This window comes from Micromonospora sp. HNM0581, from assembly GCF_012726175.1.
GTDB lineage: Bacteria > Actinomycetota > Actinomycetes > Mycobacteriales > Micromonosporaceae > Micromonospora.
Genome location: NZ_JAASAD010000002.1, coordinates 230,686 through 288,356 on the forward strand (window position 1 = coordinate 230,686; position 57,671 = coordinate 288,356).

At 69.6% G+C, this 57,671-nt stretch carries 46 protein-coding genes, 1 tRNA gene and 2 pseudogenes; 33 read left to right on the plus strand and 16 right to left on the minus strand.

Going from position 1 to position 57,671, the window contains the following annotated elements; genetic code table 11:
- Nucleotides 1-327 precede the first annotated feature (327 nt).
- Nucleotides 328-1,332: an LLM class flavin-dependent oxidoreductase gene (locus HCA58_RS03960; protein WP_346775860.1), complete on the minus strand. Its 1,005-nt coding sequence runs from the start codon at nucleotides 1,330-1,332 to the stop codon at nucleotides 328-330.
- Between the two features lie 56 nt (nucleotides 1,333-1,388).
- Nucleotides 1,389-1,868 (minus strand): Lrp/AsnC family transcriptional regulator, encoded by a 480-nt coding sequence (locus HCA58_RS03965; RefSeq protein WP_169596368.1) that lies wholly within the window; start codon nucleotides 1,866-1,868, stop codon nucleotides 1,389-1,391.
- 83 nt (nucleotides 1,869-1,951) lie between these two features.
- On the opposite strand from HCA58_RS03965, the gene HCA58_RS03970 reads away from it, so the two are divergent.
- A complete protein-coding gene (locus HCA58_RS03970; RefSeq protein WP_169596369.1) occupies nucleotides 1,952-3,127 on the plus strand; it encodes a PLP-dependent aspartate aminotransferase family protein in 1,176 nt (391 codons plus the stop codon).
- Between the two features lie 70 nt (nucleotides 3,128-3,197).
- Here HCA58_RS03970 and HCA58_RS03975 read toward each other — a convergent pair.
- A tRNA-Leu gene (locus HCA58_RS03975) sits at nucleotides 3,198-3,280 on the minus strand.
- An 81-nt stretch (nucleotides 3,281-3,361) separates the two neighbouring features.
- Here HCA58_RS03975 and HCA58_RS03980 point away from each other — a divergent pair.
- The 8 genes from HCA58_RS03980 (at nucleotide 3,362) to polA (ending at nucleotide 13,385) form a co-directional block, all read left to right on the plus strand.
- Nucleotides 3,362-3,982 (plus strand): response regulator, encoded by a 621-nt coding sequence (locus tag HCA58_RS03980; protein WP_169596370.1) that lies wholly within the window; start codon nucleotides 3,362-3,364, stop codon nucleotides 3,980-3,982.
- A gap of 62 nt (nucleotides 3,983-4,044) precedes the next feature.
- The gene (locus tag HCA58_RS03985; RefSeq protein ID WP_169596371.1) at nucleotides 4,045-5,268 is read left to right on the plus strand and encodes a hypothetical protein; all 1,224 of its coding nucleotides are present in this window, start codon (nucleotides 4,045-4,047) and stop codon (nucleotides 5,266-5,268) included.
- 228 nt (nucleotides 5,269-5,496) lie between these two features.
- Nucleotides 5,497-6,651 carry a branched-chain amino acid ABC transporter substrate-binding protein gene (locus HCA58_RS03990; RefSeq protein WP_169596372.1) on the plus strand — a complete coding sequence of 385 codons (1,155 nt, stop codon included), beginning with the start codon at nucleotides 5,497-5,499 and terminating at the stop codon, nucleotides 6,649-6,651.
- Nucleotides 6,652-6,718: 67 nt separating this feature from the next.
- Nucleotides 6,719-7,693: a branched-chain amino acid ABC transporter permease gene (locus tag HCA58_RS03995; protein ID WP_169596373.1), complete on the plus strand. Its 975-nt coding sequence runs from the start codon at nucleotides 6,719-6,721 to the stop codon at nucleotides 7,691-7,693.
- The gene (locus HCA58_RS04000) at nucleotides 7,690-8,862 is read left to right on the plus strand and encodes a branched-chain amino acid ABC transporter permease (protein ID WP_169596374.1); all 1,173 of its coding nucleotides are present in this window, start codon (nucleotides 7,690-7,692) and stop codon (nucleotides 8,860-8,862) included. The genes HCA58_RS03995 and HCA58_RS04000 overlap by 4 nt, the downstream gene beginning before the upstream one ends.
- Entirely contained in the window at nucleotides 8,852-9,775 is a 924-nt protein-coding gene (locus HCA58_RS04005) for an ABC transporter ATP-binding protein (protein WP_205807505.1), read from the plus strand. Before HCA58_RS04000 ends, HCA58_RS04005 begins: the two co-directional genes overlap by 11 nt.
- Entirely contained in the window at nucleotides 9,765-10,475 is a 711-nt protein-coding gene (locus HCA58_RS04010) for an ABC transporter ATP-binding protein (RefSeq protein ID WP_169596376.1), read from the plus strand. Before HCA58_RS04005 ends, HCA58_RS04010 begins: the two co-directional genes overlap by 11 nt.
- A 210-nt stretch (nucleotides 10,476-10,685) precedes the next feature.
- Nucleotides 10,686-13,385 carry a DNA polymerase I gene (polA, locus tag HCA58_RS04015; protein WP_169596377.1) on the plus strand — a complete coding sequence of 900 codons (2,700 nt, stop codon included), beginning with the start codon at nucleotides 10,686-10,688 and terminating at the stop codon, nucleotides 13,383-13,385.
- 14 nt (nucleotides 13,386-13,399) lie between these two features.
- Here the strand turns inward: polA and HCA58_RS04020 are convergent, their stop codons facing one another.
- The gene (locus HCA58_RS04020) at nucleotides 13,400-13,747 is read right to left on the minus strand and encodes a DUF3140 domain-containing protein (protein WP_169596378.1); all 348 of its coding nucleotides are present in this window, start codon (nucleotides 13,745-13,747) and stop codon (nucleotides 13,400-13,402) included.
- A gap of 170 nt (nucleotides 13,748-13,917) precedes the next feature.
- Between HCA58_RS04020 and HCA58_RS04025 the strand changes: the two genes are divergently transcribed.
- The 3 genes from HCA58_RS04025 to coaE all read left to right on the plus strand — a co-directional run bounded on the left by HCA58_RS04025 (nucleotide 13,918) and on the right by coaE (nucleotide 18,143).
- Entirely contained in the window at nucleotides 13,918-14,739 is an 822-nt protein-coding gene (locus HCA58_RS04025; RefSeq protein WP_169596379.1) for a class I SAM-dependent methyltransferase, read from the plus strand.
- Between the two features lie 509 nt (nucleotides 14,740-15,248).
- Nucleotides 15,249-16,742 carry a 30S ribosomal protein S1 gene (gene rpsA / locus HCA58_RS04030; protein ID WP_169596380.1) on the plus strand — a complete coding sequence of 498 codons (1,494 nt, stop codon included), beginning with the start codon at nucleotides 15,249-15,251 and terminating at the stop codon, nucleotides 16,740-16,742.
- A gap of 219 nt (nucleotides 16,743-16,961) precedes the next feature.
- A complete protein-coding gene (gene coaE / locus HCA58_RS04035; RefSeq protein ID WP_169596381.1) occupies nucleotides 16,962-18,143 on the plus strand; it encodes a dephospho-CoA kinase in 1,182 nt (393 codons plus the stop codon).
- A gap of 35 nt (nucleotides 18,144-18,178) precedes the next feature.
- Here the strand turns inward: coaE and HCA58_RS04040 are convergent, their stop codons facing one another.
- Nucleotides 18,179-19,627 carry a hypothetical protein gene (locus tag HCA58_RS04040; RefSeq protein ID WP_169596382.1) on the minus strand — a complete coding sequence of 483 codons (1,449 nt, stop codon included), beginning with the start codon at nucleotides 19,625-19,627 and terminating at the stop codon, nucleotides 18,179-18,181.
- Between the two features lie 578 nt (nucleotides 19,628-20,205).
- Between HCA58_RS04040 and uvrB the strand changes: the two genes are divergently transcribed.
- The 4 genes and pseudogenes from uvrB to HCA58_RS04060 all read left to right on the plus strand — a co-directional run.
- Nucleotides 20,206-22,314, plus strand: a complete 2,109-nt coding sequence (uvrB, locus tag HCA58_RS04045; RefSeq protein WP_169596383.1) for an excinuclease ABC subunit UvrB — start codon at nucleotides 20,206-20,208, stop codon at nucleotides 22,312-22,314.
- 108 nt (nucleotides 22,315-22,422) lie between these two features.
- Nucleotides 22,423-23,277, plus strand: a complete 855-nt coding sequence (locus HCA58_RS04050) for a helix-turn-helix transcriptional regulator (protein WP_169596384.1) — start codon at nucleotides 22,423-22,425, stop codon at nucleotides 23,275-23,277.
- 454 nt (nucleotides 23,278-23,731) lie between these two features.
- Entirely contained in the window at nucleotides 23,732-24,730 is a 999-nt protein-coding gene (locus HCA58_RS04055; protein ID WP_169596385.1) for a TerC family protein, read from the plus strand.
- 76 nt (nucleotides 24,731-24,806) lie between these two features.
- Nucleotides 24,807-25,110: pseudogene (locus tag HCA58_RS04060) on the plus strand (tyrosine-protein phosphatase); the annotation flags it as partial.
- Here HCA58_RS04060 and HCA58_RS04065 read toward each other — a convergent pair.
- Together HCA58_RS04065 and typA are read right to left on the minus strand one after the other, a co-directional pair.
- The gene (locus HCA58_RS04065) at nucleotides 25,095-25,961 is read right to left on the minus strand and encodes a serine hydrolase (protein WP_169596386.1); all 867 of its coding nucleotides are present in this window, start codon (nucleotides 25,959-25,961) and stop codon (nucleotides 25,095-25,097) included. The pseudogene HCA58_RS04060 and the gene HCA58_RS04065 overlap by 16 nt on opposite strands.
- An 8-nt stretch (nucleotides 25,962-25,969) precedes the next feature.
- A complete protein-coding gene (gene typA / locus HCA58_RS04070) occupies nucleotides 25,970-27,838 on the minus strand; it encodes a translational GTPase TypA (RefSeq protein ID WP_169596387.1) in 1,869 nt (622 codons plus the stop codon).
- Nucleotides 27,839-27,962: 124 nt separating this feature from the next.
- Between typA and HCA58_RS04075 the strand changes: the two genes are divergently transcribed.
- Nucleotides 27,963-29,315 carry a DedA family protein gene (locus HCA58_RS04075; RefSeq protein WP_169596388.1) on the plus strand — a complete coding sequence of 451 codons (1,353 nt, stop codon included), beginning with the start codon at nucleotides 27,963-27,965 and terminating at the stop codon, nucleotides 29,313-29,315.
- A 29-nt stretch (nucleotides 29,316-29,344) separates the two neighbouring features.
- Here the strand turns inward: HCA58_RS04075 and HCA58_RS04080 are convergent, their stop codons facing one another.
- Nucleotides 29,345-31,465, minus strand: a complete 2,121-nt coding sequence (locus HCA58_RS04080) for an MMPL family transporter (RefSeq protein ID WP_169596389.1) — start codon at nucleotides 31,463-31,465, stop codon at nucleotides 29,345-29,347.
- A gap of 171 nt (nucleotides 31,466-31,636) precedes the next feature.
- Here HCA58_RS04080 and HCA58_RS04085 point away from each other — a divergent pair, with 171 nt between their 5' ends.
- The 3 genes from HCA58_RS04085 to HCA58_RS04095 all read left to right on the plus strand — a co-directional run bounded on the left by HCA58_RS04085 (nucleotide 31,637) and on the right by HCA58_RS04095 (nucleotide 34,894).
- Nucleotides 31,637-32,152: a MarR family transcriptional regulator gene (locus tag HCA58_RS04085; RefSeq protein ID WP_169596626.1), complete on the plus strand. Its 516-nt coding sequence runs from the start codon at nucleotides 31,637-31,639 to the stop codon at nucleotides 32,150-32,152.
- Nucleotides 32,153-32,155: 3 nt separating this feature from the next.
- Nucleotides 32,156-33,835, plus strand: coding sequence for a CocE/NonD family hydrolase (locus tag HCA58_RS04090; RefSeq protein WP_169596390.1), 1,680 nt, complete (start codon nucleotides 32,156-32,158; stop codon nucleotides 33,833-33,835).
- Nucleotides 33,836-33,997: 162 nt separating this feature from the next.
- Nucleotides 33,998-34,894, plus strand: coding sequence for a hypothetical protein (locus HCA58_RS04095; protein WP_169596391.1), 897 nt, complete (start codon nucleotides 33,998-34,000; stop codon nucleotides 34,892-34,894).
- A gap of 78 nt (nucleotides 34,895-34,972) precedes the next feature.
- On the opposite strand, the gene HCA58_RS04100 is transcribed toward HCA58_RS04095, so the two are convergent.
- On the minus strand, nucleotides 34,973-35,176 hold the full coding sequence (locus HCA58_RS04100; RefSeq protein ID WP_169596392.1) for a cold-shock protein: 204 nt from the start codon (nucleotides 35,174-35,176) through the stop codon (nucleotides 34,973-34,975).
- 232 nt (nucleotides 35,177-35,408) lie between these two features.
- Here HCA58_RS04100 and HCA58_RS04105 point away from each other — a divergent pair, with 232 nt between their 5' ends.
- A complete protein-coding gene (locus HCA58_RS04105; protein WP_169596393.1) occupies nucleotides 35,409-36,020 on the plus strand; it encodes a VTT domain-containing protein in 612 nt (203 codons plus the stop codon).
- A 42-nt stretch (nucleotides 36,021-36,062) separates the two neighbouring features.
- Here the strand turns inward: HCA58_RS04105 and HCA58_RS04110 are convergent, their stop codons facing one another.
- A complete protein-coding gene (locus tag HCA58_RS04110) occupies nucleotides 36,063-36,716 on the minus strand; it encodes an MBL fold metallo-hydrolase (RefSeq protein ID WP_169596394.1) in 654 nt (217 codons plus the stop codon).
- 415 nt (nucleotides 36,717-37,131) lie between these two features.
- Between HCA58_RS04110 and uvrA the strand changes: the two genes are divergently transcribed.
- The 3 genes and pseudogenes from uvrA to uvrC form a co-directional block, all read left to right on the plus strand.
- Entirely contained in the window at nucleotides 37,132-40,074 is a 2,943-nt protein-coding gene (uvrA, locus tag HCA58_RS04115) for an excinuclease ABC subunit UvrA (RefSeq protein ID WP_169596395.1), read from the plus strand.
- 116 nt (nucleotides 40,075-40,190) lie between these two features.
- A complete protein-coding gene (locus HCA58_RS04120; protein ID WP_169596396.1) occupies nucleotides 40,191-40,694 on the plus strand; it encodes a Rieske (2Fe-2S) protein in 504 nt (167 codons plus the stop codon).
- A gap of 303 nt (nucleotides 40,695-40,997) precedes the next feature.
- Nucleotides 40,998-43,082, plus strand: a pseudogene (uvrC, locus tag HCA58_RS04125) (excinuclease ABC subunit UvrC); the annotation flags it as partial.
- 155 nt (nucleotides 43,083-43,237) lie between these two features.
- On the opposite strand, the gene recQ reads toward uvrC, so the two are convergent.
- Entirely contained in the window at nucleotides 43,238-45,115 is a 1,878-nt protein-coding gene (gene recQ / locus HCA58_RS04130) for a DNA helicase RecQ (RefSeq protein WP_169596398.1), read from the minus strand.
- 119 nt (nucleotides 45,116-45,234) lie between these two features.
- Nucleotides 45,235-45,657, minus strand: a complete 423-nt coding sequence (locus tag HCA58_RS04135; RefSeq protein ID WP_169596399.1) for a RidA family protein — start codon at nucleotides 45,655-45,657, stop codon at nucleotides 45,235-45,237.
- Between the two features lie 78 nt (nucleotides 45,658-45,735).
- Here HCA58_RS04135 and HCA58_RS04140 point away from each other — a divergent pair, with 78 nt between their 5' ends.
- Entirely contained in the window at nucleotides 45,736-46,116 is a 381-nt protein-coding gene (locus HCA58_RS04140) for a helix-turn-helix domain-containing protein (protein ID WP_169596400.1), read from the plus strand.
- A gap of 54 nt (nucleotides 46,117-46,170) precedes the next feature.
- On the opposite strand, the gene HCA58_RS04145 is transcribed toward HCA58_RS04140, so the two are convergent.
- Nucleotides 46,171-46,824 (minus strand): hypothetical protein, encoded by a 654-nt coding sequence (locus HCA58_RS04145; protein WP_169596401.1) that lies wholly within the window; start codon nucleotides 46,822-46,824, stop codon nucleotides 46,171-46,173.
- Between the two features lie 285 nt (nucleotides 46,825-47,109).
- On the opposite strand from HCA58_RS04145, the gene rapZ reads away from it, so the two are divergent.
- The 8 genes from rapZ to HCA58_RS04185 all read left to right on the plus strand — a co-directional run bounded on the left by rapZ (nucleotide 47,110) and on the right by HCA58_RS04185 (nucleotide 54,099).
- Nucleotides 47,110-47,958, plus strand: a complete 849-nt coding sequence (gene rapZ, locus HCA58_RS04150; RefSeq protein WP_169596627.1) for an RNase adapter RapZ — start codon at nucleotides 47,110-47,112, stop codon at nucleotides 47,956-47,958.
- Entirely contained in the window at nucleotides 47,955-48,926 is a 972-nt protein-coding gene (gene yvcK, locus HCA58_RS04155; protein ID WP_169596402.1) for a uridine diphosphate-N-acetylglucosamine-binding protein YvcK, read from the plus strand. The genes rapZ and yvcK overlap by 4 nt, the downstream gene beginning before the upstream one ends.
- A gap of 54 nt (nucleotides 48,927-48,980) precedes the next feature.
- Nucleotides 48,981-49,961 (plus strand): DNA-binding protein WhiA, encoded by a 981-nt coding sequence (whiA, locus tag HCA58_RS04160; RefSeq protein ID WP_169596403.1) that lies wholly within the window; start codon nucleotides 48,981-48,983, stop codon nucleotides 49,959-49,961.
- 247 nt (nucleotides 49,962-50,208) lie between these two features.
- Nucleotides 50,209-51,213, plus strand: coding sequence for a type I glyceraldehyde-3-phosphate dehydrogenase (gene gap, locus HCA58_RS04165; protein WP_169596404.1), 1,005 nt, complete (start codon nucleotides 50,209-50,211; stop codon nucleotides 51,211-51,213).
- 52 nt (nucleotides 51,214-51,265) lie between these two features.
- Entirely contained in the window at nucleotides 51,266-52,465 is a 1,200-nt protein-coding gene (locus tag HCA58_RS04170; RefSeq protein WP_169596405.1) for a phosphoglycerate kinase, read from the plus strand.
- Entirely contained in the window at nucleotides 52,465-53,256 is a 792-nt protein-coding gene (gene tpiA, locus HCA58_RS04175; RefSeq protein ID WP_169596406.1) for a triose-phosphate isomerase, read from the plus strand. The genes HCA58_RS04170 and tpiA overlap by 1 nt, the downstream gene beginning before the upstream one ends.
- Nucleotides 53,257-53,351: 95 nt before the next feature.
- On the plus strand, nucleotides 53,352-53,612 hold the full coding sequence (secG, locus tag HCA58_RS04180; RefSeq protein WP_169596407.1) for a preprotein translocase subunit SecG: 261 nt from the start codon (nucleotides 53,352-53,354) through the stop codon (nucleotides 53,610-53,612).
- Nucleotides 53,613-53,748: 136 nt separating this feature from the next.
- A complete protein-coding gene (locus tag HCA58_RS04185; RefSeq protein WP_169596408.1) occupies nucleotides 53,749-54,099 on the plus strand; it encodes an RNA polymerase-binding protein RbpA in 351 nt (116 codons plus the stop codon).
- Nucleotides 54,100-54,112: 13 nt separating this feature from the next.
- Here HCA58_RS04185 and pgl read toward each other — a convergent pair whose 3' ends face one another.
- From pgl to zwf, 3 genes are read right to left on the minus strand one after another with little or no spacing between them, the layout of a single operon-like run.
- Entirely contained in the window at nucleotides 54,113-54,877 is a 765-nt protein-coding gene (gene pgl / locus HCA58_RS04190) for a 6-phosphogluconolactonase (protein WP_169596409.1), read from the minus strand.
- Nucleotides 54,878-54,933: 56 nt separating this feature from the next.
- Nucleotides 54,934-55,950, minus strand: a complete 1,017-nt coding sequence (locus tag HCA58_RS04195; RefSeq protein WP_169596410.1) for a glucose-6-phosphate dehydrogenase assembly protein OpcA — start codon at nucleotides 55,948-55,950, stop codon at nucleotides 54,934-54,936.
- A gap of 49 nt (nucleotides 55,951-55,999) precedes the next feature.
- The gene (zwf, locus tag HCA58_RS04200) at nucleotides 56,000-57,514 is read right to left on the minus strand and encodes a glucose-6-phosphate dehydrogenase (RefSeq protein ID WP_169596411.1); all 1,515 of its coding nucleotides are present in this window, start codon (nucleotides 57,512-57,514) and stop codon (nucleotides 56,000-56,002) included.
- Between the last annotated feature and the right edge of the window lie 157 nt (nucleotides 57,515-57,671).

Below are 57,671 nucleotides of genomic sequence, written 5' to 3' on the forward strand. Positions count from 1 at the left end.
ATGACCACGCCACCCACTCCCGGTATCCACCTACGTTGATCGGCGGACCGACCAAGCGGTAGACAGTTGACCGGCGCACCGACCAAGCGGTAGACAGAGGAAAAGGCACCGGGCCGCAATCGCGGAATCCGCACAACTGCGGCCCGGTGCCCCACACCGCGGCACCCCCGACCCGTCCCGACCGAGGAGTGCCGTACCACCACCGGATACCAAGCTAGGCGGGCTCCGCGTCGCGAGGGTGACGCTGCCGTGAAGATCGTGTTTCGCGATGCCCGGAGGTGCTGTGACCTGGGCCACCGTGCTCCCGGTCCGTCGCGGTCCACCGCGTCAGCGCCGTAGGCCGCCGGCCACCTCGGTCGCGATCAACTCGAACGAACGCATCCGGTCGGCGACGTCGTACACGAACGAGGTCAACATCAGCTCGTCCGCGCCGGTGCTGGCCAGCAGCTCGTCCAACTGCCGGCGTACCGTCTGCGGTGAACCGCTCGCCTGACCCTGCCGACGTTGTGCCAGGAACTCCCGCTCGAGATCGGTGTACGGGTACGCCGCCGCCTCTTCTGGTGTCGCGAGGGGCTCCGGCCGCCCCGACCGCAACCGCAGGAACGACAACCCGGCCGGCCCGGCCAGCCACTCGGCATGCTCGTCGGACTCCGCACACACCGCGTTCACCGCAACCATCGCGTACGGCCGCTCCAGCCAGCGCGACGGGCGGAAACTCTGCCGGTACAGCGCCAGCGCCGGCAACGTGCTCCGTGCGCTGAAGTGATGCGCGAAGGAGAACGGCAGGCCGAGCGCGCCAGCCAACTGGGCACTGAACCCGCTCGAACCCAACAACCACACCGCCGGGCGCTGCCCACGCCCCGGGTTCGCGGTGATCCGACCCGTCGCCGTCTCGTCGAAGTACCCCATCAGATCCTTCAGTTCCTGGGGGAAACCCTCGGCCGACAGGCCCTCCATCGTCCGGCGCAGCGCCAACGCGGTCACCTGATCGGTGCCCGGAGCACGGCCGATGCCCAGGTCGATGCGCCCCGGATGCAGCGCTTCCAGGGTGCCGAACTGCTCGGCTACCACCAGCGGCGCGTGGTTGGGCAGCATCACCCCACCCGAACCGAGCCGGATGTCGGTGGTGTGTGCGGCCAGGTGCGCGATGAGCACCGCCGGCGCCGAGGACGCGATAGCCGGCATGTTGTGGTGCTCGGCCACCCAGAACCGGTGGTAGCCCAGCTCGTCGGTGCGCCGCGCCAGCTCGGTGGTGTGCCGCAACGCCTCACCGGCGCAGGCACCGGCGGCAACGGGGGCGAGGTCGAGGACAGACAACGGAACGTCGATCACACGGCTTCCCAACCCGGTGTACGCCGGTTCTGTTCCCGCACCGGCCGGCGACGTGATCAACCCGACCCGCGAGCCTGCTCGAAGATCAGGCTGGTCTGGGTGTGCTGCACCGCCGGATCCACCGCCAGATGATCCAGCACGAAATCGCGCAACGCCTCTGCCGAGGCCGCCCGCACGTGCAGCACGTAATCCTCCGCGCCGGCCACGTGGAACACCGACACCACCCCCGGCAGACGTACCGAACGGGCCCGGAACGCGTCCACCGCCGCCCGCGCGTGCTCGGTCAGCCGTACCGACACCAGCGCCTGCAACGGCAACCCCAACGCCGCCGGATGCACCTCGGCGTGGAAGCCCCGGATCGCCCCGGACTCCCGCAACGCGCGGGTGCGCGCCAGGCAGGTCGACGGTGCCACCCCCACCCGTTCGGCCAGGGCATTGTTCGGTAGCCGACCGTCACCGGCCAGCTCGGTCAGGATGGCCCGGTCGGTGTCGTCGAGGGCCTTGAAGGGCCGAACATCGTTCGATGCGAGGGGCATGCCGGCATTCTCCGCCGAACACCTCCGGCAGCGAAAGCGATTATTGCGAACAATATTCTGAAGTATTGCCTCAGCGGGGTGAGATGTTCGATTCTTTCGCCATGACGACGGTGGACACCCGAGCCGTACACGCCGGCCGCGACGACCTCGCCGCCCTCGGCGTACACGTGCCGCCGATCGACCTGTCCACCACGAACCCACTGCCCTCGGTCGACGCCGGCGGCGACGCCTACGAAACCCTCGCCACCGGCGGCACGCTCCCGACCGGCGGCAGCGCCGTCTACCAACGGCTGTGGAACCCGACCGTGGCCCGCTTCGAAACCGCCCTCGCCGAACTGGAGGGCACCGAGGAAGCCGTCGCCTACGCCAGCGGCATGGCCGCCCTCACCGCAGCTGTCCTCGCCGCCACCCACGACGGCCGTCGGCACCTGGTCGGGGTCCGACCCCTCTACGGCGGCACCGACCACGTGCTCGCCACCGGACTGCTCGGCACCGAGGTCACCTGGGCCCACCCCCACACCGTCGCTGCCGCCGTCCGCCCCGACACCGCCCTGGTGATCGCCGAGACGCCCGCCAACCCGACCCTCGACCTGATCGACATCACCGCCCTCGCCGACGCCGCCGGCGAGGTTCCCCTGCTGATCGACAACACCGTCGCCACCCCGGTACTGCAGCAGCCCACCCGCCACGGTGCCCGGCTGGTGCTGCACAGCGCCACCAAGAGCATCGGTGGTCACGGCGACGTCCTCGCCGGCGTGATCGCGTGTGACACGGAGTGGGCCGGTCGGTTGCGCCAGATCCGGGCGCTCACCGGCGCGATCCTGCACCCTCTCGGGGCGTACCTGCTGCACCGCGGCCTCCAGACACTGCCGCTGCGGGTGCGCGCCCAGCAGGCCGGCGCGGAGAAACTCGCCCGCTGGCTCGCCGGTCACCCGGCCGTGCTGCGGGTCCACCACCCCACCGTGAACGACCCCGCCGGGCTCGTCGGCCGGCAGATGTCCGGGCCCGGCAGCCTCCTCGCCTTCGAGGTACGCGGCGGCGCACCCGCCGCCGCAGCGGTCGCCGACGCCTGCCGGCTGATCACCCATGCCGTCTCACTCGGTGGCGTCGACACGCTCATTCAGCACCCGGCGTCGCTGACCCACCGCCCCGTCGAGACGGAGGCCAAACCCGACGGTGGACTGTTGCGCCTCTCCGTCGGCCTGGAGGACCCGGAGGATCTACGCGCCGACCTGGCGAACGCACTCGCCGCGAACTGATCCCGCGAGTTGTCCTGCCGAATTGCGGGAGGACTCACACCGCCGTCATCGGACCCATGTAGGGCGGAAGTGCCGGGAGCGGGATTCGAACCCGCAAGCCCTTTCGGGCAGAAGTGTTTGAGACTTCCGTGTATGCCGTTCCACCATCCCGGCGGGTGGGGCTTACTGTACCCGACTACGCTCGTGCGGGAGCATGGGTGGTAGCCGTGCCGGAAACGATGGTGGGAGTGGCTCGTGGCCGAGACGCAGACGGATGCCGCGCGCAGGCGGGTACTGATCGCCGAGGACGAAGCGCTGATCCGGCTGGACCTGGCTGAGATGCTTGTCGAAGAGGGCTACGAGGTGGTCGGCGAGGCCGGTGACGGCGAGGCCGCGATCCGACTGGCCGAGGAACTCAAGCCCGATCTGGTGATCCTCGACATCAAGATGCCGATCATGGATGGGTTGGCGGCCGCCGAACGGATCGCCGGAGCCCGGATCGCCCCGGTGATCATTCTGACCGCGTTCAGCCAGCGGGACCTGGTGGAGCGGGCCCGCGCGGCCGGCGCGATGGCGTACCTGGTCAAGCCCTTCCAGAAAAGCGACCTGGTGCCGGCGGTGGAGATCGCCCTGTCCCGCTACTCGGAGATCGCCGTGCTGGAGGCCGAGGTCGCGGGGCTGACCGACCGGCTGGAGGTCCGCAAGACCGTCGAGCGCGCCAAGGGTGCGCTGATGACCACGTACAACATGAGTGAGCCGCAGGCGTTCAAGTGGATCCAGCGCACTGCGATGGACCACCGGATGACCATGAAGGAGGTCGCCGAGCGGATCCTCGCCGAGACCACCGGCGGTGAGGTCGCCGAGCCGGCCCAGTAGCTCCGCCCGGGACCGCACGACGGCGGGGCCTCCGTCCGGCGGTGACGTCGATACCATCAGGCATGCGCCGAGGAGGAGTCGACGCCGTAACCCGCCCACGCGGTGCCGTCGCTCCCGCTCTGGCGCGTACCGCCGCACTGGTCGTGATCTCGCTGCTGCTGGTGCCGGGCTGTCGGCTCGGCGCGCCGGGACCGGACGAGCGGGCGTCGCAGCCGGTACACCCGGACTGGCAGGAGCTGGCTCTGCCCGCTCCATCAGGCGCACCGGGCCGGTTGATGCTCCGGGACGTCACCGCGTGCGATGGACGTTGGTTCGTCGTCGGTGCGATCGGCGGGCCCGACGATGCGACCCGGCCGGCGGCCTGGACGAGTGCCGACGGGGTGTCCTGGGAGCCGGTACGGATCGTGGCGGACTCCTACTACGGACGACAGCACGTCCTGTACTCGGGGGCCTGCCGGGACGGCCGGTTCGCGGCACTGGGTGCGAAGAGTGGCGGTGCCCACGCGAATCCACGGGTGAGTAGCTGGGTACGGCGGGCGGACGGTGCGCTCGTCGAGGTCCTGGCCGGGTTCGAGCTCTACGGCGGTCCTCAGGCGGTCAACGTGGCGCGGATGGTGGCTGGCGGAACCGGTTTCATGATCGTGGGGAACCGGGTCAGCGGTGCGGCGGTCTGGCTCTCCGTGACAGCGGGCAGCTTCGAGATCATCGAGGGCGTGCCCGATCTGGCGACCGACGAGCGAGGGGCCACCTGGTTGTTCGACGCGACGGCGGTGCCCGGCGGCTGGGTGGCGGTGGGCGGGGTTATCGCTCCCGGTCGCATCGATCGGGACCCGCTGGCCTGGCGCTCCACGGACGGACGGCGTTGGCAGCGGGTGCCCGTGCCGGGCACCGACGAGTACGACGAGATGCAGCGGGTGGTCCGGGTCGACGGCGTACCCCTGGCGGTCGGCCTGCGCGGTCGCGCTTTCGGCGGTTGGCGGGCCGGGGCGGGTGGCTGGGAGCCGGTGGCGGGGTTCGGTACGGCCGCGTCGTCCGGGGTGCCCGCCGTACGCGGGCTGACGGTTCTCGACGGCCAGCTGGTGGCGGTGGTGAACGACGGTGCCCGGCATGCGGTGTGGAGTTCGGCGGACCGCGGTGACTCGTGGCGTCCGGTGGCGTTGCCGAAGGCGGTACCGGCGGGGCCGGTCAGCTCGGTGGCGGTGTTCGGAGCGCCGGGACGGCTGCTGGTGGTGCTGGACGACGGGGCAGGCGGTGCGGTCTTCGGGCTCTCTGAGTTGGTCGGCTGAGCACGGGGCGGTGCTGTGACGGGAGTGGTCGCATCGGCGCTTGTGTTCGTAACGGTTTGGCAAGCGTGGCTCACGGGTCTTCCGAGACTGTTTACGGACGCAGTACGCTCCGCCATCACGAGCCGTAACGCAGGTGAGCGGATTCACGCCTGGGTGGTGGCCGCCGAGCTGGCCGGCGACGCTGCCCCGGGTGCGCCCGATGCCTGTATCTGGAGGAGGTCAATAGCCGTGAGGCGAAAGTACGTACGGGCGCTGGGCGCCGTCGGGCTGGCGGCAGCCCTGTTTGCCGCGGCGGGCTGCCAGGCGTCGGAGGGCGACAGCGAAGCTGGCGGCGACGGTACCTGTGGTGGCAAGCTGGCCATCTTCGGTGCCTTCAGCGGCCCGAACTCCGGGCTGGTGATCCCGTCGCTCAACGGTGCCAAGCTCGCTGTGAAGCAGCACAACGAGGCGAACGCGGACTGCCAGGTCACCCTGCAGGAATTCGACACCCAGGGTGACCCGACGCAGGCCACGCCGGTCGCCAACCAGGTCGTCGGTGACGAGTCCTTCCTGGGCGTCATCGGTGGCGCGTTCTCGGGTGAGACCAAGGCGACGATGGACGTCTACGAGGCCGCCGGAATGGTGATGGTGAGCCCGTCGGCGACGGCGATCGAGCTGACCGCCGGCGACAACAAGGCGTTCCACCGGGTGGTCGGTAACGACGCCACCCAGGGTGCCGCCGCTGCCGTCTACTTCCGGGACGTGGCGCAGGCCAAGAAGGTTTTCGTGATCAACGACGGCACCACCTACGGTGCCGGTATCGCCAACGAGCTGACCAAGGCTCTCGGTGACCTGGCCGCTGGCACCGACCAGGTCCAGGAGAAGCAGGTCAACTTCGCCGCCACCATTTCGAAGATCAAGGCTGCGGCGCCGGACGCGGTCGCCTACGGCGGCTACACCAACGAGGCGGCCCCGCTGCTGAAGCAGATGCGGGAGGCCGGTATCACGGCGACCTTCCTCGGCTTCGACGGTCTGTACGACCCGGCTTTCCCGTCCGGTGCCGGCACCGGTGCCGAGGGTGCGGTCGTGACCTGCCCGTGCCTGCCGCCGGACAAGGCCGGTGGCACCTTCTCGGCGGACTACGAGAAGGAGTACGGCTCGGCTCCGGGTTCCTACGGTGCTGAGGGCTTCGACGCCGCGCAGGTGCTGATCGAGGGTCTGGCCGAGGGCAAGACCACGCGGAAGGACCTGATGGAGTGGGTGGACGCCTACGACAAGGAGGGCGTCTCGAAGTACCTCAAGTTCGACCCGACCGGTGACGTGGACAAGTCCCGGGTGGTGATCTGGGCCTACGAGATCGAGGGTGGCACGATCACGGCCCAGCAGGAGATCAAGCTCAGCTGAGCCAGGATGACCGTAGCGCGGCCGGGGGCTTTTCCCCGGCCGCGTCACGGTGCCAAGGGAGAAACCCGTGAATTTCGATGCCTTGTTCGGCAACCTGGCCCAGCACACAGTGGACGGGTTGTCCAAAGGGGCCATCTACGCCCTCGTCGCACTGGGGTACACCCTCGTCTACGGTGTGCTTCGTCTGATCAACTTCGCGCACTCCGAGATCTTCATGGTCGGCACGTTCGCGATTCTCGGTACCTGGTCGCTGCTCGGGGTCACCGACACACCCTCGATCGGTATGGCGATCGTCTATCTGCTCATCGGTCTGCTTGTCGGCGCGGCGGCGTCCGGTGCCACCGCGTTGACGGTCGAGCGGATCGCCTACCGGCGGCTCCGTCGGATGAACGCGCCACCGTTGATCTTCCTGATCACTGCCATCGGTGTCTCGCTGGTCCTGGTGGAGATCTACGCGCTGTGGATGGCGGGGTTCTTCTCGGGGCGCGGTTTCAGCGAGAACCGGCTCGTGATCGGGATCCCGGCGATGCTGAAGCAGGAGACGGTGCTTTCGGTGGCCGGCGCCAACATCACCAATGTGCAGATCATCATGGTGGTGTCGGCCCTGGTGATGCTCTACGGGCTGGACCAGTTCATCAACCGGACCCGGTACGGCCGAGGGGTACGCGCCGTGGCGCAGAACCCGGACACCGCGGCGCTGATGGGGGTGCACCAGGACCGGGTGATCATGCTCGTCTTCGTCCTGGGTGGACTGATGGCTGGTGCGGCCGCCCTGCTGTGGAACATGCGGTACGGGATCACCAAGTTCGACATCGGTTTCGTGATCGGGCTCAAGGCGTTCACCGCCGCGGTGCTCGGTGGCATCGGAAACCTGCGCGGCGCGCTGCTCGGTGGCCTGCTGCTCGGTGTCATCGAGGTATACGCCGCGACGCTGACTCGGTCGACCTGGGAGGACGTGGCCGCCTTCGTGGTGCTCGTGGTGGTGCTGATCTTCCGCCCGACCGGTCTGCTCGGTGAGTCTCTCGGGAAGGCGAGGGCATGACACAGGCACTGCGACAGTTCAACGAGCGGCGCCGACACGCCATGGGTGGCATGGCCGACCGCTGGCGTGCGCTGCCCCGCTGGCAGCGTGTGCTGACGTTTCTCGCGGGGATCGCGTTCCTCTACTACCTGCCGTTCCTGGGTGACATCCCCGGGACGAACCTGATCATCCCCGGCCTCGACTGGTTCCGGACCGACTCCATCGCCGGCGGCTCGAACTGGGCCGGGGTGCTCTTCGTGTGCGCCCTGTACGTGCTTGTCGCGATCGGGCTCAACGTGGTGATCGGCCTGGCCGGTCTGCTCGACCTCGGCTATGTCGGCTTCTACGCGGTGGGCGCCTACAGCGTCGCGCTGTTCGGGTCGACCCAGTCGCCGGTCGTGCAGTCGCTGCAGCGGCAGTTCGGTTTGTCCGAGGAGTGGGCGGTCGCCTGGGCGGTCTGCATCCCGATCGCGCTGGCCTTCTCCCTGGTCGCCGGTGTCCTGCTCGGCTGGCCGACGTTGCGGCTGCGGGGCGACTACCTGGCAATCGTGACGCTGGGCTTCGGTGAGATCATCCGGATCGTGGCCAAGAACTCGGGGTGGGCCGGTCAGGCGCAGGGCGTCGCGGGTATTCCGGGTCCGGAGGGGCCACCGTCGGCCGACAACAACGTGTTCGGGCTACTCAAGATCGAGCCCTGGTACTGGTTGGCGCTCACCGTGGTGTTGCTGATGGTTCTGCTGGTGCGCCGGCTGGAGCACAGCCGGGTCGGGCGGTCGTGGCTGGCCATCCGGGAGGACGAGGACGCCGCCGCGGTGATGGGCGTGTACCCGTTCAAGTTCAAGCTGTGGGCGTTCGCCATCGGCGCCGCCCTGGGCGGGTTGTCCGGACTGCTCTTCGCCAGCCGGTCGGCTTTCATCCAGCCGGAGACGTTCAACGTCCAGCTTTCCATCCTGTTCGTCGCGATGGTGGTGGTCGGCGGATCCGGCAACATGGCGGGTGTGGCGCTCGGTGCGTTCCTGCTCGCCTACCTGCCGGAGCGGTTCCGGGACTTCTCGGAGTACCGGGTCCTCGCCTTCGGGCTGGCGCTGGTGCTCATCATGCTGCTGCGCCCGCAGGGTCTCCTGCCGAGCCGGCGACGAACGCGGGAGTTGCAGGACCGGGCGAAGGAGGCTGCCGTCAATGTTGCCTAAGCAGATGACGTCGCCCGAGGATGCCACTGCACGTGAGGTGTTGCTCGAGGTGGATAAGGTCACGCTCCGTTTCGGCGGTGTGGTGGCGCTCGACGACCTGAGTTTCCAGATCTACAAGGGCGAGATCATCGGGCTGATCGGCCCGAACGGGGCCGGCAAGACCACCTGCTTCAACGCGATGACGGGTGTCTACCGGCCGACCTCGGGTCAGGTCCGGTTCGACGGGCAGCAGGTGAGCGGCCGGAAGCCGCACCGGATCAACCGGATGGGCATCGCCCGGACGTTCCAGAACATTCGGCTCTTCCCAGAGATGACCGCCTTGGAGAACGTGCTGGTGGGTGCTGATTCTCGGCACCGCACGAGCGTGATCGGGGCACTGTTCCGGCTCTACCGCGTCAAGCCCGCGCCGGAGGAGTTGCCCGTGGTCGACTCGACGAACGGGCTGGTGCGGTTCTGGCAGCAGGTTCGCCGGTCGTCGGCGCAGGTGTTCGGCATCTCCCGGCACACGCTCGAGGAGCGTGCCGGCGAGCGGAAGGCGCTGGAGCTGCTGCGGTTCGTGGGTATCGTCGACCGGGCCAACGACCTGGCACGTAACCTCCCGTACGGCTACCAGCGGCGGCTGGAGATCGCCCGTGCCCTGGCGACGGAGCCGAAGCTGCTCTGCCTGGACGAGCCGGCCGCCGGGTTCAACCCGGCGGAGAAGGAGGAGCTGCTCGACCTGATCCGCAAGATCCGGGAGCGGGGGTTCACGGTCCTGCTCATCGAGCACGACATGCGGCTCGTCATGGGGGTCACCGACCGGATCGTGGTCCTGGAGTTCGGCAAGAAAATCGCTGAGGGTTCCCCCGCCGAGGTGCGGGACGACCCGAAGGTGATCGCGGCCTACCTGGGGGAGCCCGCAGATGCTGCTTGAGATCAACGACCTGACGCTGCGCTACGGCCGGATCGAGGCGCTGCACGGCATCAGCCTGCACGTCGAGGAAGGCGAGGTGGTGGCGCTCATCGGCGCCAACGGTGCCGGGAAGTCGAGCACGATGCGGGCCATCTCCGGGCTCCGGCCGGTGGCTCTGGGGTCGATCCGGTTCAACGGTGAAGACATCACCAGCCTCCGGGCCGACCTGCGGGTTCGGCGGGGTATCTGCCAGGCACCCGAGGGACGCGGCATCTTCCCGGGTATGACGGTGCTGGACAATCTGGACATGGGGGCGTACACCCGGCGGGACCACGCCGGGATCGCCGCCGACCTCGAACGGGTGTTCGCGCTGTTCCCCCGGCTGGCCGAGCGGCGTCGCCAGCATGGCGGCACGCTCTCCGGCGGTGAGCAGCAGATGCTCGCGGTGGGCCGGGCGCTGATGAGTCGGCCCAAGCTGCTGCTGCTGGACGAGCCGTCGATGGGTCTCGCTCCGATGATCATCCAGCAGATCTTCGACATCATCACGGAGATCAACCAGCAGGGCACCACGATCCTGTTGGTGGAGCAGAACGCGCAGCAGGCGCTCTCCCGTGCCCACCGCGGGTACGTGCTGGAGACCGGCCGGATCGTCAAGGAGGGCACCGGGCAGGATCTGCTGCACGACCCGTCGGTCAAGGAGGCGTACCTGGGCGTGGCCTGAGTGGCGTCGCGGACCGGCCGGTGGCGATCACCGGCCGGTCTGTGCTGTTGCGGCCCGGCCTCGACGTGCCTGCCGGGTCGGTGTCCGGTCCGGTGGCCCCGCACGAAGCCTCCGCTCGGCCATGAGCTGCGGTTCGGTCGGATCGTCACCTGCTGCGGGCCGGCCATGTCGGGGCGATCGCTGTCGGCGGTACGGACTAGAGTCGCAGCCGTGACAGCTACGACCCCGCGCCTGCTTCTCGTCGACGGACACTCCCTGGCATACCGGGCGTTCTTCGCTCTGCCGGTGGAGAACTTCTCCACCACGACCGGGCAGCCGACGAACGCGGTCTACGGCTTCACCTCGATGTTGATCAACGTGCTGCGCGACGAGCAGCCCACCCATATCGTCGTCGCCTTCGACGTGTCCCGTCGCTCTTTCCGCACCGAGCGGTACGCCGAGTACAAGGCGGGTCGCAGTGAGACTCCTGCTGACTTCAAAGGCCAGGTCAGCCTGGTGAAGGAGGTCCTGGCGGCGCTTCGGGTGCCGGTGGTGGAGAAGGAGGGCTTCGAGGCCGACGACGTCATCGCCACGCTGGCCTGCCGGGCCCGCGACCAGGGCATGCCCGTGCTCGTCTGCACCGGTGACCGGGACGCCTTCCAACTCGTCGACGAGCAGATCACCGTCCTCTACCCGCGCAAGGGTGTCTCCGACCTGGCGCGGATGGACCCGGCGGCGATCGAGGCCAAGTACGGTGTTCCGCCCGGCCGCTACCGCGACCTGGCCGCCCTGGTCGGTGAGACCAGTGACAACCTCCCCGGTATCCCCGGCGTCGGCCCGAAGACCGCAGCGAAGTGGATCAACACTTACGGTGGGGTGGAGGGCGTCATCGCCCGCGCTGACGAGATCAAGGGCAAGGCGGGCGACAGCCTGCGCGAACGGCTCGCCGACGTGATCCGCAACTACGAGATCAACCGTCTGGTCGCGGATCTTGAGCTGCCGTTGCGCCCCGAGGAAACCCGCTGGCAGGGTTGGGACCGGGAGGCCGTGCACCAGGTCTTCGACACCCTCCAGTTCCGCATCCTGCGGGACCGCCTCTACCAGTACCTCGAAGCGGTCGAACCGGAGGCGGAGTCGGGTTTCGACCTGGCCGGCGAGGTGCTGACCGCTCCCGGTGCGCTCGCGGGCTGGCTGGAGACGCAGGCGCCGGCCGGGACCAGTGTCGGCGTCGCGGTCAAGCTCGACACCGGCCCGAACCGCCGGCACACCGCGACCGTCACCGGGATGGCGCTCGCCACCGGCGACGGCACGGCGGCCTGGTTCGACCCGGGGCAGTTGGACGCCAGCGACGACGCGGCGCTTGCGGCGTGGCTGGGTGACGACACCCGGCGGAAGGTGCTGCACGACAGCAAACCCGCCGTGCTCGCCTTCGCCGCGCACGGCTGGGCGCTCGCCGGTATCTCGCGCGACACCCAGATCGCCGCCTACCTGGCCCGCCCCGACCAGCGCTCCTACGACCTGACCGACCTGGCGCTGCGCTACCTGCACCGGGAGCTTCGGGTCGACGCCCCGGAGACCGGCCAGTTGACCCTGGACGGGCTCGGCGGCGACGGTGCGGCCGAGCAGAACCTCATGCTCCATGCCCGTGCCACCCTTGACCTGGCCGACGCCATCGACGCGGAGCTGTCCCGCGACGGGGAGCAGTCCGCCCGGTTGATGGCCGGTGTGGAGTTGCCGCTGATGCGGGTGCTCGCCCAGTTGGAGCGCACCGGCATCGCCGCGGACACCGACTACCTGACGGAACTGGAGGCGCACTTCGCCGCTGAGGTCAAGGCCGCGGCGCAGGGTGCGTACGAGGCGGTGGGGCGGGAGTTCAACCTCGGCTCACCCAAGCAGTTGCAGGAAATCCTCTTCGGTGAGCTGAACCTGCCCAAGACCAAGCGGATCAAGACGGGTTACACCACCGACGCCGACGCGCTGCAGTGGCTCTACGCTCAACACCCGCACCCGGTGCTGGCTCACCTGCTGCGGCACCGAGACGTGGCCAAGCTCAAGTCGACGGTGGACGGGCTGCTCAAGTCGGTTTCCGACGACGGGCGCATCCACACCACTTTCAACCAGACGGTGGCTGCCACCGGTCGGCTCTCCTCCACCGAGCCCAACCTGCAGAACATCCCCATCCGCACCGAGGAGGGACGGCGGATCCGTCGCGCCTTCGTGGTGGGGGAGGGCTACGATTGCCTGCTCACCGCCGACTACAGCCAGATCGAGATGCGGATCATGGCGCACCTCTCGGCCGACGAGGCGTTGATCCAGGCGTTCAACTCCGGTGCCGACTTCCACGCCGCGACGGCCTCGTCGGTCTTCACCGTGCCGCTCGCCGAGGTCACCCCGGACCAGCGGCGCAAGATCAAGGCGATGAACTACGGCCTGGCGTACGGGCTGAGCGCCTTCGGTCTGTCCCAGCAGCTCGGCATCAGCGCCGAGGAGGCACGCGGGTTGATGGAGAACTACTTCGCCGGGTTCGGCGGTGTCCGGGACTACCTCCAAGAGATCGTTGCCCGAGCCCGCCAGGACGGCTACACCTCCACCATCCTCGGCCGGCGGCGCTACCTGCCCGACCTGGTCAGCGACAACCGGCAACGGCGCGAGATGGCCGAGCGAATGGCGCTCAACGCCCCGATCCAGGGTTCCGCGGCGGACATCATCAAGGTGGCCATGCTGCACGTCGACACCGCGCTGCGCGACGCCGGACTGCGCTCCCGGATGCTGCTCCAGGTGCACGACGAGCTGGTCTTCGAGGTCGCGCCTGGCGAGCGGACGGTGCTCGAGGAACTGGTCCGGCGGGAGATGGGTGGTGCGTACCCGCTGTCGGTGCCGCTGGAGGTGTCGGTGGGTGACGGCCGCGACTGGAACAGCGCCGACCACTGACCCGGGCCGACGGGTCACGACCGCTCGATCAGCGGGTCGTGGCCCCAGTTCATCAGAGACCAGCGCCACTTCGTGTCCCGCACGTCGCCGGAGGGACGCTGTGCCATGTGGCGGTGTACGTAGCCGGTCACCTTGCGCATGTGCTGGTAGTCGGCGGCGTTGAGCTGGTCGCGCTTGCGGCGTAGCAGGTCGACGATCCGCCGGCCCGACTCGTGCCCGACCGATTCGCCGCCGCCGGACTGGCCGCCCTTGTGCCAGCCGACCCGCTTGGACTCCTCGCTCTCCAGCCAGGCGGCCAGCTCAGCGGGCTTCATGTTCACCGCTTCGGTGAACTCCCGGTAGGTCTGCTCGTCGTCGGCCATGGAGCCCGCGTACCCGGGGCCCGCCGGTGGAAACGCCGACGCCGCGTACCGCCCGCCGGGGGGACGCTGCCGCCGGGAGGGCGACACCGTACTGCCGGTCACCTGGCCGCCGCTGATCCTCCTCGACACCAGCTGTCGTGCCGATCGCCGCGATCCGTACCGTTACCAGGATGAACGACCAGCCGCCCCACGCCGAGCCCGCCGTGACCCGCCGCACGGTGTCGGGTGATGAGGGTAGAGCTGCGAGTCGCCGTTGGTGGGACCGCGATGCGGACAACTACCAGGAGGAACACGGCGCGTTCCTCGGAGACGTCGACCTTGTCTGGTGCCCCGAGGGTCTACGCGAAGCGGACGTGCGACTGCTCGGTGACGTCGAAGGTGCTCGGCTACTGGAATTGGGCTGTGGCGCGGCTGCGGGCTCCCGATGGCTGGTCGGTCAAGGGGCAGACGTGACGGCGCTGGATCTGTCTGCCGGCATGCTGAGACACGCCAGGCTGGCCGCCGACCGCTCAGGCGTACATGTACCGCTCGTGCAAGCTGACGCACTGGCGCTCCCGTTCAGGGCGGGCACGTTCGACATGGTGCACACCGCGTTCGGGGCCGTTCCGTTCGTCGCAGACTCCGAAGCCCTGATGCGCGAGGTCTTCCGGGTGCTCCGCCCCGGCGGGTCGTGGATCTTTGCCGTCACTCACCCGATGCGCTGGATTTTTCTGGACGACCCCGGCGAGGGTGGTCTGTTGGCAGTCCACTCCTACTTTGACCGCCGCCCCTACGTCGAAGAGGACTCGGCGGGTGTACCGACCTACATCGAGGCACACCGCACCTTCGGTGATCGCGTCCGAGAGCTGACAGCCGCCGGCTTCATCCTCCGTGATGTGGTTGAACCGGAGTGGCCACCGGGACACGAAGAGATCTGGGGCCAATGGAGTCCTCTGCGCGGCCGGTTGTTCCCGGGCACGGCCATCTTCGTGGCTCGGCGTCCCACCACCTGATGACCCAGTCTGCGACCCAGGGCGGCACGTCATGCGGCCGTGGCATCGGGCGTGAACAGGAATCTTTGAAGTAGTGGGATCATACCCACTTGGTCGGATCGGTGGCCGAGAAGACCCACCGGCCGCCCGGCCGCAGCAGGTCCACCACGACCGGCCGGGCGCCCTGGGGGCCGGCCAACGTGAGCAGGACGCCGCGCCGCAGCCGACCTCCAACATTCGGAGGCGCGTCACCCGGTCGGGCCGCGTCTGGTCGAAATCTCCGCTTTGGCGGCTGGTGCGCCGACGAGTAGACGGGAGGCCTTGCACGCTGTGGTAATGCAGCAGGTAGGGTAGACGATGCGCTCGCGGATCGTGTGCCTCGGCAGGGAGCAGGTGCGCGGTCGGCGGAGTCACATCAAGATCTCGTTCAGCGATTTCCAGGTGGGCCCGCCGACGGATCCGTTGGCGCGCACAGGTCACCGCGACACCAGCCTGCTGTGACACACCATCCGACCGGAGCAACCGCCCACATGACGAGCAGCATCGAGGCCCCCTCGAGCGCCACCAAGGTCACCGTCGACGATCTCGGCTCCGAGGAGGCTTTCCTCGCCGCGATCGACGAGACCATCAAGTACTTCAACGACGGCGACATTGTCGAAGGCACCGTCGTCAAGGTCGATCGGGACGAGGTCCTGCTCGACATCGGCTACAAGACCGAGGGTGTCATTCCCTCTCGGGAGTTGTCGATCAAGCACGACGTTGACCCGGCAGAGGTCGTCTCGGTAGGCGACCACATCGAGGCCCTTGTCCTCCAGAAGGAGGACAAGGAGGGTCGGCTGATCCTCTCCAAGAAGCGGGCACAGTACGAGCGGGCCTGGGGCACGATCGAGAAGATCAAGGACGAGGACGGCGTCGTTCGTGGTTCGGTCATCGAGGTGGTCAAGGGTGGCCTCATCCTCGACATCGGGCTGCGCGGCTTCCTGCCGGCCTCCCTGGTCGAGATGCGGCGGGTGCGTGACCTGCAGCCGTACGTCGGCCGCGAGCTCGAAGCCAAGATCATCGAGCTGGACAAGAACCGCAACAACGTGGTGCTGTCCCGCCGGGCCTGGCTGGAGCAGACGCAGTCCGAGGTGCGCACCGAGTTCCTCAACAAGCTCCAGAAGGGGCAGGTCCGCAAGGGCGTCGTCTCGTCGATCGTCAACTTCGGCGCGTTCGTCGACCTGGGTGGCGTGGACGGCCTGGTGCACGTCTCCGAGCTGTCCTGGAAGCACATCGACCACCCTTCCGAGGTCGTCGAGGTCGGCCAGGAGGTCGAGGTCGAGGTCCTCGACGTCGACCTGGACCGCGAGCGGGTGTCGCTGTCGCTGAAGGCGACCCAGGAAGACCCGTGGCGTCAGTTCGCCCGCACCCACGCCATCCAGCAGATCGTGCCGGGCAAGGTCACCAAGCTGGTGCCGTTCGGTGCTTTCGTCCGGGTGGACGACGGCATCGAGGGTCTGGTCCACATCTCCGAGTTGGCCGAGCGTCACGTGGAGATCCCCGAGCAGGTCGTTCAGGTCGGCTCCGAGGTCATGGTCAAGGTCATCGACATCGACCTGGAGCGCCGCCGGATCTCGTTGTCGCTCAAGCAGGCCAACGAGGGCTTCGTCGAGGGCGAGGAGCACTTCGACCCGACCCTCTACGGCATGGCCGCGACCTACGACACCGAGGGTAACTACATCTACCCCGAGGGCTTCGACCCGGAGACGGGCGAGTGGCTCGAGGGGTACGACAAGCAGCGCGAGACCTGGGAGAACCAGTACGCCGAGGCACGGCAGCGCTGGGAGGCGCACCAGAAGCAGGTGCAGACCTCCCGGGCCGCCGAGGCCGAGGCCGCTGCCAACCCGCAGCCGGCTCCCGCCAGCAGCGGGACCACCACCTCGACCAGCGCGGCGCCGAGCCGGCAGGCCGAGGAGCCGGCAGGCACGCTGGCCACCGACGAGGCGCTCGCCGCACTGCGGGAGAAGCTCGCCGGCGGTAAGTGAACCTGCGACACCTCCAGCGGCGGCGTGTCAATCATCGCGCCGCGAGCTGGATCTGTCGGCTGACGTAACGGGCCCCGCCCCGACCCGGATCCCCGGGTCGGGGCGGGGCCCGCGCCGTCGGCGGGCCCCGCCAACTACCGGCCACGGGTGAACCTTCGCCGTCGCGCCGTCCCGGGCGTCCGGTTGGCACGTTGCCGATGATCGGGTTGACTGGGTGCCGTGCTGAAAGTGGGGTTGACCGGCGGAATCGGTTCAGGCAAAAGCGCGGTGGCGGCGCGGCTGGTCGAGCGGGGCGCGGTGCTCATCGATGCCGATCAGCTGGCCCGGGAGGTCGTCGCGCCCGGCACCGACGGTCTCGCCGAGATCGTGGCGGTCTTCTCCGACCGGGTGTTGGATGCCGGGGGGGCGCTGGACCGGGCAGCCATGGGTGAGTTGGTGTTCGCCGACGAGTCGGCCCGGCGCCGGCTGGAGGCGATCATCCACGGTCGGGTCCGGGCTCGAACGGTGGAACTGACCGCTGCTGCCCCGCCGGACGCCGTGGTCCTCAACGATGTCCCGTTGCTGGTCGAGGTGGGACTGGCGCCGGCCTACCACCTGGTGGTCGTGGTGCGGACGGAGGTGCAGACGCGGTTGGCGCGGCTGGCCCGGGACCGGGGGATGAGCCGGGTCGAGGCGCAGCGCCGGATCGCCGCTCAGGCCGACGACGCCCGCCGGGCAGCGGCGGCGGACGTGCTGTTGACCAACGAAGGCACCTTGACCGACCTGCACAGGGAGGTTGACGCGCTCTGGCGCGACCGACTGGTGCCCTTCGAGGAGAATGTGCGTCACAACCGGGCGGCGCCGGACGGCCGGGTGGCGCTCGTCGATCCGAATCCGGCCTGGCCGCAGCAGTACGGCCGGTTGGCGGACCGGATCCGGCACGCGGTTGCCCCCGCCGACCTGCGGATCGACCACATCGGTTCGACCGCGGTGACCGGACTGGCCGCCAAGGACGTCCTCGACATCCAGCTCAGTGTGCCGTCCCTGACCGACGCCGACGGTGTGTTGGCCGAGCGACTGGCGCAGGCCGGTTTCCCCCGGCTGCCCGGTGACTGGTGGGACACCCCACGACCAGCCGGCAGCGGTCGATGGGAGAAACGGTTGCACGGTAGTGCCGACCCGGCCAGACCGGTGCATCTGCATCTGCGGGTGACCGGATCACCCGGCTGGCGGTACGCCCTGTTGATGCGTGACCATCTGCGTGCCGACCCTGACCAGCGGGCCGCGTACCTGGTGTTCAAACGGGATCTGGTGGCGTCCGCGCCGGACAGCGGCGCATACGCGACGGCGAAGGACCCGTGGTTCGACGAGGAACACCTCCGGGCGGAGGAGTGGGCCGCCAGGACCGGTTGGCGTCCCTGACGGGTTCCTGCGGTCGCGGGTGAACTCCTGCTCGGTCAGCGCTGACGCTCTGGCGGCGTCAGCCGGGGTACCCGGCCCGTAGCCAGGTCGAGCTGCGCCCAGGCACCCGAACTCGTCGGCAGTTCCAGCCGGCGCAGCATCCCGGACCGGTCGACCCAGTAGCGCAGGGGTCCTCGGGCGGTGTCGACCCGTACCACGTCGACGGTGGCCCCGGCGAGATGGTCGCCGCGTTCCCGTTGTGCCCGGCCCGGCACGCCCGCGGCCTGCGCGGCCCGAAGCGCGGCGGCCACCAGCGGGTCGAGGTCTTGCGTGTGATGCGGTCCCGTCCGCCAACCGGCAACGGGTGGTGGTAGCGGCGGGCGGGTCGACCCGCCGGGGCCGTCGATCCGGGTGATCTTGCCTTTGTGGTGTCGGACCAGGGTGCGTCGACCGTCCACGTCGAGATTGGTGACACCGAGGTACGCGGTACCCGAACTCCAGCTCAGCCAGCCGGTGCCGCGCAGGTTGGTGGCGGCGGAGACCGGCATGGTCAGGGTGACCGTCGCCCCGCCGGCGGTGCGCAAACGGGTCGGTAACCGGCGCCAGCGGTCCCGTTCGGCGGAGGTCAGGGCCCGGGGCAGGCCGGGGCGCCCGCCGAGCGCCTCGACTGGTCGCAGCGTCGGTCGGTCGGCCCGGTTCAGGGACACCGTGACTGGTCCGATGCCGGCGAGGTCGGCCTGTACCCGATGCAGTCGGGCAGCCGGGTCGAGCCAGTACCGGACCGGTGCACCGGTATCGGAAGCGGTCGCTGTGGCCTTGGCGACGGGGCTGGTCGACGTGGTGGGGTCCTGCGTCGACGCCTCCAGCACGTCCACTGGCTCACCGTTCAGGTGTTCCCGGCCCACCCAGCGTCCGACCCAGTGGTTCACCGGGTCGGGCCGGTCGGCGGCGAGAGCGAAGACCAGTCCGAGCAGTGGATGGAGATCCCGGTCGGCGGGCAGCCGCCATCCGTCGGCCGGTGGCACCAACGGTGGCATCGCCGGCACCGGTACCGCCGTCGGGTCGGGCCTGATCACCAGCACGGTGGGGGTGGCCTGGGCCAGTCCGCGTGATCGGCCCGCGCCCGGGCCTCCCACGTCGAGGTAGGCAAGCCCTCGGGCCCAGTCGACCCAGCCGAGCAGGTCGGTGCGAGTGGCACCAGTTCCGGCGGTGAGGTGTAACCCGGCCCGCAGCTCGCGGTAGTTGGTCACCCGCATGGCAGCCAGCCGTTCCCGTTCGATCGAGGTCAGCTCCCGTGCCGGCGGACCGTCCGGCGCCCAACTGACTAGCGTTGCCACCAGCGTCACGGCGGAGAGCACTGCGGTGAGGGTCAGCCCGGTGAGGGTGAGACGGCGTCGGCGGTCGGCCGCCCGCCGTGGTTCGTCGGCCTGGGTGGCCGAGCTGGCCAGATCCTCCTGATCGGCCTGGTTCCCGACGGCGAAGTCGAGCAGCCCGCCGGGGACCACGGCGCGGCGGATGCCCGGCCGGGGCCGTGTCGCCGCGGAGCCGGTCAGGCCGAGGGCCGCGGGTGGCGTGCGGCCGGACCGGTGGCGACGGTTGCCTGCGCGGTGTCGACGGCCGGGGTGGGCCTGATCGGTGCGCGGGCTACCGGGTGCGCGAGGGCTGTCGGACGGCGACGGTGAGCTGTTGTCCACGGGAGGATGAACGGCCCGGAGTGCGCCGGGGTGACGAGCAGGGGCGCTCGCGGCGGCCGGTCAGCGCGACATGCGCGACCACGTCCGGTGCGCACGCCAGGCATGCCGGGTGCTGCGACCCTCGGTGCCGGGGGTGGCGCGGCCTGTGTGGCCCGCCACCGGCCCGGTCGGCCGCCGCGAGCGGCCTACAGGAAAAGGGTAGCCGGGTGAGCAGGACCACACAATGTGAATATCGAAGCCGATCAGATGCCGCACGTAGTCGCCGGGGCACTGGCGCGTGGCCGGACCGGGTTGCGGATCGTCACCGCAGCCCCGCCCTCGGCGGACCGACGGTCCGCCGAGGGCGGGAACGGGTCTGGCTGTCGGAGCCCCGGCGTACCGTTGACCTCATGGCGCTCGACATACCCCGGCTCGACGGTCGCTTCCAGGTCATCAGTGATTTCCGGCCGGCCGGTGACCAGCCGGCGGCGATCGACGATCTGGAGCGGCGGGTCCGACGCGGCGACCGGCACACGGTGCTGCTCGGCGCGACCGGCACCGGCAAGAGCGCCACGACTGCCTGGCTGATCGAGCGGCTGCAACGCCCCACACTGGTGCTGGCGCCCAACAAGACGCTCTGCGCGCAGCTGGCGAAGGAGTTCAGCGAGCTGCTGCCGGACAACGCGGTGGAGTACTTCGTCTCGTACTACGACTACTACCAGCCAGAGGCGTACATTCCGCAGACCGACACCTACATCGAGAAGGACTCCTCGATCAACGAGGAGGTCGAGCGGCTACGGCACTCGGCCACGATGTCCTTGCTCACCCGTCGCGACGTGGTGGTGGTCGCGACCGTCTCGGCCATCTACGGGTTGGGTACCCCCGAGGAGTACCTCGATCGTGCGGTACGGGTGGCCGTCGGTCAGGAACTGGACCGGGACCAGCTGCTGCGTCGTCTGGTCGACATCCAGTACACCCGCAACGACATGGCCTTCCAGCGGGGCACCTTCCGGGTCCGTGGCGACACACTGGAGATCATTCCGGCGTACGAGGAACTCGCCGTGCGCATCGAGCTCTTCGGTGACGAGGTGGAGAAGCTCTACTATCTCAATCCGTTGACCGGTGACGTGGTGCGCGAGGTGGATCACCTGCTGATTTTCCCGGCGACGCACTACGCGGCGGGCCCGGAGCGGATGGAACGGGCGGTCCGCGACATCGAGACGGAGCTGGGCGAGCGGCTGGCCGAACTGGAACGGCAGGGCAAGCTGCTTGAGGCGCAGCGGTTGCGGATGCGCACCACCTACGACGTCGAGATGATGCGGCAGGTGGGCTTCTGCTCGGGCATCGAGAACTACTCGATGCACATCGACGGCCGGCTGCCGGGCAGCCCGCCGCACTGTCTACTCGACTACTTCCCCGACGACTTCTTGACTGTCGTCGACGAGTCGCACGTGACGATCCCGCAGATCGGCGGAATGTACGAGGGGGACGCGTCACGCAAGCGGATGCTCATTGACCATGGGTTCCGGCTGCCCAGCGCGGCCGACAACCGGCCGTTGCGGTTCGACGAGTTCCTGGAGCGGGTCGGCCAGATGGTCTTCCTGTCGGCGACCCCCGGCCCGTGGGAGCTGGAGCACGCCCAGGGCGAGTTCGTGGAGCAGGTGATCCGCCCGACCGGTCTCATCGATCCGGAGGTGGTGGTCAAGCCCACCAAGGGGCAGATCGACGACCTGATGCATGAGATCAAGCTGCGTACCGAGCGCGACGAACGGGTGCTTGTCACCACGCTCACCAAGAAGATGGCCGAGGATCTGTCCGACTATCTCCTGGAGAACGGCATCCGGGTGCGTTACCTGCACTCGGAGGTCGACACGCTGCGCCGGGTGGAGTTGCTGCGTGAGCTACGCCGTGGCGACTACGACGTGCTGGTCGGGATCAACCTGTTGCGGGAGGGCCTCGACCTGCCCGAGGTGTCGCTGGTGGCGATTCTGGACGCCGACAAGGAGGGCTTCCTGCGCAGCGGCCGGTCGTTGATCCAGACCATCGGGCGGGCCGCCCGTAACGTCTCCGGCCAGGTGCACATGTACGCCGACAAAGTCACACCGTCGATGGCGGACGCGATCGAGGAGACGAACCGCCGGCGGGCCAAGCAGATCGCCCACAACGAGGCCCACGGAGTCAGTCCGGAACCGTTGCGTAAGAAGATCCACGACATTCTCGACGACATCTACCGTGAGGCAGAGGACACCGAGGCGACCCGAGTCGGCGGTGCGGTGCGGCAGTTGTCCCGGGGCAAGGCGCCGGTGAAGGAGACCCGCAGTAGGGCACGGGGTGGGGCGGCGACTCCGGCACGGGAGGGGCTGGCGCGTGCCGAGTTGGCGCAGCTCATCCAGGAGCTCAACGACCAGATGCTGGCGGCTGCGCGGGAGTTGCAGTTCGAGTTGGCCGCCCGGATCCGTGACGAGGTCGCCGACCTGAAGAAGGAGCTGCGGGGGATGGACGCTGCCGGCGTCCGGTAGGTCACGGCGGGCGGATCCGGCCACCCGCATTGGCGCAATAGCGGAATGCGAGCATTCTATTGCGCTAAGTGATCGCCGTGCGTACTCTCCCTCGGTGGGGAGGCGGGGATGCCGTTGCCAACGAGTCCGATTATTCGACGTGCGCGACTGGGTGCAGAGTTGCGTCAGCTACGTCGACGGGAGGCGCTGACGCTGGAGCAGGTGTGTGAGCGGCTTGGTTGGGCGTCCACCTCGAAGCTGTCCCGCATCGAGCTGGGGCAGAGTCGTCCCGACCTGGCGGACGTGCTCGATCTGCTCGATGTCTACGAGGTGCCGTCGTGGCAGCGTGACGCCCTGATCGTCATCGCCCGGGACGCGGCGACCAGTCGGGGCTGGTGGAAGTCGCTCGGTGAGATGGGGGAACGGCAGCGCACGTACGCCGAACTCGAAGCCGGGGCGGCGGGCATCGTGGAGTACCAGCCGGTGATCGTGCCCGGTCTGTTGCAGGTCCCGTCGTACGCCCGGCTGCGTATCGTCGCCGGTCAGCTCATTGACCCGTCGGTCGACGTGGAGGCCGATCTGCGTGCCCGGGCCGGCCGTCAGGCGGTGCTGCACCGTGTCGAACCGCCCCGCTACACGGCGTACGTCACCGATTTGGCCTGTGGACCAGGTGACGATCCGGTGGAGGTGTGGCGTGACCAGGTGGGGCGTCTGCTCGAACTTGCCGCGCTGCCGCACGTGACGATCCGGCTGTTGCCGGTGGGGGCGGGGCGGCGTCCGTTGCCGTTGACCCCTTTCTCCTGCTATTCCTTCCCGGATCCGGCGGATCCGCGCACGGTGATGCTTGAGGCGCTCACCACCGATGTGCGGCTGACCGCCGCGACCGATGTCGACCGGTACGACCGGATGGCCGACTGTCTGCTGGAGATGGCGTTGCCGAAGGAGGAGACGGTGCGGGTGTTGGCTCGCCAGCTCGACGCGTGACGCACGGATCTGTTGCCTGCGGCCTCGGCAGATCACAGAAGGCGTCGGCACCGGACCCGGCGCCCCCGAAGCCGTCGGGGTCGGTGCCGACGCGGTATGCACGATAGATGGCCGGTGCGACACTTTCTCGTTTCGGTGCGTGGCGATGCGGTGTCAGACAGGTACGTCGACGAAGTGTTCGACCTGAGGTGACGTGGCGAAGTGCGGGCTGATCAACTTCCTCGTGACCGGGAACTACATCGATGAGCGCGATCTCGAGGACGATGCCGGCGGCCTGCCACATCGCTACGGGTCACGTGTCGGCAGTCGAGATCTCCCGACGGTGGGCACTGGGGCGGACTACCGCCACCGGGTAGCCCATCCTCCTAGGATGCCCAGCGGAGGTGGGGCGACTATCCGATCGCAAAAGGCGTACCGTGTGCCGATTGCTGAGTGGCGGCCGGAGGAATGATCTGTGAACGTGTCCGGACTGGTGTGGGCGGCGACGCTCACGGCCTTGACCACGGTTCTCGTGGTGGATCTACTCATCGTCGGGCGCCGACCACACGAGCCGAGCGTGCGGGAGTCGAGTCTCTGGGTCGCCTTCTACGTCGGGTTGGCTCTGCTGTTCGGTGGCGGACTCTGGCTCACCGCCGGGGCGGGCGTGGCGGGGCAGTTCTACACCGGCTGGCTGACCGAGTACAGCCTCTCGGTGGACAATCTCTTCGTCTTCGTGATCATCATGGCCCGCTTCGCGGTTCCCCGGCAGTACCAGCAGAAGGTGCTGCTCATCGGCATCGTCCTCGCGCTCGTCATGCGAGGTGGTTTCATCGCCGCAGGAGCTGCGTTGATCTCGCAGTTCACCTGGGTCTTCTACGTGTTCGGGGCCTTTCTGATCTACACCGCGATCAATCTGGCCCGGCAGGGCGAGTCGAGCGAGGAGGAGTTCACGGAGAACGTCCTGATCCGTTGGAGCCGTCGGGCACTGCCCATCTCCCGGAGCTACGACGGTGCCGCGCTGACCGTACGGGAGAACGGCCGACGGAAGTACACACCGATGCTGATCGTCATGATTGCCATCGGTACCACGGACCTGATCTTTGCGCTCGACTCGATTCCGGCGATCTTCGGGATCACTCAGGAGCCGTACCTGGTCTTCACCGCAAACGTCTTCGCGCTGATGGGACTACGGCAGCTCTACTTCCTACTCGGTGGACTGCTCGACCGGTTGATCTATCTGAGCCACGGGCTCGCAGTGGTGCTCGGCTTCATCGGGGTCAAGCTGATCCTGGAGGCGCTCGCGGAGAACAATCTGCCGTTCATCAACGGCGGCGAGCACGTCGGCTGGGCACCGCACATCCCGATCTGGTTGTCCCTGCTGATCATCCTCGGCACCCTGGCGGTGGCCACGGCGGCGAGCCTGATCAGATCCTCACGCGCCCGACGACGTGAGCTGACATCGGCCCGACGCTGAGCGGTGCCGTGGGCCGGGCACCGCGGACGGCAGGATGTGTCGGGACAGGGACGGATCGTCGGGTACGGGAGGGGCTTACGTCTCGGCCGTGCTGCTCGGCCACGACCTGAGCGAGTACGCGGAGCTGGCCCGGCAGGGCGCACCGGCCCGGGAGGGTTTTTGCCGCCGCGGTCCGGCTGGCGGCCGACGAGCGCAACCTTCCGCTTGCCGACCACTGCTCGGCGGGTAGAGACCGGACCGGTTGGCTGACCGTGCTGCTGCACGCGCTCGGCGTCGACGAGGCGGCTATCCGTGCCGACTACCTGACCCACGACCCGCTGACGGAGAGCCTGCGAGAGGTCCTCGTCGACGCGATGCGGCAACGTCATCCGGGGCTCGACGAGATGAGCACGCTGAGGTCGTGGCGGGCCCGCCACACCTGTCGGGAGACGTCGGCCACCAGTTGACGGGCGTCGACGTCGGTCTGGTCCTTGCCTACGGTGGTGCAGACGACGAGCAGGTATGCCTCGGCGTCGGCGGGGTAGACCACCGCGGCGCCGTGCCGTACGCCGCGTACCCAGCCGTTCTTGTGGGCGAGTCGGGTGCCGTCGGGTAGCCCTTCGGCGATGTCCTGACGGATCTGCTGCGCGCAGAGTACGTCGAGCATGGCGACGCAGCCCGCGGGTGAGGCGACCGGTCCGGGTCGGGTGGCGCCGGTGGCGACCGCACTGAGCAGCGCCGCCAGGTCGGCGGCGGTGGCCAGGTTGCTGATCCCCGCCTCGCGGGCGGCGAAGTCCTCGATACCCCGCCCGGTGACGCTGTGCTGGGCGCCGGCCAGTCGCCAGACCTCGGCCACCGCGGGTAGGCCGACATGCTCGATGATCAGATTCGTGGCGAGGTTGCTGGAGCGGACGATCATCCGCTCGGCGAGCCAGCGCAGCGAAGCCCGGCCGCCCAGGTGGTCCCACACCGCCGCGTCGTTGTCGTACGCGCGGCGGCAGGAGTACGGGGGAGCGTCCGGCCGGGCGGAGGTGAAGACGTTGTCCACCTCGACCGGGGTGTCCAGGTCGAGGTGGCCCGCCTCGGCGGCTCGGTGCAGCGCGGCGAGCACGGCCAGTTTCATCGTGCTCGCCGCGTAGTGGGTGGCCTCGGCTTGCCGGGTCCAGGTGGGCGGGGCACCGAGATGCCCCGTGAACACCGAGATCGTGCCGGGCTCCCGGTCCAGCCGCGCGTGAAGATCTTCTGCGGCCATCGGTCGGCTCAGCCGGCGTGCTTGCGCCGGGCGGCGGCGCGGGCCCGCTGGGTCTGGTCGAGCATGACCTTGCGGATGCGGACGGCGGCCGGGGTGACCTCTACGCACTCGTCCTCGCGGCAGAACTCCAGCGCCTGCTCCAGCGACAGTTTGCGTGGCGGGATCAGCTTCTCGGTCTCCTCGGCGGTGGAGGAACGCATGTTCGTGAGCTTCTTTTCCTTGGTGATGTTGACGTCCATGTCGTCGGAACGGGAGTTCTCTCCGACGATCATGCCCTCGTACACCTCGGTGCCGGGCTCGACGAAGAGCGTGCCACGCTCCTGGAGGTTCATCATGGCGAACGCGGTGGCGGCACCGGAGCGGTCGGCGACGAGTGAGCCGTTGTTGCGGGTCCGCAGTTCACCGAACCATGGCTCGTACGACTCGAAGACGTGGTGCAGGATGCCGGTGCCCCGGGTCTCGGTGAGAAACTCGGTGCGGAACCCGATCAGACCGCGGGCCGGTACCAGCCACTCCATCCGGATCCAGCCGGTGCCGTGGTTGACCAACTGCTCCATCCGGCCCTTGCGGGTGGCCAGCAGCTGGGTGATCGCACCGAGGTACTCGTCGGGAGCGTCGATGGTGAGCCGTTCCACCGGCTCACAGGTTCGCCCGTCGATCTCCCGGGTGACGACCTGGGGCTTGCCGACGGTCAGCTCGTAGGACTCGCGGCGCATCTGCTCCACCAGGATGGCCAGCGCCAGCTCGCCCCGGCCCTGAACCTCCCAGGCGTCCGGTCGTTCGGTGGGCAGCACCCGCAGCGACACGTTGCCGATGAGCTCCTTGTCCAGGCGGTCCTTGACCATCCGGGCGGTGACTTTGGCGCCCTTGACTCGGCCGACCAGGGGCGAGTTGTTGGTGCCGATGGTCATCGAGATGGCCGGTTCGTCGACGGTGATCAGCGGCAGCGGAACCGGGTTCTCGGCATGGGCCAGGGTTTCGCCGATCATGATCTCGGGGATGCCGGCGACCGCGATGATGTCGCCCGGGCCGGCGCTGTCGGCGGGCTTGCGCTCCAGTCCCTCGGTCATCAGCAGCTCGGAGATGCGGACCCGCTGGGTGCTGCCGTCGGTGCGGCACCAGGCAACGGACTGGCCCTTGGCGATGGTGCCCTGTCGTACCCGGCACAGCGCGAGGCGGCCGAGGAACGGGGAGGCGTCGAGGTTGGTGACGTGTGCCTGCAGGGGAGCGTTCTCGTCGTACGCGGGTGGTGGGATGGTGTCCAGCAGGGTGCGGAACAGCGGTTCGAGGCTGTGGCTGTCGTCGGGCACCGAGCCGTCGGCGGGTTGGGTCAGCGAGGCGATGCCGTCGCGGGCGCAGGCGTAGACGATCGGGAAGTCGATCTGCTCCTCGTCGGCGTCGAGGTCGAGGAAGAGCTCGTAGGTGTCGTCGACGACCTCCTTGATGCGGGCGTCGGGGCGGTCCACCTTGTTGATCACGAGGATGATCGGCATGCGGGCCTTGAGGGCCTTGCGGAGCACGAACCGGGTCTGCGGCAACGGTCCTTCGCTGGCGTCGACCAGCAGCACCACGCCGTCGACCATGGTCAGGCCGCGTTCGACCTCGCCGCCGAAGTCGGCGTGACCGGGAGTGTCGATGATGTTGATGGTGACGGGGTCCGAGCCGTCGGCGGGCAGGTAACGCACGCCGGTGTTCTTGGCCAGGATGGTGATGCCCTTCTCCCGTTCCAGGTCCATCGAGTCCATCACCCGCTCAGTCACCTCGCCCCGGGCGCCGTAGGCACCGGCCTGTCGCAGCATGGCGTCGACCAGGGTGGTCTTGCCGTGGTCGACGTGAGCGATGATGGCGACGTTGCGAAGGTCCGTGCGAAGCTGCATGTGCTCCATCCTCCCGCCTGGGCGGGAACGGTGTGGCGTCGGGGTCACCCCGGGTGGTTCCGCCGCTGCGGCGTGGCGCTGTCACACTTGTGGGGCAGTCCTGCCGAGGTGATCCGGGGGCGTCGTGCACGATCTGCTCAGTTCGGTGCAGAGCCTGCCACCGGGGCTGATCTACGTGGTGGCGGCGCTGATCGTCGCCGCCGAGACGGCATTGATCATCGGTCTGGTGGCGCCCGGTGAGGCGACGCTGTTGCTGGTGGGCTTTCTCACGTACACCGGCACGTTGCGGTTCGGTCCGGCGTTGCTGGTGATGATCGCAGCCGCCGCGCTCGGCGATGCGTTGGCGTTCCGGGCCGGTCGGCGTTACGGGCCTCGGTTACGCGCCAGCAGGTGGGGTGTGCGGGTGGGCCCGCAGCGGTGGGCCCGCGCCGACGCGATGCTCGCCCGGATGGGCGGGCGGGGAATCCTCACCGCCCGATGGGTGGCGTTCGCCCGTACGCTGGTGCCCCGGCTGGCCGGTGCCTCCGGCATGCCGTACCGGCACTTCGTGTTCTGGAACCTGGCCGGGGTCAGCACCTGGGTGGGTGCTTCGGTGCTCGTCGGGCAGCTGGCCGGGGAGTCGTACGAGACGGTTTCCCGGATGCTGGGCCAGGCCACCGGTGCGGTGCTGGTGTTGGTGGCCGCGTTGGTTGCGGTGGTGCTGGCCGGCCGCTGGCTGGGCCGGAACCCCGATCCGGCGCGGGCGTTGCTGATCCGGGCGGCCCGGCTGCCGCCGCTGCGGTGGCTGTCGGCCCGCTACGGGCTGCTGTTCTTTTTGTTGAGTCTGCGTCTCGGGCCGGCGTGGGCGCTGCTGGCGAACCTGGCGGTCGGGGTGCTGCTGCTGTTCGTGGTGGCGCTGCTGATCGCGTGGGCCCTGCGGATGGTGGTCCGCAACAGCGGGTTGGCCCTCGTCGACGGGGTGATCGCGGGCTGGTTCACGGCGCGGCGGACACCTGACGCGGTGGCGGTGACCGAGGCGGCGGTGTCGGTGCTGCGGGGCTGGCCGCTGATCGTGGCGGTGGCAGCGGTGGCCCTGGTGCAGGCCTGGCGGCAGCGGCCCTGGCGGGCGGATCTGCTCAGTGTGGTCGGTACGGTTGGCGCTTTCGTGCCGCTCGTGGTGTTGGCGGCTGTGGCGGACCTGGCCGCCGGTGGCCGGGTGGTGTTGTTCTCCACCCAGAACGTGGTGGTGACCGCGAGCCTGTGCACGCTGGCGTGGCTGGTGTCGCGGGGGGCCCGGTGGCCGGTGGCGGTCGCCGCGTGGACCGTGGCGGCGGCCGGTGTGGTCACCATCGGCGGTGCCCGGCTGTACCTGGGGTTGAGTACGGCCAGCGGCACCGTCGGCGCGGTGTTGTTGGGCGCCGCCTGGACGGCGGTGTTCATGGTCGCCTGGGCTACCCGGGACCGGGCGGTGGCCGGGGGTGGGTCCGCCGCACGGTGAGCGCAGCCGACCACCCCCGGGTGCGGGGGCTACGACGTCTGGGCGCTGGAGTCGGCGTGCCGCTGACTGGGGTGCTGACCGTCGCGGATTCGGCCGGGCCACCAGAAGCGTTCGCCGAGGAGGAACGCCAGTGCCGGAACGACGACCGTGCGAACCAGCAGAGTGTCCAGCAACACACCGAGGCAGACGATGATCCCGATCTGGGTGAGGGTGATCAGTGGTAGCACGCCGAGAACCGCGAAGACGGCGGCGAGCAGGATACCGGCGCTGGTGATGACGCCGCCGGTGACGCGCAGCGCGGAAAGCATTCCCTCGCGGGTACCGGCGGTGCGGGCGTCCTCGCGGGCGCGGGTGACCAGGAAGATGTTGTAGTCGACGCCGAGCGCCACCAGGAAGACGAAGGCCAGCAGCGGCACGCTGGTGTCCAGTGCGGGGAAGCCGAGCACGTAGTCGAAGATCAGCCAGGCGCCGCCGAGGCTGGCGAAGTACGACGCGACGACGGTGACCACGAGCAGCACCGGAGCGAGCAGGCCGCGCAGCAGCAGGATCAGGACGGCACCGACCAGGAGCAGGATCAGCGGGAGGATGAGGCGTAGGTCCTCGGCGTCGGCCGCCGATGCGTCGTACGCGCCGGCCACGGTGCCGCCGACGATGGCGCCGGTCGGGGTGTCACCGCCCGCGGCGGCGGGTGGTGCGGAGCCGGGTACGGCGGCGACCGCGTCGCGTAGGGCCTCGAGTGTCCGGTCGGAGGCGGTGGTGCCGGGTTCGGCGTCGAGTACGACGTCGATCTGGGCGACGGCGGGGCCGGCGGTGCCGGGACGGGCGGAGGCGACCCCGGGTACCGCGGCGGCGGCTGCGGTGACCGCCGGTACGGCGTCGGGTCGGGTCAGCACCGCGACCGGTTGGGTGGTGCCGGCGGGGAAGGCGCTCGCAAGGGTCTGCGCCCCGGCGACAGCTTCCGGCTGGACCCGGAACTGTTCGGTCTCCGACAGCCCGGTCCGTAGGCCGAGGCCGCCCAGGGCCAGGCCGACCAGCAGCAGGGTGGCCAGGGCCGCGACAGGTACGGGACGGCGGATCACGGCGGAGCCGAGCCGACCCCAGATCCGGCCCTCTCGGCCCTTGCTGCCGACGTGCGGTACGAAAGGCCAGAACAGGCGTCGTCCGAGTAGCACCAGTGCGGCCGGTAGCACGATCAGGGCCGCCGCCATGGCCAGGAGAATTCCGGTGGCGCACGCGACGGCGAGAGCCCGGTTGAGTTCCCGTTCGCTGAGCAGCAGGGTGAGTACGCCGAGCATGACGGTGCCGCCGCTGGCGAGGATCGGTTCGGCGGTGCGGTGCAGCGCGGCACGCATGGCCGCGAACCGGTCCGCTTCGCGGCGCAGTTCCTCCCGGTAGCGGGCGATCAGCAGCAGGGCGTAGTTGGTGGCTGCGCCGAAGACGAGGACGCTGGCGATTCCGGACACGGCCCCGCCGGGGTAGTTGATGCCGACTGCGGGGATGACCGTGTCGAGGGCTCGCAGGGCGACCTGTTCGGTGGCTGCCACGACGGCCAGTGGCACCATCCACAGCAGCGGGCTGCGGTAGGTGACGAGCAGCAGCAGCGCGACGACAGCGGCGGTGACGGCGAGTAGGGTGGTGTCGGCGCCCTGGAAGACCTTCGTGAGGTCGGCGGTGAAGGCCGGAGCGCCGGTCACCTCGACGGTCAGGTCTGCCGGTAGCGCGGTGAGTGCCTCGCGGATCTCGGCCACGGTGGCGGCCACCGCTTCCTGGCCCCCGTCGGTGCTCAGCGGTACGGCGACCAGGGCCACGGTGCCCTCGGGGGAGAGCCGTGGCGGCGGGACCTGGCCGGTGGCGAGGCCACTGAGGGAGCTGGTGCCGGCGGCGACGGCGGTGCGGTCGCTGTCGGTCAACGGTGTTCGGTCGTTGCGGGTGACCACCACGATGGCCGGCTGGACGTCGCTGGCGGGTAGTTCGCCCTGAAGCCGCTCGACCTGGGTGGATTGCCACTGGCCGGACAGACCGGTGGCGGAGACGGGCGCCGGGTTGGCGGGGGTGGGCAGCCAGTAGATGGCCGCGCCCACGGCGAGGGCTGCCAGGATGGTGAGCCAGGCGTTGCGGTGACGGCCCGCCACGCGGGTGAACACGGACATCGAACTCCCCAACGAACGAGTATCTAGACAGTCGAGATTTTCACCTATCAAAAAAGATGCTGCAACCGCTCGCAGGTGAAGATTCTCGTCGGTCGAGACGGGCGGGTGGCTCGGTTATGCTGCGAACCCGGGAACGTCGGGAGGAAGCGGCGGGATGTGACAGCGCACGGTATGTACCGCCGGCGCGACACGCGCCGGGACGAGTTGATCGCCGAGATCACGGCCGAACTACGTCGTTACGGCGTGAACGCGCAGCACGTGGGTCATGCCTTCGCCGGCCAGCACGGTCTCAACGCCACGGACCTGCAGGCACTGATCGCCGTGATGGACGCCGAGCTGGTCGGTGACCCGATCACGCCCGGTCGGCTCGGCGAACACCTCGGACTCTCCTCCGGTTCGGTGACGGCCCTGATCGACCGCCTGGAACGCGCCGGGCATCTGCGCCGAGACCGGGACACCACGGACCGGCGAAAGGTGCTGCTGCGCTACGCCCAGCGCGGCGCCGAGCTGGCAACGGGTTTCTTCCGGCCGTTGGGTGAACGTACCGACCGGGTGATGGCCGGCTTCCGCGACGACGAGCTGGAGGTGGTGTACCGGTTCATCACGGCGATGGGAGCCTCGCTGCGGGAGCACCGGGACGAGGTCCGAGCCGCCCGGACCGAGCCGCATCGACGCCGGTCGGAGTGATCCGTGCTCGATGCTCTGGCGGCTGGACTCGCCGCCGTCGCGCTGCGACTGCCCCCACCGCGGACCCGACGGGTCTCCGTCACCCGGGACATCGCGCTGCGGGTACGGGACGGCGTGCTGCTACGCGCCGACCACTACGCGCCCAACCTGCCCGCCGCGCCCACCGTCCTGATCCGCACCCCGTACGGGCGGGCCGGACCGATGCGGTTGCTCTGCCGACTCGCCGCCGAGCAGGGATTTCACGTGGTCATCCAGTCGTGCCGGGGCACCGGCGGCTCCGGAGGCGAGTTCGAGCCGCTCGTGCACGAACGTGACGACGGAATGGACACGCTCGACTGGTTGCGTCGACAGCGGTGGTGGACCGGAGCGTTCGGCATGTTCGGCGCCAGCTACCAGGGTTTCGTCCAGTGGGCGCTCGCGGCGGACGCCGGCCCCCAACTACGGGCGATGGTCGCGGTCGCCACCGCCTCGACAACCCGCGACTCCACCTATGCCGGAGAATCGTTCGCCCTGGACACCGTGTTGACCTGGGCCGAGCTGTTGCAGGCGCAGACCGTCCCGTGGCTGGCCCGCCAGTGGGAGCTCAAGCGCGGCCAGCCGAGGCTGACCGCCGCCCTGTCCCACCTGCCGTTGGTCGAGGCCGACCGGGTCGCCACGGGGGTGACCGTGCCGTTCTTTCAGCAGTGGCTACGGCACCACACCCCGCACGCCGACTACTGGCGCAGCCGGGTCTTCGACGACCGGCTGCACCTGGTCACCGCCCCCGTGGCGATGATCAGCGGCTGGCACGACATTTTTCTGCCGGCTCAACTGCGCGACTACGCGGCGCTGCGGGCCGTCGGTGCGCGGCCACGTCTGGTGGTCGGGCCATGGACACACGGCAGTCCGGGTATGTTCGTCGCCGCCCTGCGCGAGGGACTGGGCTGGCTTGGCACCCACCTGTGCGACGAGCGGTCCGGTGACGTCACCGACGCCCCAGCCGACACGGCGGTGCGGGTGCACGTCGGTGGCGCCGGTGGTGGCTGGCGTGATTTGCCCGACTGGCCGCCGCCCGCCGAGGTCGTACGGTGGCACCTGCACCCTGGCGGGGTCCTGCGAGCCGCTGAGCCGGTGCCGTCGCCGCCGGACGGATTCTGGTACGACCCGGCCGATCCGACGCCTTCTCTCGGCGGTCCGCTGCTGGTGGCTCAACGGGCCGGACCGTTCGACAATCGCCCGATCGAGGCGCGGCCCGACGTGCTGACCTGGACCAGCGAACCGCTGACCGCCGGAATCGAGGTGGTCGGGCCGGTACGTGCCCAGATCTACCTGCGCAGTGACCTCAGGTACCTGGACGTTTTCGTTCGGCTGTGCGATGTGGATGCTCGGGGTCGCTCGTGGAACATCTGTGACGGGCTGGTCCGGCTCGACCCGCAGCGCTTCCCCGCCGACGACACGGACACCGTCGCGGTGTCGGTCGAGATGTGGCCCACCGCTCATCGTTTCGCTCCCGGGCGCCGGCTGCGGCTACAGGTCTCCGGCGGGGCCCATCCCCGCTACGCACGCAACCCGGGCACCGGTGAACCCCTCGGTGAGGCTGTGACACTCCGTAGTGGATTTCGAGAGATCATGCATGATCCGAAGTGTCCGTCCGCAGTGGTCCTACCGGTCGTCCACTCTGCCTCTCAGCCTCCTCCAAGCTGATTCAAAGCCCATCTGAGCTGGGCATTTGCCGGCAGTTCGAGTTATCGTGGTGGTACGCCCGGCGCCGTGCAACCGATCGACCGGGCCTGCCGGTGAGCCTCTCCACCGCGTACGCGGTGTCACTGTCGCGCCTGGTCCTCAATGAATAGCGAAGGGGGATCCATGACGCGGGCACCGGCAAATCTTCTCGCCGTCCGTAGTCTGCTGCTTGAGCATCTCGACCGCGATCCCAAGCGTGGTCGAGACGAGGATCTCGAACCCAACGAGGTCGGCATCGTCGGCGACGCCAACCATCGAGGGGGCTACCACTGCGGGTCGGACCGGGTCGTCACCAACGACTACTCGGTGGTCGAGTCGAGCCGCGACCGCAACGGGCTCACTCTCGACGCCGCAGCCCTGGACGTGGGAACGTTCCGACTCAACTCCCGCGGCCGAACCCACAACCTGTTCACATTCTCGACCTGGTGTGTGGCGCAGTGCGCCGCGAACGCCCCGGACACCCGCGACATCCGAGAGATCATCTATTCGCCGGACGGCAAGGTGGTCCGGCGCTGGGACCGGCTCGGTCGCCGCAGCACCGGGGACCGGTCCCACCTGTGGCACACCCACTTCAGCTTCTTCCGAGACTCGATCAAGGCGAAACGCGACCAGCGGCCCCTGTTCCGCCGCTACCTGACCGCCATCGGACTACTCGACTCCGAAGATGGGGAGAATGACATGACACCCGAGGAGCACAACTGGCTCAAGACCGTCCACCGCAACCTCACCGTGCTGGACGGTCGCAACCCGGTCGGACAGACCTACACCCGGATGGCTATGGGGGAGGACCACATCAACCCCGACTTCCAGGTCTCCCATCCGACGCTACGTAGCATCGGCGCCCAGCTCACCGCCCTGCAGGGCGCGGTGGAATCGCTGGTCAACCGGGATTTCACCGACGAGCAGGCGATAGTCGCCGGGGTGCTGGCCGGTCTCACCCCGCAGGAGATCGCGGCAGCGATCCCGCCCACCGTGGCGGACCAGGTCGTCAGTGAGCTGAGCCGGCGCCTGGCGGCCTGAGGCGGCACCCTGACGGGTGGCGGCCGGTTCCGGCCGCCACCCACCGCCGTGCGGTCAGCCCCACGGGACCGGTACGAGTCAGAGCGGACGGACGTTGTCCGCCTGCGGGCCCTTCTGCCCCTGGGTCACGTCGAACTCGACCTTCTGCCCCTCGGTCAGCTCGCGGTAACCGCTGGACTGGATGGCCGAGTAGTGGACGAAGACGTCGGGTCCTCCGCCGTCCTGCTCGATGAAGCCGAAGCCCTTTTCGGAGTTGAACCACTTCACGGTGCCGGTTGCCATGCGTACTCTCTCCCTGTTCCATGCGGTCGACCGCTGGCTTGCGCGCCGGTGATCGCCCAATACCATCCCGACAGTAACCGGTGGATTGGGGATTTGCCGGGCGAAGCGCCTCAGGCGCTGCCGCGGATGACGACGACGCGACGGGGATCGGGGTACACCCGCAGGGGCCTCGCCGAAGAATGGGGGCGAAACCTGATGTCCGCGGTGGCGGGCAGGCCCTAGCGTACGAGGAATGGTAGACCAGTTGGCCCAGGTCGGGGAACTGCCCTTGGTGGTGCTGATGGCGGTGCTCGGGGTGGTCATGCTCTTCGACGCGGTGCCGCTGCTCGGGGTCCTCGTACCCGGTGACGTGGCGGTGCTCGCCGCCGTGGCGGTCGGCGGCCCCGCCACCGGGCTGGCGGCCTTCGTCGCCGTGGTCACCGGATGCCTAACCGGCTGGTCGCTGAGTTTCATGGTCGGCCGGCTGTGGGGCGACCGCCTGCGGCGCAGCCGCGTCGGTAGCTGGATCGGCGAGACGCGGTGGGCCGCGGCGGAGGGCATCCTGCGCCGCGACGGCGGGCGGCTGGTGCTGATCGCGCCGTTTCTGCCGGTGTTCAACGCGTTGCTGCCACTGGCCGCAGGCGGGCTGCACATGTCGTACCTGCGGTTCCTCGGGTACGCGGCCCTCGGCGCGGCCGGATGGACCGGACTCTACCTGGTGGCGGGTACCGCGTCGCGGACCTTGGCCGGGCTGGTCCCCGCCGGGGTGAGTCCGCTCCTGGTGACCATGGTCGGAGGGCTGCTGCTGGCAGTCCTGGTGCTGCTCGGTACCCGACGCCGACTGCGCGCGGTCACCAACCGCTGACCCGAACGGTCGACGGGACCTGCCCCGTCGACCAGCGGGCTGTCACCAGCCGCGGGCGCGCCACTCGGCCAGGTGGGGACGCTGCGCGCCGAGCGTCGAGTCCTGGCCGTGCCCGGGATAGAACCAGGTTTCGTCGGGCAGCCGGTCGAATAGCTTGTGCTCGACGTCGTCGATGAGTGCCGCGAACCGATGCGGATCCCGATCGGTGTTCCCCACCCCGCCGGGGAACAGACTGTCCCCGGTGAATAGGTGCGGTACACCGGTCGGGTCACGGTAGAGCAGCGCCACCGAGCCGGGGGTGTGGCCCCGGAGGTGGATGACCTCCAGGGCACAGTCACCGACCGGCACGACATCACCGTCGGTGAGGGACTGCGTCTCGATCGGTAGGCCGGCCGCGTCGTCGGCGTGCACCAGGGCACGCGCGCCGGTCTTGGCCGCCACCTCTTCCAGACCCACCCAGTGGTCCATGTGCTGATGGGTGGTCACCACCGTGGTGAGGCCGGCGTCGCCGATCAGATCCAACAGGCGGGGCGCCTCGTTCGCGGCGTCGATCAGCACCTGCTCGCCGGTGTTGCCGCAGCGCAGCAGGTAGGCGTTGTTGTCCATTGGCCCAACCGACACCTTGGTGATGGTCAGCCGGTCGAGTTCGCGTACCGCAGGCGGGCCGCCGGGGGTGACTTCTCCGCTGTAGGCCATGGTCCCTGGATCCGTTCGGGTGGTGGGCCGCTGTCCGCGGGGGGTGACGGTCAGGGTGACGCCGGGGGTCGGAGCCGGTCCGCGGCAGCGAATCCATCGTCACGGTGCTGACCCTAGTGGCCCGCGCCCACCACGTCGCGGCGGAACTCACTTCCGACGTGGCGGGACCCGACCGGCGGTGCGCTGCTGGCCGCAGCCGTCGGCGACGTCACCCGGCTACGCTGAATGTCCGTCTTGTCGGATGCTTCGACTGCATGATCGATGGGACTGTCGGGGAGGGGGCGCTGGCTGGGGGAAGTTGTCGGAGGGCGGGTCTACAGTTGCCGGGGCGCACGCTATGCGCTGGCACAACCGCTGAGTTTATCTCATTAGCGGACAGATCCTTCTCTTCGTCTCACCCGGGAGTACACGGACCGTGGCCGACCGTTTGATCATTCGTGGCGCACGCGAGCACAACCTGCGTGACGTCAGTCTCGACCTGCCCCGGGACGCCCTGATCGTGTTCACCGGGCTGTCCGGGTCGGGCAAGTCGAGCCTGGCCTTCGACACGATCTTCGCCGAGGGACAGCGTCGGTACGTAGAGTCGCTGTCGTCGTACGCCCGGCAGTTCCTCGGCCAGATGGACAAGCCGGACGTCGACTTCATCGAAGGCCTGAGCCCGGCCGTCTCCATTGACCAGAAGTCCACCTCACGCAACCCCCGCTCCACCGTCGGCACGATCACCGAGGTCTACGACTACCTGCGGCTGCTCTTCGCCCGGGTCGGCGAGCCGCACTGCCCGGTCTGCGGCGAACGCATCTCCCGGCAGAGTCCGCAGCAGATCGTCGACCGGGTGCTCGCCATGGCCGAAGGGACCCGCTTCATGGTCCTCGCACCAGTCGTGCGGGGGCGCAAGGGCGAGTACGTCGACCTGTTCGCCGAACTCCAGGCCAAGGGATATGCCCGGGCCCGGGTCGACGGGGTGGTGCACCAGCTCACCGATCCGCCGAAGCTGAAGAAACAGGAGAAGCACACCATCGAGGTGGTGATCGACCGGCTCAGCGTCAAGCCCAGCGCCAAGCAACGGCTGACCGATTCGGTCGAGGCGGCGCTGGGACTTTCCGGGGGCCTGGTCCTGCTCGACTTCGTCGACCTGCCCGAGGACGACCCCGGCCGGGAACGGCGCTACTCCGAGCACCTTGCCTGCCCCAACGACCACCCTCTCGCCATCGAGGACCTGGAGCCACGGGTCTTCTCCTTCAACGCGCCGTACGGAGCCTGCCCGGAGTGCACCGGCCTGGGCACCAAGAAGGAGGTCGACCCTGAGCTGGTCGTCCCCGACCCGGAGCGCAGCCTGCGGGAGGGTGCGATCCAGCCCTGGTCGACCGGGCACAACCTGGAATACTTCCTGCGCCTGCTGGAGGCGCTCGGCGAGGCGGAGCACTTCGACGTCGACACACCCTGGCGGGCGTTGCCGTCGCGGGCGCAGAAGACGATCCTGCACGGCTCCGGCGACCAGGTGCACGTGCGCTACCGCAACAAGTACGGCCGGGAGCGTTCGTACTACACCGGCTTCGAGGGCGTGATGCAGTGGATCGAACGCCGGCACTCCGACACCGAGAGCGAGTGGTCGCGGGAGAAGTACGAGGGCTACATGCGCGACGTGCCCTGCGCGGCCTGCGGTGGAGCCCGACTCAAGCCCGAGGTGCTCGCGGTCACCCTGGCCGGACGCAGCATCGCCGAGGTGTGCAACCTGTCGGTGGGTGAGTGCGCCGAACTGCTGGCCGGCATCGAGCTGACCGACCGGCAGAAGTTGATCGCCGAGCGGGTGCTCAAGGAGATCAACGCCCGGTTGCGTTTCCTGCTCGACGTCGGGCTGGACTACCTCTCCCTGGACCGACCGGCCGGCACCCTCTCCGGCGGCGAGGCGCAGCGGATCCGGCTGGCCACCCAGATCGGCTCCGGCCTGGTCGGGGTGCTCTACGTGCTCGACGAACCGTCGATCGGGCTGCACCAGCGGGACAACCACCGGCTGATCGAGACCCTCGTGCGACTGCGCGGCCTGGGCAACACACTGATCGTGGTCGAGCACGACGAGGACACCATCCGTACCGCCGACTGGATCGTCGACATCGGTCCCGGAGCCGGGGAACACGGCGGTCGGATCGTGCACAGTGGTTCGGTGCCGGCGCTGCTGGAGAACCCGGAGTCGCTGACCGGGGCCTACCTCTGCGGCCGGCGGGAGATCCCGACACCCGACAGACGTCGACCGCAGACCACGGGGCGTGAGCTGGTGGTGCACGGGGCCCGCGAACACAACCTGCGTAACCTGACCGTGAGCTTCCCGCTGGGCCAGCTGATCGCCGTCACCGGGGTCAGCGGCTCAGGCAAGTCGACTCTCGTCAACGACATTCTCTACACGGTGCTGGCCAACCAGATCAACGGTGCCCGGCTGGTGCCGGGTCGGCACACCCGGATCTCCGGACTGGAGCACGTCGACAAGGTCGTCGGCGTGGACCAGTCGCCGATCGGGCGTACCCCACGGTCCAACCCGGCCACCTACACCGGGGTGTGGGACCACGTGCGGAAACTGTTCGCCGAGACCACCGAGGCGAAGGTCCGTGGGTACGGTCCCGGACGGTTCTCCTTCAACGTCAAGGGGGGCCGGTGTGAGGCGTGCTCCGGTGACGGCACGATCAAGATCGAGATGAACTTCCTGCCCGACGTGTACGTGCCGTGCGAGGTCTGCAAGGGTGCCCGGTACAACCGGGAGACCCTGGAGGTGCACTACAAGGGCAAGACCGTCTCCGACGTGCTGGAGATGCCGATCGAGGAGGCGGCTGAGTTCTTCTCCGCCATCCCGGCCATCCACCGACACCTCAAGACGCTGGTCGACGTCGGTCTGGGCTACGTACGGCTGGGGCAGCCGGCGCCGACGCTCTCCGGTGGCGAGGCGCAGCGGGTCAAGCTCGCCTCGGAGTTGCAGAAGCGTTCGACCGGGCGGACGGTCTACGTGCTCGACGAACCGACCACCGGCCTGCACTTCGAGGACATCCGCAAGCTGCTGCTGGTGTTGGAGGGTCTGGTCGACAAGGGCAACACGGTGATCACGATCGAGCACAACCTCGACGTGATCAAGAGCGCCGACTGGCTCATCGACATGGGTCCCGAGGGTGGCCACCGGGGCGGTACGGTGCTGGCCGCCGGTAGCCCCGAGGAGGTCGCCGAGGTCACCGAAAGTCACACCGGGCAGTTCCTGCGTACCGTGCTCAAGCTCGACGGCACGGCGAAGGGTGCCGTGGCGGCCACCGCCCGGGCGGCGAAAGCCAACGCCGGCCGGTCCCGCGGCGGCCGGAAGACCGCCGCCGGCACCCGCTGACCGGCGTCCGGGACCGCGTACCCGGTGGCCGATCGGGTGAACCGCCAGGCAGAACGGTACGTGTAGGGAGAGTGGTGGCAGACCATTGACCAGGGTGACCGACGGAGAGGTGAGGCATGAGCGAGGCGCAACGCAGCACTGGTACCAGCGACGACCAGGCACCGGCGGGGCGTGGAGTGCGTACCCGCCGAGCCCTGCTCACCGGCGCGGGTGCCCTCGGCGCGGTGGCGGTGCTGACCGCCTGCGGCGGTGACGGCGACGACGGTGCGGCGCCGAGTCCCGGGCCGGAGGTCACCAACACCGGCGACGCCGGTGGCGGGGACCGGGAGGGCGCCCAGTCACTGGCCCGCACCACCGACATCCCGGTCGGCGGCGGCGCGGTCTTCGCCGCCCAGGGCGTGGTGATCACTCAACCCGCCGCAGGTGACTTCAAGGGCTTCGATCCGATCTGCACCCATCAGGGCTGCCCGGTGTCGAACGTCGACGGTGGCACGATCAACTGCACCTGCCACGGCAGCAAGTTCTCCATCGAGGACGGTTCGGTCACCGCCGGCCCCGCCACCGAGCCGCTGCCGGTCAAGGAGATCACGATCGACGGCGACCAGATCGCGCTTGCCTGAGCCGATCGGAGGGCGGTCGCGGCCGGGACGGTGAGGCCCGGCCCACGACCGCCGGCATCACTGGGTGTAGACGGACCTCTCCCAGAGCGGGAAGCCGTAGGAGGTGCCGCGGGTCAGGCCGTATCTCGACGAGGGTGGCGTTGCCGCTGTGGCCGGGCGGCAGGATCTCGGCGCATTCCCTGAGGAAGTAGTCGTTGCCGGCGAAGGCGTCGATCGGGATTCTCGTGGCGAGAGCCCGGTCAACTCGAGAAGGGTCATCCAGGGACGATTCGGGCTGTCGGAGGTGGCGACTAGTCTCGGGCTGTGGCTGATCCGTCGACCTACCGCCCCGCGCCGGGCACGATCCCCGAGGCGCCGGGGGTCTACCGCTTCTACGACGGCACCGGTCGGGTCATCTACGTGGGCAAGGCGAAGAATCTGCGCAGCCGGCTCAACTCCTACTTCGCCGACCTGTGGGGGCTACACCAGCGCACCCAGCAGATGGTCACCACCGCCGAGGCGGTCGACTGGGTCACCGTCGGCACCGAGGTCGAGGCGCTCCAGCTCGAATACCTCTGGATCAAGCAGTACGACCCGAGGTTCAACGTCCGGTACCGCGACGACAAGTCCTATCCCTACCTGGCGGTGACCCTCGACGAGGAGTACCCACGGCTCCAGGTGATGCGCGGGGCCAAGCGCAAGGGGGTGCGCTACTTCGGGCCGTACTCACACGCCTGGGCGATCCGCGAAACGCTCGACCTGCTCCTGAGGGTCTTCCCGGCGCGCACCTGCTCAGCCGGGGTGTTCAAGCGGGCCGGTCAGGTTGGCCGTCCCTGCCTGCTGGGCTACATCGGCAAGTGCTCGGCCCCCTGCGTCGGTACCGTCTCCGCCGAGCGGCACCGCGAGATCGTCGACGACTTCTGCGACTTCATGGCCGGGCGCACCGACACCATGGTCCGCAAACTGGAACGCGAGATGGCCGAGGCCAGCGAGCAGCTGGAGTTCGAGCGGGCCGCCCGGCTGCGCGACGACGTCGCCGCGCTACGCCGGGCGATGGAGAAGCAGACCGTGGTGCTCGGCGACGGCACCGACGCCGACGTGGTGGCCTTCGCCGACGATCCGCTCGAAGCCGCGGTCCAGGTTTTCCACGTGCGCAGCGGCCGGGTACGCGGTCAGCGCGGTTGGGTGGTGGAGAAGACCGAGGAGCTCACGACGGGCGACCTGGTGCACCACTTCTGCACCCAGGTCTACGGCGGCGAACACGGCGAGGCCGACGTGCCACGGGAGTTGCTGGTGCCCGAGCTGCCGGCCGACTCGGACGCCCTGGCCGACTGGCTCTCCGGCCACCGGGGTGGCCGGGTAACCCTGCGGGTGCCGCAGCGTGGTGACAAGCGGGCCCTGATGGAGACCGTCGAACGTAATGCGAAGGATGCCCTGGCCCGGCACAAGCTCAAGCGGGCCGGTGATCTCACCACCCGCGGCAAGGCCCTCGACGAGATCACCGAGGCGCTCGGCATGGGAACGGCCCCGCTGCGCATCGAGTGCTTCGACATCTCACAGATCCAGGGCACCGACGTGGTGGCGAGCATGGTCGTCTTCGAGGACGGGCTGCCCCGCAAGAGTGAGTACCGTCGGTTCATCATCCGGGGCGCCACCGACGACCTCTCGGCGATGTCCGAGGTGCTGCGCCGCCGCTTCGCCCGCTACCTCGACGCCCGAGCGGAGACCGGAGAGGTCGGTGTCGAGTCTGCCGCCGACCTCGTCATCCCGCCCGCCGCCGTGGACACCGCCGCCGTGGACACCGCCGACGCTGACACCGCCGACGCTGACACCGCCGCCCCTGACCCGGCCACGGTCGCGGCGTACCCCCTCAGCGGCGCGTCGGCCGCTGTCGACGGTGGTGACGCAGGCGTCGTCGACGGCAGCGACGAGCCCCGGATCGGCACGTTGGTCGACCCGACCACCGGCCGGCCACGCAAGTTCGCGTACCCGCCGCAACTGGTGGTGGTCGACGGCGGAGCGCCGCAGGTCGCCGCCGCGGCGCAGGCCCTCGCCGAGCTGGGCGTCGACGATGTGGCGCTGTGCGGCCTGGCCAAGCGGCTGGAGGAGGTCTGGCTGCCCGACGACGACTTCCCGGTCATCCTGCCGCGCGCCTCCGAGGGGCTCTACCTGCTGCAACGGGTACGCGACGAGGCGCACCGCTTCGCCATCACGTTCCACCGTCAGCGTCGCTCCAAACGGATGACCACCTCGGCGTTGGAGGACGTTCCCGGCCTGGGCGAGGTACGCCGTTCGGCGTTGCTGCGTCACTTCGGCTCGCTGAAACGTCTCTCGGCCGCCACCGTCGAGGAGATCATCGAGGTTCCCGGCGTCGGCCGGCGCACGGCCGAGGCCATCCTGGCCGCGCTCGGCGCCGGCGGCGACGAGCGACAGCCCGCCGAATGACCACCGTCGATGTTGCGTCGTCGAGGTCGCCAGGAGAGCCTGGTACCTGGCAGATGCGGTGCGGGTGTGGGTGGCGACCCTGTCGAGCTGACAGCACGAACGGGTCGCCGACGGTGAACTCAGCCGTCGGCGAGCACCCCGAGAAGCTGGTCGCCGTACCTGGCCAACTTGTTCTCGCCGACTCCGCTGATGCGGGACAGCTCGGCTAGGCTGGACGGCGCATCGGCGGCGATCTGCCGCAACGTCGCGTCGTGGAAGATGACGTACGCGGGTACGCCCTGCTCCTTCGCGGTGGCCGCCCGCCAGGCCCGCAGTCGCTCGAACGTGCCGGCCGCCTCCGCCGGAAGCTCGGCCACCACGGTGGCCGCGCCCCGGGGCTTCGCGACCTTCGCCGGGCGTGCCGCCTCGCGGCGAAGCATCACGGTGCGCCGCCGGCCGAGCACCTCGGCGCTGGCGTCGGTCAGCGCCAGGGTGCCGTAGTCGCCCTCGACGGCGAGAAGTCCCTCGGCGAGCAGTTGCCGGACCACGCCGCGCCACTCCGCCTCGCTCAGTTCCCCGCCGATGCCGAACACGGTGAGCGAGTCGTGCCGATGCTGGCTGATCTTGTCGGTGGTACGACCGAGCAGGATGTCGATGCAGTGCCCGGCGCCGAACCGTTGGTTGCGCTCCCGGTCGAGTCGGACAACGGTGGAGAGCAGCTTCTGCGCGACCACCGTGCCGTCCCAGGACTCGGGCGGCTCCAGGCAGGTGTCGCAGTTGCCGCAGCCGCCGGTGCCCGGCTCGCCGAAGTACTCCAGCAACTGCGCCCGGCGGCAGCGGACCGTCTCGCAGAGCGCGAGCATCGCGTCGAGATGGGCGGCGAGGTTGCGCCGGTGCGCCAGATCGCCCTCGGAGGTGTCGATCATCTTCCGTTGCTGCACCACGTCCGGTAGCCCGTAGGCCAGCCAGGCGGTCGACGGCAGGCCGTCGCGGCCGGCGCGGCCAGTCTCCTGGTAGTAGCCCTCGACCGACTTGGGCAGGTCGAGGTGGGCGACGAATCGTACGTCGGGCTTGTCGATGCCCATCCCGAAAGCGATCGTCGCCACCATCACCACGCCGTCGGCGCGGAGGAAGCGTTGCTGGTTGGCGGCGCGGGTCGACGCGTCCAGTCCGGCGTGGTAGGGCAGCGCGTCGATGCCGTTGGCGACCAGGAAGTCGGCGGTTTTCTCCACCGAGGCACGGGACAGGCAGTAGACGATGCCCGCGTCGCCGGGATGCTCGTCGCGCAGCAGGGCCAGTAGCTGCTTACGCGGCTCCCGCTTCGGCACGATCCGGTACTGGATGTTGGGGCGGTCGAAGCTGGCCACGAAGTGCCGCGCCTCGGTGAGGCTGAGCCGGGTGGCGATCTCGGACCGGGTGGCGCTGGTCGCGGTGGCGGTCAGCGCTATACGGGGTACGCCCGGCCAGCGTTCGTGCAGCATGGACAGGTTGAGGTAGTCGGGCCGGAAGTCGTGGCCCCACTGCGACACGCAGTGCGCCTCGTCGATGGCGAACAGGCCGATCCGCCCCCGGTCCAGCAGGTTCAGCGTGACCCGGCTGGCCAGCGCCTCCGGCGCCAGGTAGAGCAGATCGATTTCGCCGGCCACGAACTCCGCCTCGACCAGCCGGCGGGTGCCCGGGTCGAGGGTGGAGTTGAGGAATCCGGCCCGCACCCCGACCGCGGTCAGCGCGTCGACCTGGTCCTGCATCAGCGCGATCAGCGGCGAGATCACCACGGCGACGCCGTCGCGGACCAGCGCGGGAATCTGGTAGCACAACGACTTGCCGCCGCCGGTCGGCATCAGCACCAGCGCGTCACCGCCGGCCACCACATGGTCGATGACCTCCCGCTGGAAGCCCCGGAAGGAGTCGTACCCGAAGACCCGCCGCAGCACGTCCAGCGCCGCGGTCACCCTTTCCCCGGTCGGGGCGTCGGAGGTGGCCAGGTCGGTGACGTTCACGTCGGCGGGAGAGACCATCCGAGGATTCTACGAGCCACCCCGGACAGCGACCGTACGCCGTTGCCGGCCGGCGGGACGTCAGTTCCGACTCCTCGCCCGTCCTCCCGCTCGCCCCGCGCCAGCGCCGGTCGGTCTGCTCAGGTGAGCACGGCGTACGCCTCGATCTCGACCAGCACGTCCGGTTCGAAGAGGTAATCGACGCCGATCACGGACAGCGGCGGCAACGGGCGGGGGATGCCGAGCTCGTCGGTGACGCTGTCGATACCCGCGAAGAAGGCGGTCATGATGGCGTTCCGGTTCTCGGCGCTCCACCCGGTGACGAAGAACCGTAGGCGCACCACGTCGGTGAAGCTCGCGCCCGCGCCACCGAGTCCACGCGCCGTGTTGCGCAGCGCCTGCCTGATCTGCCCGGCGAGGTCGCCCGTGGCGACCGGATTTCCGACGCCGTCTCGCGCGATCTGCCCGGCGACGTGGACGTGCCGGGTGCCGGCACCTACCGCGACATGGTGGTACGGCACCGGCTGGAACATGCCTTCCGGGGTGAGAAGCTGCGTGGCCATCAGAGATCCCTTCGCCGATCAAGTAGGTATCTCATGACTACCTGGTACCCCGAGGGCACTTCAACTAGCCTAGGTGTCGTGCGGGAAACCACGTCCTTCCATCACTCTCAGGTCACCGCGGAGCAGCGGGAGTTGCTCGACCAAGTGCTCGACAAATGGTCCCTGCAAGTTCTCGACCAGCTGTGCGGGCGATCACTGCGGTTCAACGAACTGCGCCGTGCGCTCCCGGTCGTGACACAGAAGTCACTGACGACGACGCTGCGACGGCTGGAGCGCAACGGAATGGTCGAGCGAGTGATCGTGGGCACGCGACCGGTCGCAGTCGAGTACCGCATCGCACCGTTGGGGAAGACGCTGCAACAGCTCATCGACGCGTTACTCGGCTGGAGCGAGGCCCACCTGCCCGAGGTGCAGCGAGCCCGGGAACACTTCGACGCGCGGTCGCCAGGAGCAGGGTAGCCCGGCCTGACCGAGTTGCTGGCAGTCCGGACGCGCAGCGACGCAGCCCGGTGTTCAGTCGGCCGGTAAGACGGGGACCCGTTTGGCCCAGCGGACGTCGCCGTCGGGGGCGACGTAGCAGAACGCCACCGCCAGGCGCGACGGGTCGGTCAGCGGCACGGCACCGGGCACCAGCCGGAAGACGGCGATCAGGCTGCCGTCGGCGGTCGCACGGGTGCCCACCGCGCCGACGTTGCCCGGGGTGCCGAACGTGCCGTCGGGCTCCTCGCGGGTGGCGGTGTCGGCGAGCCAGGGGTAGCGGTCGGCCAGCACGTCGTACGCGCCGGCCCAGTTGAAGCCGGTGCCGCCGGCGGCGTCCCAACCGGAGTACGGCTGGACCACCCGGGCCGGTTCCATCCGAGAGTCGAGCAGGATGACCTGGTAGTGGCCCTTCCGGGTCGGCCCCGACCAGCGCAGTCGTAACACCACCGACTGCCGGTCGGGATCACCGATGACACTGTCCACCGGCTCGGGCCAGCCGAACGCGACGACCGAGTCCGCCACCTGGTCTGGCTCCGGCAGCACGGCCTCGACGGTCACCGCCACCTGGTCGCCGCCGTGTGCCCACTCGCGTTCGCGGTCGACGTAGCGGTCCACCGTGGCCAACACGGCGATCGTGACCGACACCAGGGCAACCACCCAGCGCAGCCGCGCCCCGTGCCTGCCCATGGCCGGAGGATAACCGTCTCCCGCGCCGCGCGCCGTCAGTCAGCCGACATCCGACGCGCACAGCGTCGCCCGACACCATCAGCCGGTGGTGGGATCGGCGCGGCGGCGGTGCGTCCCGCGGAGCCGGACACCGGCGAGCTAGAGTCGCTGCTTGACCACGCCCGGCCGCTGACGCCGGGGCAGCGCAGTTGGAGGGGCAGACGGGTGGGCGAGGCGCACACGACCGGTCACCGTGCGGGCGTACCCGGTGAGCAGACCGGGACGACTGCCGAAACGGACACCACACTGGTCGTTGTCACGGGCCTGTCCGGTGGCGGACGCAGCACCGTGGCCAGGGCCCTGGAGAACGTGGGCTTCTACGTCGTCGACAACCTGCCGCAGGCGCTGCTGCTGGAGATGGCGGAGCTGGCGGTGAAGGCGGGCGGGGCGGCCCGACGCACCGCCATGGTGCTGGACGTGCGTTCCCGAGCCTTCTCCACGGATCTGGCCGAGGCGATCCGCGAGCTGAAGGAGCGCGGCTACGCCCCCCGGGTGGTCTTCGTCGACGCCGACGACGAGGTGCTGATTCGCCGGTTCGAGAGTGTGCGGCGTTCGCATCCGTTGCAGGGCGAGGGTCGGCTCGCCGACGGCATCGCCGTCGAACGGGGTTTGCTGGAGGAAGCCCGCGACCAGGCCGACGTGATCATCGACACCAGTCACCTCAACGTCAACCAGCTACGCCGTCGGGTCGAGGAGCTGTTCGGTGGGGAGGACGCCCGCCGGTTACGACTGACGGTGATCTCCTTCGGTTTCAAGTACGGACTGCCGCCGGACGCCGACTTCGTGATGGACGCCCGGTTCCTGCCCAACCCGTACTGGGTGCCCGAACTGCGCGAGCACACCGGACGCGAGGAGGCGGTGAGTGCGTACGTGCTGGGGCAGGAAGGCGCGGACACCTTCGTCGACGCGTACGCGGACCTGGTGAACGCCACTACGGCCGGCTTCGAGCGCGAAGGCAAGCGGTACCTGACCGTGGCGGTCGGGTGCACCGGCGGCAAGCACCGCAGCGTGGCGATCGCCGAGGAGTTGGCCGCTCGACTCCGCCGGATCGGGCTGGCCGCCAACGCCCAGCACCGCGATCTGGGGCGGGAATGACGATCCGGGTGGTGGCGTTCGGTGGCGGGCACGGCCTGTCCGCCTCCCTGCGCGCACTGCGCCGCTGCGCACCCGAACTGGATCTGGACATCACGGCGGTGGTGACCGTCGGTGACGACGGTGGCTCCAGTGGCCGGCTGCGCGCCGAACGGGGCGGGCTGCCACCCGGTGACCTTCGGCAGGCCCTTGTGGCGTTGGCCGGCGACCATCCCGCCACCCGGCGCAGCGCGGGTCTGTTCCAACACCGCTTCGTCGAGGTGGCGGTCGGCGGTCGGGGTGACGGGTTGGCCGGGCACGCGGTGGGCAATCTGGTGCTCTGTGGGCTGATGGAGCTGCTGGGCGACCCGGTGGCGGCGCTGGAACACGCGGGCGCGATGCTCGGCTCGGTAGGGCGGGTGCTGCCGATGTCCCGGCAACCAGTCGACATCGAGGCCCGGGTACGCGGGGCCGACCCGGGACGTCCCGACGAGGTGTACACGCTACGCGGACAGCACCAGGTCGCGGTCACCACCGGGCGGGTCGAATCGTTGCGGCTCACCCCGCAGGCGCCGGCGGCATGTGCGGAGGCGGTCGGTGCCATCGGCATCGCCGACTGGCTCATCTTCGGGCCGGGCAGCTGGTACACGAGCGTGCTGCCGCACCTGCTGGTGCCGCAGCTGGCCGCCGCCATCCTGGCCAGCCCGGCCCGACGACTGGTCACCCTCAACCTCGCCGCCGAGAAGGAGACCCTCGGGCTCTCCGTCGCCGACCACCTGGCGGCGTTGGGCTGGTACCTGCCGGAGCTGACCGCCGACGTCGTACTCGCCGACGCCAAGGCGGTCGGTGACCCCGAACCGGTCCACCGTGCGGCAGAATCCCTGGGAGCTCGGCTGGTCCTCGCTCCCGTCGCGGTCGACGACGGCACTCCCCGTCACGATCCGGCTGCTCTGGGCGCCGCCCTGGTGCCTGTACTGGGCGCCGATCGTTAGACACGTACGTAATCTCCGGCGACACGCCGGAACCGGTCCGTGAGGGGACGCACAATGGCGATGACGGCTGCGGTGAAGGACGAGCTGAGTCGGGTCGACGTGCCCAAGCCCTGCTGCCGGCGGGCGGAGATGGCGGCGCTGCTGCGGTTCGCCGGTGGGCTGCACATCGTGTCCGGGCGGGTGGTGGTGGAGGCCGAACTCGACACCGGCGCGGTGGCCCGGCGGCTGCGGCGCGAGATCGCCGAGGTCTACGGCTATCCGAGCGAGATCCACGTGCTCGCGTCCGGCGGGCTGCGCAAGGGCAGCCACTTCATCGTCCGGGTCGTCAAGGACGGCGAGGCGCTGGCCCGGCAGACCGGGCTGCTCGACGTGCGTGGCCGACCGGTGCGCGGGTTGCCACCGCACGTCGTCGCCGCCAGCGTCTGCTGTGCGGTGTCCGCTTGGCGGGGTGCGTTCATGGCCCACGGCTCGTTGACCGAGCCCGGTCGCTCCAGCGCCCTGGAGATCACCTGCCCGGGGCCGGAGTCGGCGCTGGCGCTGGTCGGCGCGGCCCGTCGACTGGGCATCACCGCCAAGAACCGGGAGGTACGCGGCGTCGACCGGGTGGTGGTCAAGGACGGTGACGCGATCGCCGCACTGCTCACCCGTATCGGTGCCCATTCCAGTGTGCTGGCCTGGGAGGAGCGCCGGGTCCGGCGGGAGGTGCGGGCGACGGCCAACCGGTTGGCGAACTTCGACGACGCCAACCTGCGGCGGTCGGCCCGGGCTGCGGTGGCCGCCGCCGCCCGGGTGACCCGGGCGTTGGAGATCCTCGCCGACGACGCGCCGGAGCACCTGACCTCGGCCGGCCGGCTGCGGCTGGAGCACCGCCAGGCGTCCCTGGAGGAACTGGGCGCGCTCGCCGACCCGCCGCTGACCAAGGATGCCATCGCCGGGCGGATCCGCCGCCTGCTGGCGCTCGCTGACCGGCGGGCTCGCGACCTCGGTATCCCGGATACCGAAGCGGCCGTCACGCCCGACATGCTCGTGGTCTGATAGGACGGTGGGGCGACCACCCGGCGCAGTGCGGCTCGGCGCGCTCGGATATGGTCGCTGCGTACGGCAAGGGGGCCGGCACCGGCTTTCCCCGCCGTACCCACCGCCTCGACGGTGGTCAGGTCCCCTGGACCGGCGGGGTGGCCGGGATGAACCGTCAACGGCCGGCTCCAACGGTCGGCGCACAACAATTCCGCCGGCCGAGGGTCTCCACGCCGGCGGACCAGAACGCGAGGAGATGGGACCTGTGACCATCCGGGTTGGCATCAACGGCTTCGGCCGGATCGGCCGTAACTTCTTCCGGGCAGTGCTGGCGTCCGGCGCCGACGTCGAGGTCGTGGCCGTCAACGACCTGACCGACAACGCGACGCTCGCCCACCTGCTCAAGTACGACAGCATCCTGGGTCGCCTCCCGCAGGAGGTCAAGGCCACCGCCGACGAGATCACCGTCGGTGGAAAATCCATCAAGGCGTACGCCGAGAAGGACCCGGCGGCGCTGCCGTGGGGTGACGCCGGTGTGGACGTGGTCATCGAGTCGACCGGCTTCTTCACCGACGCCACCAAGGCCAAGGCGCACATCGACGGCGGGGCCAAGAAGGTCATCATCTCCGCTCCGGCGAAGAACGAGGACGTCACGGTCGTGATGGGCGTCAACGACGGTCAGTACGACCCAGCCAAGCACACGATCATCTCGAACGCCTCCTGCACCACCAACTGCCTGGCGCCGATGGCGAAGGTCCTGCACGACACGTTCGGCATCCAGCAGGGTCTGATGACCACCATCCACGCCTACACCCAGGACCAGAACCTGCAGGACGCGCCGCACAAGGACCTGCGTCGGGCCCGGGCCGCCGCGCTGAACATCGTGCCGACCTCGACCGGCGCCGCGAAAGCCATCGGCCTGGTGCTGCCGGACCTCAAGGGCAAGCTGGACGGGTACGCGCTGCGGGTGCCGATCCCGACCGGGTCCGCCACCGACCTGACTGTCACCGTCGGTCGGGAAACCTCGGTGGACGAGGTCAACGCCGCGCTGAAGGCTGCCGCCGAAGGGCCGCTGCGGGGCATCCTCACCTACAACGAGGACCCGATCGTCAGCGCCGACATCGTCACCGACCCGGCGTCGTGCATCTTCGACGCGCCGCTGACCAAGGTCATCGGTAACCAGGTGAAGGTCGTCGGTTGGTACGACAACGAGTGGGGTTACTCCAACCGCCTGGTAGACCTGGTGAAGCTGGTTGGTTCGTCGCTGTGAGTGCGAGGAGTGAGCTTGCGAGCCCTGCGGTCACGAACGGAGGACCATCTCGGTGAGTATCCGTAACCTCGACGACCTGCTCGCCGAGGGGGTTTCGGGTCGGCGCGTGCTGGTGCGCGCCGACCTGAACGTCCCGCTCGACAAGCAGACCGGCGACATCACCGACGACGGCCGGATCCGAGCGGTGCTGCCGACCCTCGGCGCGTTGACCGAAGCCGGTGCGAAGGTGGTCGTCTGCTCCCACCTGGGCCGGCCGAAGGGTGCACCGGACCCGCAGTTCAGCCTCGCCCCGGTCGCCGGGCGGCTCGGTGAGCTGCTCGGTACGGCGGTGCACTTCGCCACCGACACGGTCGGCGAATCCGCTCGGGCGACGGTGGCGGCACTCGCCGACGGCGAGGTGGCGCTGCTGGAGAACCTCCGTTTCAACAAGGGGGAGACCAGCAAGGACGACGCCGAACGGGGTGCCTTCGCCGACCAGCTCGCCGCCCTGGGCGACGTGTACGTCGACGACGCGTTCGGCGCGGTGCACCGCAAGCACGCGAGCGTCCACGACGTGCCCGTGCGGCTGCCGCACGTGGCCGGTCGGTTGGTGCTGCGCGAGGTGGAGGTGCTGTCGCAGCTCACCGGTGAACCCGAGCGGCCGTACGTGGTGGTGCTCGGCGGGTCGAAGGTCTCCGACAAGCTCGCGGTGATCGAGGCGCTGCTGCCGAAGGTCGACCGGCTGCTCATCGGTGGCGGCATGTGCTTCACCTTCCTCAAGGCCCAGGGCCACGAGGTCGGCTCCTCCCTGCTGGAGGCGGAGATGGTGGAGACCTGCCGCAACCTGTTGGAGCGCGCCGAGGGCAAGATCATGCTCCCGGTCGACGTGGTGGCGGCCGACGCCTTCGCCCCGGACGCCGCGCACGACACGGTGCCTGCGGACGGCATCCCCAGCAAGCGGGTGGGACTGGACGTCGGCCCGAAGACGGTGGCGGGCTTCGCCGCCGCCGTCAAGGACGCCCGGACGATCTTCTGGAACGGCCCGATGGGGGTGTTCGAGATGCCCGCGTTCGCGCACGGCACCCGTGGGGTCGCCGAGGCGATCGCCGCAGCCGACGCGTTCAGTGTGGTCGGCGGCGGTGACTCGGCCGCAGCGGTGCGGGCGCTGGGGCTGGACGAGAAGTCCTTCGGGCACATCTCCACCGGTGGCGGCGCGTCCCTGGAGTACCTGGAGGGCAAGACCCTCCCCGGCATCGCAGCCCTGGAGAAGTGATGGCGAGCGCCCCCCGCCGGCCGCTGATGGCCGGCAACTGGAAGATGAACCTCAACCACCTCGAGGCGAACCTGCTGGTGCAGAAGCTGGCGGCCAGCCTCACCGAGAAGCAGCTGACCGAGGTGGAGACGGTGGTGCTGCCGCCCTTCACCGACCTGCGTACGGTGCAGACCGTGGTGGAGGGCGACAAGCTGCTCATCGGCTACGGCGCTCAGGACCTGTCACCGCACGCCTCCGGCGCGTACACCGGGGAGGTCTCCGGCGCGATGCTGGCCAAGCTCGGCTGCTCGTACGTGGCGGTCGGGCATTCCGAGCGGCGGCAGTACCACCGCGAGGACGACACGTTGGTGGGTGCCAAGGTGCAGGCGGCCCTCACCCACGGCCTCACCCCGATCCTGTGCGTGGGGGAGGGGCTGGACGTCCGCGAGCAGGGCACCCACGTGGCACACTGCACCGACCAGCTCGACGCCGCGCTCAAGGGGCTCAGTCCGGAGCAGATGCTGCGGGTGGTGGTCGCCTACGAGCCGGTGTGGGCGATCGGCACCGGCAAGACGGCTACCCCGCAGGACGCCCAGGAGGTGTGCGGCGCGCTGCGGGCCCGGCTGGCCGACACGGTGGACCAGACCACCGCCGATGGCGTTCGCATCCTCTACGGCGGCTCAGTCAAGTCGTCCAACGTCGCATCGATCATGGCGCAGCCGGATGTGGACGGCGCCCTGGTGGGCGGCGCCAGCCTGGACGCCGAGGAGTTCGCGAAGATCTGCCGGTTCCCGGAGCACATCACCGGCTGATCGCTCGCTATCCTTGACTCCGCCCGTCCGCCGGTCGGTGCCGCCGTGCCCGAACTGTCCGGGCGAGGATCGTAACGAGAGGACTGACCCCCGCCATGCCGATCTGGTTCGCCTACACGTTGATCGTGTTGCTGGTCATCACGAGCTTCCTGCTCGTCCTGCTGATCCTGCTGCACCGGGGTAAGGGCGGTGGGATGTCCAGCATGTTCGGTGGTGGTGTCAGCTCCAGCCTGGCCGGTTCGTCGGTGGCAGAGAAGAACCTGGACCGCTACACCGTCCTGGTGGGCATCGTCTGGTTCGCCTGCATCATCGGGCTCGGCCTGTGGCTCCGGCTCGAAGTGGGCACGGGCGTCTGAAGCGGCCGTCGAGGCGTACAATTTGCGCGCGGTCCGTCACTTGACGGGCCGCGCGCAGTCCGTTTCACCCGCTGCACCGCGTCGCCCGCCGTCCCCTCTCCGCCGGCGGTCCCCTCCGACGACAGGAGTCAGCGCCGTGCCGAACGGCCACGTCATCCGGGGCGCCCGCGTCGGGTCCGCGCCCGCCCGTCCCCTCGAACGCCATCAGCCGGTCCCGTGCCGGTCGGTCAGCTACTGGTGCCGCAACGGGCACCGCACCGACATCCGGATCGTCGCCGACGTGACAGCCCCGGACGTCTGGGATTGTCCACGCTGCGGTCTGCCCGCCGGTCAAGACGCCCAGGATCCGCCGGGCCGGAACCGGGCCGAGCCGTACAAGACCCACCTGGCGTACGTGAAGGAACGTCGTACCGATGCCGAGGGCCAGGCGATTCTCGCCGAGGCGCTCGCCGCTCTGCGGCAGCGTCGCGGCACCCGCAGCTACTAGGCCACCGTGCAGGTCAGCGCAGGCTGCGGAAGCGGGCCGGCAGGTCGGCCGCCGCGGCACGGTCCAGCAGCCAGAGGGTACGCCCGATCCCCTGCGCACCGGCCGCCGGCACCTGTACCGGACCGGCACCGGCGAGTGCCAGGCCGACCGCCCGGGCCTTGCCGCCGCCGCTGGCCACCAGCCACACCTCCTCCGCCGTGTTGATCGCCGGGAGGGTGAGGGTGATGCGTACCGGAGGCGGCTTCGGGCTGCCCCGTACCGCGCTCACCGGTCGGCTCTCGTAGTGCACCGGATGCTCCGGGAAGACCGAGGCGACGTGCCCGTCCTCGCCGACACCGAGCATCAGCACGTCGAAGTGGGGCAGGGCAGAGGTGCCGGGACGGGCGGCCCGGGCGAGTTCAGCGGCGTACCGGGCGGCGGCCTCCTCCGGGTCGGCGCCGCCGTCCGAGGCCGGCATGGCGTGGATCCGGGCTGGATCCACCGGCAATGCGTCGAGCAGCGCCTCACGTGCCTGCGTCTCGTTGCGTTCCGGGTCGCCGGTCGGTAGGAACCGTTCGTCGCCCCACCAGAAGTCGACCCGGGACCAGTCGACCGCGTCCCGGGCGGGCAGTGCGCCCACCGCCCGGTGGACCGCTGCGGCGATCCGACCACCGGTGAGCACCACCGACGCCTGGCCACGCTCGGCCTGGGCGTCGAGCAGCCGCACCACCAGTCGGGCCGCTACCGCCTGTGCCAGCAGGTCGGGGTCGGCGTGGACGGCGACACTCGCCTCACTCATGATGTCCTTCCGCGACCGCGGGACGGTCGGTGTCGTGCGTACCAGGGATGGGAGGGTCAGGAACCGGTGTGCGTCGTGGTGTGGGCGGTGACGCCGGCCTCGGCCCGCTGGGCGGTGGCCGGATCCTTCCAGACGTGCACCCGCTGGCTGGGCCGTCGGTCGAGGTTGTTGAGCCCGGCGAAGGTACCCAACGCCTCCGCGTACACCTGGTCGGGACCGAGCCGGCGCAGTTCCTCGGCCAGTTCGTCGCCGAGCGGCCGGCGGACCAGCGGCAGGATGCGGTCCTCCTGGCCGGTACGCCGGAACGTGGCCACACTGTCCTCCCGGGTCAGCGTCAACTCGTCGCCGTTGGCGCAGCGCAACTGGACCTCCCGCATCCGTGGGAACTCCCGGGTGCGGTCCCAGCGTGGCTTGATGCCGAGCCGGCTGCGCAGCCAGCCGCGCATCAGTGCGGCGGTGGGGTCGGTCGGTGGCGCGACCACCGCCGCCTCGGTCAGCTGTGCGTCGGTGGTGTCGAAGGCGCCGGCCACCAGGGTGCGCCACGGCGTGATCCGGGTCCAGGCGAGGTCGGTGTCGCCGGAGATATAGTCGCGGGCCCGTTGCCGCAGCGCCGCGATCGGGTCGGCGGCCTGCGCCGAATCCGTGATACGCCGGTCGGCGACGACGCCGAGGAAGTCGGTGGCGATCTCCTCCGGTGGCTCACCATGCCACCAGGTGACCACCGGCACGTCCGGTACCAGCAGCGGCATCACCACGGATTCGGCATGCAGCGCCAGCCGCCCGTACATCCGCATCACCACGGCCTCGCAGGGGCCCAGCCGTCCACCGACCACGATCTCGGCGTCGAGTCGGTTGCGGTCCCGCTCCACATCGGAGCGGACGACCACCAGCAGCCGACACGGGTGCGCGGCGGCGGCGATGGTGGCCGCGGCCTCCGCGTCTCGGACCCGCTTCTCGTCCACCACCACGATCAGGGTCAGTGCCATGCCGCTGGCGACCCCGCCCGCGCTGCGCCGCTCCGCAGCCAGCGCCTTGACCACCTCGTTACCGGTGGTGTCCCACAGTCCGATCACCGCAGCCTCCTGCTCCGCTGGCCCCGCGCCGCCGCCTCGCTCCGCTCGCTCATGCCCGCCGCCAGGCCCGGCCTTCGCGGGCCAGCATCTCGTCGGCGGCCCGGGGCCCCCACTCGCCGGACCGGTAGGGCTCGGGTTTCGTGCCCTCCCAGGCGTGCTCCAGTGGGTCCACCACGGCCCAGCTCTGCTCGACCTCGGCGGCGTCCGGGAACAACGTCCGGTCACCGATGAGCACGTCCAGCACCAGCCGCTCGTACGCCTCCGGGCTGGACTCGGTGAAGGCCTCGCCGTACTGGAAGTCCATCGCGATGTCGCGGACCTCCATCGTGGTGCCGGGCACCTTCGAGCCGAACTTGAGCACCACGCCCTCGTCCGGCTGAACCCGGATCACCAACTGGTTGTTGCCGAGCATCTCCATGTCGGCCGGGTTGAACGGCAGGTGTGGCGCCCGCTTGAACATCACCGCGACCTCGGTGACCCGCCGTGGCAGCCGTTTACCGGCCCGGATGTAGAACGGCACCTCCGCCCACCGGCGGTTCTGGATGCCCAGCCGCACCGCCACGTACGTCTCGGTGGTCGAGGTCTGCGGGACACCGTCCTCATCCAGGTAGCCTCTGGCCCGCTGGCCACCGACCCAGCCGGGCAGGTACTGACCGCGTACCGTGCCCAGGTCGACGTCGTCCGGCAGCGTGATGGCCTTGAGTACCTTGAGTTTCTCGGCCCGGATCTCGTCGGCGTCGAAGCTGGTCGGTTCTTCCATCGCGACCAGGGCCAGTAGTTGCAGCAGGTGGTTCTGCAACACGTCGCGGGCGGTGCCGACCGAGTCGTAGAAACCCGCCCGACTGCCGATGCCGACGTCCTCGGCCATGGTGATCTGCACCGAGTCGACGTACTGCGAATTCCACAGTGGCTCGAAGAGGCTGTTGGCGAAGCGCAGGGCGAGGATGTTCTGAACCGTCTCCTTGCCCAGGTAGTGGTCGATGCGGAAGACGTCCTGCCGGGTGAAGACGTCGTCGACCAGGTCGTTGAGCGCCTTGGCCGAGGGCAGGTCGTTGCCGAACGGCTTCTCCACCACCACCCTGCGCCAGCCACCGCACCGTTCGTTGTCTGCCATGCCGGTGCGGGCCAGCTGCTTGAGTACCACCGGGAACGCCGCCGGTGGGATGGAGAAGTAGAAGGCCGCGTTGCCGTGGATGCCGTGACTGTCACGCAGACCGTCCAGGCAGCGCGCGAGGTTGTCGAACGCGGTGTCATCGTCGAAGGAACCGCCGACGAACTTGATGTTGTGTTCGAGCCGTGACCACACCTCCTCACGCCACGGCGTCCGGGCGTGGGCCCGTGCCGCCTCGCGGGCCAGCGAGGCGAAGTCGTCGTCTCCCCAGTCGCGTCGGGCGAACCCGACGACCACGAAGCCGGGCGGCAACAGTCCCCGGTTGGCCAGGTCGTAGATCGCGGGTAGCAGCTTCTTCTGGGCCAGGTCGCCGGTCACCCCGAAGATCACCAGAGCGCACGGCTCCGGAATCCTGGGTAACCGCCGATCCTGCGGGTCGCGCAGCGGGTTCACGCCGCCTCCTCGCTCCGCTCGTCCACGTCGTCCATCGTCATGCCCGTCGCGACCCACCGTGCCGACCGGCCGGACCGGCACCGACGGTTCGGCCGGGTACCGGTGCGGCAGCGGACGTCGCCAACCGGCCGGGGGCTCCGGTCACTGCCGATCTCGG

Excerpts from the sequence above, each read along its gene's own strand:
- HCA58_RS04135 (WP_169596399.1), bottom strand. The coding sequence starts at position 45,657 with ATGGCCACGCAGCTTCTCACCCCGGAAGGCATGTTCCAGCCGGTGCCG.
- HCA58_RS04025 (WP_169596379.1), top strand. The coding sequence starts at position 13,918 with ATGAACGACCAGCCGCCCCACGCCGAGCCCGCCGTGACCCGCCGCACG.
- HCA58_RS04010 (WP_169596376.1), top strand. The coding sequence starts at position 9,765 with ATGCTGCTTGAGATCAACGACCTGACGCTGCGCTACGGCCGGATCGAG.
- HCA58_RS04145 (WP_169596401.1), bottom strand. The coding sequence starts at position 46,824 with ATGGGCAGGCACGGGGCGCGGCTGCGCTGGGTGGTTGCCCTGGTGTCG.
- HCA58_RS03985 (WP_169596371.1), top strand. The coding sequence starts at position 4,045 with ATGCGCCGAGGAGGAGTCGACGCCGTAACCCGCCCACGCGGTGCCGTC.
- HCA58_RS04050 (WP_169596384.1), top strand. The coding sequence starts at position 22,423 with ATGCCGTTGCCAACGAGTCCGATTATTCGACGTGCGCGACTGGGTGCA.
- HCA58_RS04005 (WP_205807505.1), top strand. The coding sequence starts at position 8,852 with ATGTTGCCTAAGCAGATGACGTCGCCCGAGGATGCCACTGCACGTGAG.
- HCA58_RS03970 (WP_169596369.1), top strand. The coding sequence starts at position 1,952 with ATGTTCGATTCTTTCGCCATGACGACGGTGGACACCCGAGCCGTACAC.
- HCA58_RS04120 (WP_169596396.1), top strand. The coding sequence starts at position 40,191 with ATGAGCGAGGCGCAACGCAGCACTGGTACCAGCGACGACCAGGCACCG.
- HCA58_RS04000 (WP_169596374.1), top strand. The coding sequence starts at position 7,690 with ATGACACAGGCACTGCGACAGTTCAACGAGCGGCGCCGACACGCCATG.
- HCA58_RS04100 (WP_169596392.1), bottom strand. The coding sequence starts at position 35,176 with ATGGCAACCGGCACCGTGAAGTGGTTCAACTCCGAAAAGGGCTTCGGC.
- typA (WP_169596387.1), bottom strand. The coding sequence starts at position 27,838 with ATGCAGCTTCGCACGGACCTTCGCAACGTCGCCATCATCGCTCACGTC.
- rpsA (WP_169596380.1), top strand. The coding sequence starts at position 15,249 with ATGACGAGCAGCATCGAGGCCCCCTCGAGCGCCACCAAGGTCACCGTC.
- HCA58_RS04020 (WP_169596378.1), bottom strand. The coding sequence starts at position 13,747 with ATGGCCGACGACGAGCAGACCTACCGGGAGTTCACCGAAGCGGTGAAC.
- yvcK (WP_169596402.1), top strand. The coding sequence starts at position 47,955 with ATGACGATCCGGGTGGTGGCGTTCGGTGGCGGGCACGGCCTGTCCGCC.
- pgl (WP_169596409.1), bottom strand. The coding sequence starts at position 54,877 with ATGAGTGAGGCGAGTGTCGCCGTCCACGCCGACCCCGACCTGCTGGCA.
- recQ (WP_169596398.1), bottom strand. The coding sequence starts at position 45,115 with ATGGTCTCTCCCGCCGACGTGAACGTCACCGACCTGGCCACCTCCGAC.
- tpiA (WP_169596406.1), top strand. The coding sequence starts at position 52,465 with ATGGCGAGCGCCCCCCGCCGGCCGCTGATGGCCGGCAACTGGAAGATG.
- HCA58_RS04085 (WP_169596626.1), top strand. The coding sequence starts at position 31,637 with ATGTACCGCCGGCGCGACACGCGCCGGGACGAGTTGATCGCCGAGATC.
- HCA58_RS04095 (WP_169596391.1), top strand. The coding sequence starts at position 33,998 with ATGACGCGGGCACCGGCAAATCTTCTCGCCGTCCGTAGTCTGCTGCTT.
- HCA58_RS04080 (WP_169596389.1), bottom strand. The coding sequence starts at position 31,465 with ATGTCCGTGTTCACCCGCGTGGCGGGCCGTCACCGCAACGCCTGGCTC.
- whiA (WP_169596403.1), top strand. The coding sequence starts at position 48,981 with ATGGCGATGACGGCTGCGGTGAAGGACGAGCTGAGTCGGGTCGACGTG.
- HCA58_RS04065 (WP_169596386.1), bottom strand. The coding sequence starts at position 25,961 with ATGGCCGCAGAAGATCTTCACGCGCGGCTGGACCGGGAGCCCGGCACG.
- HCA58_RS03965 (WP_169596368.1), bottom strand. The coding sequence starts at position 1,868 with ATGCCCCTCGCATCGAACGATGTTCGGCCCTTCAAGGCCCTCGACGAC.
- HCA58_RS04110 (WP_169596394.1), bottom strand. The coding sequence starts at position 36,716 with ATGGCCTACAGCGGAGAAGTCACCCCCGGCGGCCCGCCTGCGGTACGC.
- secG (WP_169596407.1), top strand. The coding sequence starts at position 53,352 with ATGCCGATCTGGTTCGCCTACACGTTGATCGTGTTGCTGGTCATCACG.
- HCA58_RS04105 (WP_169596393.1), top strand. The coding sequence starts at position 35,409 with ATGGTAGACCAGTTGGCCCAGGTCGGGGAACTGCCCTTGGTGGTGCTG.
- uvrB (WP_169596383.1), top strand. The coding sequence starts at position 20,206 with ATGGCGCTCGACATACCCCGGCTCGACGGTCGCTTCCAGGTCATCAGT.